Origin of the sequence: Occallatibacter gabretensis (genome assembly GCF_001449115.1) — a bacterium.
Classification (GTDB): Bacteria; Acidobacteriota; Terriglobia; order Terriglobales; family Acidobacteriaceae; genus Telmatobacter; species Telmatobacter gabretensis.
Genome location: NZ_LAIJ01000012.1, coordinates 538754 through 596424, shown reverse-complemented (window position 1 = coordinate 596424; position 57671 = coordinate 538754). Strand labels below are relative to the sequence as shown.

Annotated in this window: 51 protein-coding genes and 1 tRNA gene (2 of these 52 running past the window's edge); 27 read left to right on the top strand and 25 right to left on the bottom strand. The window is 55.4% G+C overall.

From position 1 onward, the window contains the following. The 5 genes in view from VO84_RS21725 to VO84_RS21705 are tightly spaced (at most 16 nt apart) and all read left to right on the top strand, a layout consistent with a single transcriptional unit that may run on beyond the window. On the top strand, window positions 1–180 hold the 3' portion of the coding sequence (locus VO84_RS21725) for an MgtC/SapB family protein (RefSeq protein ID WP_058189862.1). The gene continues 537 nt to the left of window position 1, outside the view; the window shows 180 of its 717 coding nt (coding positions 538–717); the start codon falls outside the window, past its left edge; the stop codon is at window positions 178–180. Further along, the gene (gene dapF, locus VO84_RS21720) at window positions 177–1013 is read left to right on the top strand and encodes a diaminopimelate epimerase (RefSeq protein WP_058189861.1); all 837 of its coding nucleotides are present in this window, start codon (window positions 177–179) and stop codon (window positions 1011–1013) included. The genes VO84_RS21725 and dapF overlap by 4 nt, the downstream gene beginning before the upstream one ends. After that, the gene (locus VO84_RS21715) at window positions 1013–1951 is read left to right on the top strand and encodes a S66 peptidase family protein (RefSeq protein ID WP_058189860.1); all 939 of its coding nucleotides are present in this window, start codon (window positions 1013–1015) and stop codon (window positions 1949–1951) included. The genes dapF and VO84_RS21715 overlap by 1 nt, the downstream gene beginning before the upstream one ends. Next, window positions 1948–3378, top strand: a complete 1431-nt coding sequence (gene mpl / locus VO84_RS21710; protein ID WP_058189859.1) for a UDP-N-acetylmuramate:L-alanyl-gamma-D-glutamyl-meso-diaminopimelate ligase — start codon at window positions 1948–1950, stop codon at window positions 3376–3378. The genes VO84_RS21715 and mpl overlap by 4 nt, the downstream gene beginning before the upstream one ends. 16 nt (window positions 3379–3394) lie before the next feature. Beyond that, entirely contained in the window at window positions 3395–4105 is a 711-nt protein-coding gene (locus VO84_RS21705; RefSeq protein ID WP_058189858.1) for a lysophospholipid acyltransferase family protein, read from the top strand. Window positions 4106–4109: 4 nt separating this feature from the next. Here VO84_RS21705 and VO84_RS21700 read toward each other — a convergent pair whose 3' ends face one another. From VO84_RS21700 to VO84_RS21680, 5 genes are all read right to left on the bottom strand, one after another. Continuing rightward, a complete protein-coding gene (locus VO84_RS21700; RefSeq protein ID WP_058189857.1) occupies window positions 4110–4766 on the bottom strand; it encodes an SPOR domain-containing protein in 657 nt (218 codons plus the stop codon). Window positions 4767–4799: 33 nt separating this feature from the next. Beyond that, entirely contained in the window at window positions 4800–5591 is a 792-nt protein-coding gene (locus VO84_RS21695; RefSeq protein ID WP_058189856.1) for a slipin family protein, read from the bottom strand. Between the two features lie 408 nt (window positions 5592–5999). Continuing rightward, the gene (locus tag VO84_RS21690) at window positions 6000–8735 is read right to left on the bottom strand and encodes an ABC transporter permease (RefSeq protein WP_058189855.1); all 2736 of its coding nucleotides are present in this window, start codon (window positions 8733–8735) and stop codon (window positions 6000–6002) included. Continuing rightward, window positions 8732–9079 (bottom strand): PadR family transcriptional regulator, encoded by a 348-nt coding sequence (locus VO84_RS21685; protein ID WP_058189854.1) that lies wholly within the window; start codon window positions 9077–9079, stop codon window positions 8732–8734. The genes VO84_RS21690 and VO84_RS21685 overlap by 4 nt, the downstream gene beginning before the upstream one ends. Before the next feature lie 101 nt (window positions 9080–9180). Next, window positions 9181–9591 carry a VOC family protein gene (locus tag VO84_RS21680; RefSeq protein ID WP_058189853.1) on the bottom strand — a complete coding sequence of 137 codons (411 nt, stop codon included), beginning with the start codon at window positions 9589–9591 and terminating at the stop codon, window positions 9181–9183. 65 nt (window positions 9592–9656) lie between these two features. On the opposite strand from VO84_RS21680, the gene VO84_RS21675 reads away from it, so the two are divergent. The 7 genes from VO84_RS21675 (at window position 9657) to VO84_RS21645 (ending at window position 21023) form a co-directional block, all read left to right on the top strand. Beyond that, window positions 9657–10442 carry an AraC family transcriptional regulator gene (locus tag VO84_RS21675; RefSeq protein ID WP_058189852.1) on the top strand — a complete coding sequence of 262 codons (786 nt, stop codon included), beginning with the start codon at window positions 9657–9659 and terminating at the stop codon, window positions 10440–10442. Window positions 10443–10501: 59 nt separating this feature from the next. Next, complete coding sequence (locus tag VO84_RS21670; RefSeq protein WP_058189851.1) at window positions 10502–11074, top strand: RNA polymerase sigma factor; 573 nt, start codon at window positions 10502–10504, stop codon at window positions 11072–11074. Then, window positions 11071–11844: a hypothetical protein gene (locus tag VO84_RS21665; protein ID WP_058189850.1), complete on the top strand. Its 774-nt coding sequence runs from the start codon at window positions 11071–11073 to the stop codon at window positions 11842–11844. The genes VO84_RS21670 and VO84_RS21665 overlap by 4 nt, the downstream gene beginning before the upstream one ends. Next, window positions 11844–13094 (top strand): HEAT repeat domain-containing protein, encoded by a 1251-nt coding sequence (locus VO84_RS21660; protein WP_058189849.1) that lies wholly within the window; start codon window positions 11844–11846, stop codon window positions 13092–13094. The genes VO84_RS21665 and VO84_RS21660 overlap by 1 nt, the downstream gene beginning before the upstream one ends. Window positions 13095–13108: 14 nt before the next feature. After that, entirely contained in the window at window positions 13109–14173 is a 1065-nt protein-coding gene (locus VO84_RS21655; protein ID WP_058189848.1) for a HEAT repeat domain-containing protein, read from the top strand. Between the two features lie 211 nt (window positions 14174–14384). Continuing rightward, window positions 14385–16952, top strand: coding sequence for an ABC transporter permease (locus tag VO84_RS21650; protein WP_058189847.1), 2568 nt, complete (start codon window positions 14385–14387; stop codon window positions 16950–16952). A gap of 327 nt (window positions 16953–17279) precedes the next feature. Beyond that, window positions 17280–21023 (top strand): TonB-dependent receptor, encoded by a 3744-nt coding sequence (locus VO84_RS21645; protein WP_058189846.1) that lies wholly within the window; start codon window positions 17280–17282, stop codon window positions 21021–21023. Between the two features lie 123 nt (window positions 21024–21146). Here VO84_RS21645 and VO84_RS21640 read toward each other — a convergent pair whose 3' ends face one another. The 7 genes from VO84_RS21640 to VO84_RS21610 all read right to left on the bottom strand — a co-directional run bounded on the left by VO84_RS21640 (window position 21147) and on the right by VO84_RS21610 (window position 28470). Next, on the bottom strand, window positions 21147–22484 hold the full coding sequence (locus VO84_RS21640; protein WP_082662263.1) for an NfeD family protein: 1338 nt from the start codon (window positions 22482–22484) through the stop codon (window positions 21147–21149). 101 nt (window positions 22485–22585) lie between these two features. Further along, window positions 22586–24226 (bottom strand): tetratricopeptide repeat protein, encoded by a 1641-nt coding sequence (locus VO84_RS23215; RefSeq protein ID WP_058189845.1) that lies wholly within the window; start codon window positions 24224–24226, stop codon window positions 22586–22588. A gap of 33 nt (window positions 24227–24259) precedes the next feature. After that, on the bottom strand, window positions 24260–24829 hold the full coding sequence (locus tag VO84_RS21630) for a hypothetical protein (protein ID WP_157440048.1): 570 nt from the start codon (window positions 24827–24829) through the stop codon (window positions 24260–24262). A 35-nt stretch (window positions 24830–24864) separates the two neighbouring features. Further along, complete coding sequence (locus VO84_RS21625) at window positions 24865–26475, bottom strand: glycosyltransferase family 39 protein (protein WP_231738142.1); 1611 nt, start codon at window positions 26473–26475, stop codon at window positions 24865–24867. Between the two features lie 80 nt (window positions 26476–26555). Then, on the bottom strand, window positions 26556–26870 hold the full coding sequence (locus VO84_RS22325) for a DUF3467 domain-containing protein (RefSeq protein WP_082662262.1): 315 nt from the start codon (window positions 26868–26870) through the stop codon (window positions 26556–26558). 261 nt (window positions 26871–27131) lie between these two features. After that, entirely contained in the window at window positions 27132–28184 is a 1053-nt protein-coding gene (locus tag VO84_RS21615) for a tyrosine-type recombinase/integrase (RefSeq protein ID WP_058189841.1), read from the bottom strand. 31 nt (window positions 28185–28215) lie between these two features. Then, complete coding sequence (locus VO84_RS21610) at window positions 28216–28470, bottom strand: helix-turn-helix domain-containing protein (protein WP_058189840.1); 255 nt, start codon at window positions 28468–28470, stop codon at window positions 28216–28218. Here VO84_RS21610 and VO84_RS22960 point away from each other — a divergent pair. Beyond that, window positions 28469–28672, top strand: a complete 204-nt coding sequence (locus tag VO84_RS22960; RefSeq protein ID WP_197414156.1) for a hypothetical protein — start codon at window positions 28469–28471, stop codon at window positions 28670–28672. The genes VO84_RS21610 and VO84_RS22960 overlap by 2 nt on opposite strands. A gap of 32 nt (window positions 28673–28704) precedes the next feature. Here VO84_RS22960 and VO84_RS21605 read toward each other — a convergent pair whose 3' ends face one another. The 5 genes from VO84_RS21605 to VO84_RS21585 form a co-directional block, all read right to left on the bottom strand. Beyond that, window positions 28705–28956 carry a hypothetical protein gene (locus VO84_RS21605; protein WP_058189839.1) on the bottom strand — a complete coding sequence of 84 codons (252 nt, stop codon included), beginning with the start codon at window positions 28954–28956 and terminating at the stop codon, window positions 28705–28707. Between the two features lie 154 nt (window positions 28957–29110). Further along, window positions 29111–30970: a bifunctional DNA primase/polymerase gene (locus VO84_RS21600; RefSeq protein ID WP_058189838.1), complete on the bottom strand. Its 1860-nt coding sequence runs from the start codon at window positions 30968–30970 to the stop codon at window positions 29111–29113. Window positions 30971–31080: 110 nt separating this feature from the next. Further along, window positions 31081–33270, bottom strand: a complete 2190-nt coding sequence (locus VO84_RS21595; RefSeq protein WP_058189837.1) for a coiled-coil domain-containing protein — start codon at window positions 33268–33270, stop codon at window positions 31081–31083. Between the two features lie 31 nt (window positions 33271–33301). Next, a complete protein-coding gene (locus VO84_RS21590; RefSeq protein ID WP_058189836.1) occupies window positions 33302–33805 on the bottom strand; it encodes an HNH endonuclease in 504 nt (167 codons plus the stop codon). A 67-nt stretch (window positions 33806–33872) separates the two neighbouring features. Then, entirely contained in the window at window positions 33873–34190 is a 318-nt protein-coding gene (locus VO84_RS21585; protein WP_058189835.1) for a hypothetical protein, read from the bottom strand. A 71-nt stretch (window positions 34191–34261) separates the two neighbouring features. Here VO84_RS21585 and VO84_RS21580 point away from each other — a divergent pair, with 71 nt between their 5' ends. From VO84_RS21580 to VO84_RS22685, 3 genes are all read left to right on the top strand, one after another. Further along, the gene (locus tag VO84_RS21580; protein WP_197414155.1) at window positions 34262–34876 is read left to right on the top strand and encodes a hypothetical protein; all 615 of its coding nucleotides are present in this window, start codon (window positions 34262–34264) and stop codon (window positions 34874–34876) included. A gap of 250 nt (window positions 34877–35126) precedes the next feature. Continuing rightward, on the top strand, window positions 35127–35474 hold the full coding sequence (locus tag VO84_RS21575; RefSeq protein ID WP_058189833.1) for a hypothetical protein: 348 nt from the start codon (window positions 35127–35129) through the stop codon (window positions 35472–35474). A gap of 211 nt (window positions 35475–35685) precedes the next feature. Next, window positions 35686–35847: a hypothetical protein gene (locus tag VO84_RS22685; protein WP_157440046.1), complete on the top strand. Its 162-nt coding sequence runs from the start codon at window positions 35686–35688 to the stop codon at window positions 35845–35847. A gap of 118 nt (window positions 35848–35965) precedes the next feature. Here the strand turns inward: VO84_RS22685 and VO84_RS21565 are convergent, their stop codons facing one another. The 3 genes from VO84_RS21565 to VO84_RS22955 all read right to left on the bottom strand — a co-directional run bounded on the left by VO84_RS21565 (window position 35966) and on the right by VO84_RS22955 (window position 37761). Further along, window positions 35966–36499: a hypothetical protein gene (locus VO84_RS21565; protein ID WP_058189831.1), complete on the bottom strand. Its 534-nt coding sequence runs from the start codon at window positions 36497–36499 to the stop codon at window positions 35966–35968. 3 nt (window positions 36500–36502) lie between these two features. Continuing rightward, the gene (locus VO84_RS21560) at window positions 36503–37438 is read right to left on the bottom strand and encodes a hypothetical protein (RefSeq protein WP_058189830.1); all 936 of its coding nucleotides are present in this window, start codon (window positions 37436–37438) and stop codon (window positions 36503–36505) included. Between the two features lie 128 nt (window positions 37439–37566). Beyond that, window positions 37567–37761 (bottom strand): hypothetical protein, encoded by a 195-nt coding sequence (locus VO84_RS22955; protein WP_058189829.1) that lies wholly within the window; start codon window positions 37759–37761, stop codon window positions 37567–37569. Between the two features lie 555 nt (window positions 37762–38316). On the opposite strand from VO84_RS22955, the gene VO84_RS21550 reads away from it, so the two are divergent. The 8 genes from VO84_RS21550 (at window position 38317) to VO84_RS23210 (ending at window position 46612) form a co-directional block, all read left to right on the top strand. Next, window positions 38317–40785, top strand: coding sequence for an RHS repeat protein (locus VO84_RS21550; RefSeq protein WP_197414154.1), 2469 nt, complete (start codon window positions 38317–38319; stop codon window positions 40783–40785). Next, window positions 40782–43469, top strand: coding sequence for an RHS repeat-associated core domain-containing protein (locus VO84_RS21545; RefSeq protein ID WP_058189827.1), 2688 nt, complete (start codon window positions 40782–40784; stop codon window positions 43467–43469). The genes VO84_RS21550 and VO84_RS21545 overlap by 4 nt, the downstream gene beginning before the upstream one ends. 16 nt (window positions 43470–43485) lie before the next feature. Next, complete coding sequence (locus tag VO84_RS21540; RefSeq protein ID WP_058189826.1) at window positions 43486–43815, top strand: hypothetical protein; 330 nt, start codon at window positions 43486–43488, stop codon at window positions 43813–43815. Between the two features lie 2 nt (window positions 43816–43817). After that, entirely contained in the window at window positions 43818–44837 is a 1020-nt protein-coding gene (locus VO84_RS21535) for an RHS repeat-associated core domain-containing protein (RefSeq protein ID WP_082662261.1), read from the top strand. Between the two features lie 11 nt (window positions 44838–44848). Next, window positions 44849–45229, top strand: a complete 381-nt coding sequence (locus tag VO84_RS21530; RefSeq protein WP_058189824.1) for a hypothetical protein — start codon at window positions 44849–44851, stop codon at window positions 45227–45229. A gap of 126 nt (window positions 45230–45355) precedes the next feature. Next, entirely contained in the window at window positions 45356–45802 is a 447-nt protein-coding gene (locus VO84_RS21525; RefSeq protein ID WP_058189823.1) for an NlpC/P60 family protein, read from the top strand. 20 nt (window positions 45803–45822) lie between these two features. After that, window positions 45823–46197, top strand: coding sequence for a hypothetical protein (locus tag VO84_RS21520; RefSeq protein ID WP_058189822.1), 375 nt, complete (start codon window positions 45823–45825; stop codon window positions 46195–46197). A gap of 289 nt (window positions 46198–46486) precedes the next feature. Then, the gene (locus VO84_RS23210; protein ID WP_269431434.1) at window positions 46487–46612 is read left to right on the top strand and encodes a hypothetical protein; all 126 of its coding nucleotides are present in this window, start codon (window positions 46487–46489) and stop codon (window positions 46610–46612) included. Between the two features lie 466 nt (window positions 46613–47078). On the opposite strand, the gene VO84_RS21515 is transcribed toward VO84_RS23210, so the two are convergent. From VO84_RS21515 to VO84_RS21495, 5 genes are all read right to left on the bottom strand, one after another. Then, window positions 47079–47163 (bottom strand) — tRNA-Leu (locus VO84_RS21515). Between the two features lie 36 nt (window positions 47164–47199). Beyond that, the gene (locus VO84_RS21510) at window positions 47200–48630 is read right to left on the bottom strand and encodes a deoxyribodipyrimidine photo-lyase (protein ID WP_058189821.1); all 1431 of its coding nucleotides are present in this window, start codon (window positions 48628–48630) and stop codon (window positions 47200–47202) included. A gap of 34 nt (window positions 48631–48664) precedes the next feature. Then, window positions 48665–50059: an FAD-containing oxidoreductase gene (locus tag VO84_RS21505; protein ID WP_058189820.1), complete on the bottom strand. Its 1395-nt coding sequence runs from the start codon at window positions 50057–50059 to the stop codon at window positions 48665–48667. Window positions 50060–50089: 30 nt separating this feature from the next. Next, window positions 50090–52252 carry an MGH1-like glycoside hydrolase domain-containing protein gene (locus VO84_RS21500; RefSeq protein ID WP_197414153.1) on the bottom strand — a complete coding sequence of 721 codons (2163 nt, stop codon included), beginning with the start codon at window positions 52250–52252 and terminating at the stop codon, window positions 50090–50092. 89 nt (window positions 52253–52341) lie between these two features. Then, window positions 52342–54219, bottom strand: a complete 1878-nt coding sequence (locus VO84_RS21495) for a family 43 glycosylhydrolase (RefSeq protein ID WP_058189818.1) — start codon at window positions 54217–54219, stop codon at window positions 52342–52344. Between the two features lie 286 nt (window positions 54220–54505). Between VO84_RS21495 and VO84_RS21490 the strand changes: the two genes are divergently transcribed. The 3 genes from VO84_RS21490 to araA form a co-directional block, all read left to right on the top strand. Then, window positions 54506–55537 carry a LacI family DNA-binding transcriptional regulator gene (locus VO84_RS21490; RefSeq protein WP_058189817.1) on the top strand — a complete coding sequence of 344 codons (1032 nt, stop codon included), beginning with the start codon at window positions 54506–54508 and terminating at the stop codon, window positions 55535–55537. A 252-nt stretch (window positions 55538–55789) separates the two neighbouring features. Further along, on the top strand, window positions 55790–57388 hold the full coding sequence (locus tag VO84_RS21485; RefSeq protein WP_058189816.1) for a ribulokinase: 1599 nt from the start codon (window positions 55790–55792) through the stop codon (window positions 57386–57388). Window positions 57389–57433: 45 nt separating this feature from the next. Beyond that, window positions 57434–57671, top strand: the 5' portion of a protein-coding gene (gene araA, locus VO84_RS21480; protein ID WP_157440044.1) for an L-arabinose isomerase. 1244 nt of this gene lie beyond the right edge of the window; only the first 238 of its 1482 coding nucleotides appear in the window; the start codon lies at window positions 57434–57436; its stop codon lies off the right edge, out of view.

Below are 57671 nucleotides of genomic sequence, written 5' to 3'. Positions count from 1 at the left end.
GCAATGGACAAGGCTGGCCAGCGCCTTTTTGGCGTACAGCGGGATGAGATAGGCGGTCTGCAGCGCGTCAGCTTTTCGCTGACGGCGCCGAAGAAAAAACACGATCTGCTGTGCGCGCAGTTAGTCAATCAGCCTACCATCAGCCAGTTACTCACCTTCCGTGATCCGGAGGACGATTGATTCCCTTTACCAAGGCGCATGCCTGCGGCAACGATTTTCTTATTGTGACGGAAGATGCGGCAGCAGGTCGTGACTGGACAGAGCTGACTCGTCGCCTCTGTGCTCGCAATACCGGCATCGGCGCGGATGGCATCGAATTTTTTACCTGGGACAACAGCAACCCAGAGAAGAAGTCCGGCCGGATCCGTCTGCATAACGCAGATGGGTCAATAGCCGAAATCAGCGGCAATGGCACCCGCTGTGTAGCGGCCTGGATGGCTGAGGCAATCGGTGCGAAGGCTGGCGATACGCTGGAGGTTGAGACCGACGCAGGCCTTAGGCTGTGCCATGTGGATGCCGTTCATAACCAAAATGCGTACTCAGTAGAGATCACCACAGGCATGGGCGTGCCTAAGCTTTCTCCGCGCACAGTCACCATTCCCGGCGGCGTGCAGGTTCCCGGCATGGAGGTTTCCACCGGGAATCCTCACTTTGTCATCGTTGTAGATAATACTGAGTTCGCCGTGGACGGGCAGCGCTGGCAGAGCATCGGACAGCAGGTTTGTGGTCATCCGGATTTTCCGTATCAGACCAACGTGGAATTTGCGCGTGTGCTTAGTTCCTCGGAAATTGAGATTCGCATCTTCGAGCGCGGCGTGGGGCCGACAAGCTCTTCCGGCACAGGCACGTCAGCATCGGCTGCGGCTGTCATTTCGCAGGGACTCGTCCGTTCTCCGCTGCACGTCATTGCTCCCGGCGGCGCACAGACAGTGCGATGGGACGCAACAGATGCAGAATTGGAACTCACCGGGCCTGCGACACTCATAGCGCGCGGCGAGGCGTGGGAAGAGTAATGGACGCGCGTGTTCTCCTCAAGCCTTCCCCAGTTGCTTCCGGCGCAGGCATTGGCATCATCGCTCCCGCGTCCTTCGCGCGGCAGGAGCGCTTCACAGGCGGCATGGAGCGATTACGAGCCCTTGGGTTTGTGCCGCAGATTGCCGAGAACGCGTTGGCGCGAGGACCGCTCTTTTTTGCCGGCACTCCACAGCAGCGGATTGCCGACCTGCACTCTGTGTTTGCCAATCCTGAAACGCAAGCTGTGATGTGCCTGCGCGGCGGCTACGGATCCAATTATCTGCTCGATCGCATTGACCTCGAAGTCTTTCGCGCGCATCCCAAGCCGTTCTTCGCTTACAGCGATCTCACCGGCCTCCAACTGCATCTGCTCGATGAACTAGGCATTCCCGCATTTCACGGCCCCATGCTGGCTGCGGATTTCTATCTCGAAGACGGCGTGCACCTGCCAAGCTTTCGTGCCTCACTTGCAGGTGAGCCATACAGTGTGGGAGCTGCAGAAGGTCTGCGCGCGCTCAAGCCGGGTTCGGCAAGCGGCACGCTTTATGGCGGCTGTCTCAGCATTCTTGTAGCCATGCTCGGCACGCCGTGGGAGCCGCAGACAGAAGGCAAGCTGCTCTTTATCGAAGATGTTGGAGCAAAGCCCTACCAGATTGATCGCATGCTCTGGCAGTTGCGCAAGGCGGGTAAACTCGACAACGTTACGGGAATTGTCTTTGGAGAGATGCTGGACTGCACTCAGCCTGGCGCAGATCCCGATCTGCTGGACAAGACGATCATGAGTGCACTTGATGGCTTTGCCGGGCCAATTGCAATCGGCCTGCGGAGCGGCCACGTTTCGCGCCAGAATGTCACTCTTACCTTTGGCGTGGCTGCCGACCTGCATGTCAGTGAGGAGTCCGAATTGAAGCTGTTGGAACCGGCGGTGCGGCTATGAATGGAAAGCCCCGGCACATACATCTGAGCGGCATCTGCGGCACAGCCATGGCTTCGCTGGCTGGATTGTTGCAATTACAGGGGCATCACATCACCGGTTCCGATGCGGCAGCTTATCCACCCATGAGCGACCTGCTGAGGGGACTGGGAATTCCGGTGATGGAGCCATACTCCGAAGCGAATCTCGACCCCGCGCCTGATCTTGTGGTCATTGGCAACGCACTTTCGCGCGGCAATCCTGAAATCGAAAAGATTCTCGATGCTCGCATTCCATTTACATCGATGGCGGCGTTGCTCAAAGAGGAGTTTCTGGCCGGGCGCGAGTCTCTGGTTGTGGCCGGTACGCACGGCAAGACCACGACTACCAGCATGCTGGCATGGATTTATCAAACAGCCTCAGCATCGAAACCGGAACTGGAGCCATCGTTTCTCATCGGTGGCGTGGCGGAAAACTTCGGAACCAGCTTTCATCTGCGACCCACGCGCACTTTTATCGTCGAGGGCGACGAATACGACACTGCCTTCTTCGACAAAGGCCCAAAGTTTCTGCATTACTTTCCGGACGCTCTGATCCTCACGCATGTCGAATTCGATCATGCGGACATTTACGCGGATCTCGAAGCGGTGAAGACAGCTTTCAAGCGGCTGGTGAACCTGGTTCCACGGCGTGGGCGCATTGTGGCCTTCGACGGTAGTCCAAATGTAACCGAGTGCGTGGCTAAAGCATTCTGCAAGGTTGAGCGCTATGGTTTCAGCGCCGAAGCTGATTGGCGCCTTCAGAGTCTTTGCTATCGCAACGGTGCTATGCACTGGGAGGTCTGGAAAAGTGGGGCGTTGTGGTCAGCCTTTGAAATGAAGCTGGCCGGTGAGCATAATGCGCTGAATGCAACGGCAGCCGCTGCTCTTGCCGCCGGGCAGGGTATTCCCGTAGAGGCAATCCAACAGGCTCTGGCCAGCTTTATGAGTGTGAAGCGGCGGTTGGAGGTGCGTGCAGAGATTGGCGGCATCACCGTCATCGACGACTTTGCGCATCACCCTACAGCGATTCGCGAGACGCTGCGAGCGTTGCGCTCGGTGTATCCGCAGTCGCGACTGTGGGCAGTACTGGAGCCGCGTTCCAATACGCTACGGCGCAGGGTGCTCGCTGACGATCTCATTGAAAGCCTGCGTATTGCCGACCGTGTTATCCTCGCCGGCGTTTACCAACAGCAGAAGATCAAGGAAGACGAGCGGCTACATCCAGATGAAGTGATCACGGCACTGATTGCAGCAGGCACTCCTGCTGCGCTTTATCCTGATGCGAATGCGATTGTAAAAGAAATTGTGCCGCAGCTTGCCGCAGGAGATGTAGTGGCCATTCTTTCCAATGGCGGCTTTGACGGAATCTATGAAAAACTTCCTGCGGCACTTAGAGATCGCTTAGGCTGATGCCTGAGAAGTACGCATGATTACATCCCTGATTCTTCTCATTACGATAGCGGGTATGGGCGCACCCGCTGCATTGGTGCTATTTCCGTGGACCCTGATCACGGGAAGGGCGGATGCGCTCTATAACGTTGCGCTATGGATTGTACGGACCGGATTGCGGATGGCCCAAATCCAGGTCGTGGTCGAAGGCCAGGAGCGGGTTCCTCGGGGCACAGCCTGCATCTTCATGTCGAATCACGTTTCAAATCTAGATCCTCCCGTGCTGATTCCAAATCTTCCCGGACGGACTTCGGCATTTCTCAAGCGATCACTGATGAGGATTCCAGTGTTGGGCTACGGCTTCCGGCTGGGCCAATTTGTTCCCGTAGACCGCGATGGCAACGTGGAGAATGCAAAGGAGAGCGTGGCCGAAGCGCGGCGCGTAATGGAGAGTGGCCTCCACATCACCACATTTGTGGAAGGAACGCGCTCGCGCGATGGACGAATGCTGCCGTTCAAAAAAGGGCCGTTTTATCTCGCTATGGAATCCGGCGCGCCGTGTGTTCCTGTTTCGATTTATGGAACAGAGACGATGATGCGAAAGGGGAGCCTGAAGGTATATCCAGGAACGGTGCACATCATCTTCCACGAGCCGATCCATCCAGCTGATTTTGCAACACGCGAAGAATTGATGGCGGCGGTGCGTGTGTCGATAGCCTCCGGGCTGCCGGAGTGGATGCGCGGATGATCAATCAGGGCTCAATATTGGCGTTGTAGCCATCGTTCAGCAGCTTCTGGCGCATGGAATCAGCGTCGCTCCGGCTTGCATACGGGCCAACCTGCACGTGAATCAGGTTGTCGCCCGCACCGCGACGCGCTGAGACAGAGTAGCCGTGCTGGTGCAGTGCGCTTACAAGTACATCGGCATCAGCAGAATTCTCGACGGCAGCCACCTGCACAACCCATGAGCCGGCCTGTGAGGTGTATTGCGGCAGGGCCGTGTGAACCGCGGGCTGCAAATTTGGGGGCTTTTGTGAAGGAGCCTCCGAATCGGGAGCTGTGTCTGCGCGCGGATGAGCAGGCTCCTGCGCGGCGGCAGCGGGAGAGAGAGAACCGGCTATTTCATCCGGTTCTGTACGGGCGGCCCGTGTGGTCGAACCTGATGCGGGATGCATTGCCTGGTTTCGGGCGAGTAGCTCGGCTATGGAGTGTCCGGAAGATGAAGCTGTTGTGCTGGAAGATTTCAACGCCTCCGCGCGGTGACCCATTGCATACCCTGCGAGAAAACAGATGCAGCATAGCACCAGCAGACCCAGCCCTATTGCTGTCAGCACTGTGGGACCCAAGGTGACTTCCTTGTCGTCTCCCTGGGTCTCAACCTTAAACTCGTTTTCCTTGTCCCACTGCATACATTGTGTTGGATGCGAAGTCGCGGATTTTGTCTACAACCTCTCCGCAGGCTTTGCAGCGGCTTCGCCCACCTTGTTGAGCAGGCTGAGGAGCTCCAAGGGCAGAGGGAAGACGATGGTGGTGTTCTTTTCGACGCCGATTTCAGAGAGCGTCTGCAGATAGCGGAGCTGCAGGGTCATGGGCTGTGTAGCGAGAAGCGCGGCGGCATCGACGAGCTTTTGCGCGGCGTTGAATTCGCCTTCAGCGTGAATGATTTTGGAGCGCTTTTCACGCTCGGCTTCGGCCTGCTTGGCCATGGCGCGGAGCATTTGCTCGGGCAGGTCCACCTGTTTGACTTCGACTGAAGTGACTTTGACGCCGAAGGGTTCTGTGCGCTGGTCAATGATGGTCTGGATTTTGAGGTTGAGTTTGTCGCGGTGGCTAAGTAGCTCATCCAACTCGACTTCGCCGAGGACGGAGCGAAGCGTGGTCTGGGCGAATTGCGAAGTCTGGTAGACGTAGTTGGCTACCTTGATGGCGGCGAGATTGGGATCGAGGACGTAGAGCGTGACGACGGCGTTGACCTTGATGGTGACGTTGTCGCGGGTGATGACGTCCTGCGGTGGAACTTCCAGGACCTCCTGGCGGAGAGAGATGCGGACCATCTGGTCAAAGGGGCGGAAGACGAGGGTGACACCGGGGCCTTTGGGCACGGGAAGAGCGCGGCCGAGGCGGAAGATGACGGCGCGCTCGTAGTCGCGGAGGATCTTGATGGAATTGAAGAGGTAAAGGGCAATGATGATGATGATGACGAGAATCGGAAGTGGCAGAACTGCAAGAGACATAAGGGCTTCCTCGCTTCAGGACGGATTGTATATGGCCGGGCTGAAGCGAACTGTTCGATTTCGGACGCTTTTGTGAGGCATCCTGTGCGGGGTTGGTTTATAAGTATTTTATTTTGTGTTATTTGATGGCACTTCCACAGCTTCTGCACGAATCTTTATGCGATCTTCATTGCAGAACTGTGCAGTTGCGCTCTTCTGTTCTTAAAGGCCCGGAGGCATATTTGCACACATTCTGGTGCAGAGGGGGTGGGGGAGGGGTCCCGTCCCCTCCCCAAAACAGCCACGGCCTGAACCAGATCGGTTCAGGCCGTGGCTGTTTCTCTGCTAATTATGAGTCTGGCACAAGGGGCCGTTATTTTATGCAAACTATTTTAAGAAAGTTTTGCATAGGCTCCGCGCGCCAGGAACTCATTCGGAGTGGAGTGTCGTGATTGGATCGAGGCGCATGGCGCGGAGAGCCGGGATATAGCTGGCGGCGAGCGCGACAGTGGTCAGTACCAAGGTGACGCCGGCGAAGGTTGTCAGGTCGTTAGGCGACACACCGAAGAGCAGTCCAGCCATGAGGTGAGAGACGATGAGCGCGCCGACCACACCCAGCCCCGCGCCAGCGGCGACCAGACCGAGTCCCCGGCGCAGAATCATCGTGAGGATAGCGCCTTTTTGAGCTCCCAATGCGAGGCGAATGGCTATCTCACGCCTTTGTTCATTCACAACATAGGAAATAGTCCCGTAGATTCCAAGCCCGGCGAGAAGCAACGCGGTGGCCGCAAAAAATGCCACCATTTCCATCGAGAATCGCTTCACGGAAAGCGATTCGGAGAGCACGTTATCCAGGGTCTCCGCATGGAAGACGGGAAGTTGGGCATCAATGGACTGGATCTGACTTCGCTCCTGCGCGAGGATGGCGCCTGGCTCGAGTTGTCCGCGAAGAAAAACGTCCAGGTCTTTGGCGGGGTGCTGGTAGACGCTGCGGTAGATCTGCGGAATTGCCGCGTCCGCCAACGATTCCGTGCGGGCATCCGCAATTACGCCGACGATCGTAGTCCAGGCTGACCTGGCAGAGTTCAATGGCTCGCGCGCATCCAAGTGCAAACGGACGCGTTTGCCCACAGGGTCCTCGCCCTTCCCATCTTTGCCTGGCCAGTACATGCGTGCCGCGGCCTGATTGATGACCGCAACCTGGGGCGTATCCTCAATGTCCTGGTCGCTGAAAAGGCGTCCGCGCAACAGCGGCATGCCCAACACGTGGAAGTATTCGGGCGAAACGATGAGACCATCGATCACAGGAGCCTGATTGTCCATTGTTTCGATGCCTTCACGGATCAATGGCAAAGGGCGAGGATGGCTGTGTCCCAGGGGAAACGCGGCCACATCCCCTATGGCCGCTTCCTCTACGCCCGGCAGGGTCCGGCTGCGGCGAAGAATCTCGTGCAGCAAGATCGATTCCTGCGTCGCGGTTCGGTAGATATCCGTAGCGGGATCGTTCGGCCCCGGCAGCCAGGTCTGAATGGCAGTAACGCGGTCAGGATTAAAGCCCGGCTGCACCTGGAACAAATCCCAAAAACTGCGCAGCAGAAGGCCCGCGGCGACCATGAGCACCAGGGAGAGCGCCAATTCGCTGACGACCAGTATCTGGCGGGCGCGCGAACGTTCCCGCGAGCCGCTGGAGCCGCGTCCTTCCTGCCGAAGCGTACTGATCAAATCAAAGCGGCTTATGAGCCATGCGGGAGCAAGCCCAAATACGGTTCCGGCTGCGACAGAGACGGCGAGAGCGAACGCAAGCACGCCCCAGTTGATCGATATCTCGTTCATGTGCGGAAGGCTCTCTGGAACAAGCAGCAGCAGGAAATGCTGCGTGCAGAAGAGGATCGCGAAACCGGCGATACCGCCAAGCAGGAAGAGCAGCAGGCTCTCGACGAGGAACTGGCGGATGAGCCGCGTTCTTTGCGCCCCCAGAGCCTGGCGGACCGCGATCTCACGGCCTCGCAAACTGGCCCTGGCAAGCAAAAGATTGGCGACGTTGACGCAACTGATGAGCAGGACCAATCCTACTGCGCCGAAAAGCAAAATGAGAGATTGGCGAACACTGCCGACCACGCTTTCACTGAGCGAAGTCAGGCGCACAGCCCATGCGGCTTGTGCCGGATACTCCGCCGGATATTGCTTTTTCAGCGATCGAACCAGTGCATCGAGGTGACTCTGCGCGGCGACAATCGAAAGACCGGGCTTCAGGCGCGCAACCGTTCGACTCTGCAGACGTGTACCGCGCAGCGGAGGCGGAAACGGCAGGCCGGCCATGCCGGCTCCCAGCCACACTTCGGTATTCCTCTCCTCGCTGGTTGAGCCCAGATCGCGAAAACCAGGCGGCATGACACCCACAACGTGATACTCGTCGTTGTCCAGGAGCAGAGCTTTGCCGATAATGTGCGAATCGGCTCCGAATTCTCTTTTCCAGAGCCCGTCGCTGATTACGGCCTCCAGGTTGAATCCGGGAGTGGCATCGTGTGGATCGAATGTGCGACCTAACTGCGCTTCTATACCGAAGACCGCGAAGTAATTCGGCGTAACATGCTTGTAACTGAGACGCTCGGGCTGTGCACTGCCGGTGAGGTTCACGTCCGCGCCAGCACCGGAAACGGAGACGGACTGGAATATTCCGGAACTCTCAAGATCTCTCCACTCAGGCACGGAGATGCCGACGTCCTGCGCGCCAACGCCGGGAAGATCGTTCTGAATGCGCACCAGCTCGGCAGGGTTTGGATATGGCAAAGGGTGCATCAGCGTGGCGTCAATCACGCTGTAGATCGCGGTAGTGGCTCCGATGCCCAGTGCGATTGTGGAGATCGCAATCAAAGCGAATCCAGGAGATCTCAGTAGCATGCGAACTGCGTACCTCAGGTCAAAGAACAGATTCTCGATGAAGGGAAGACTTTGCTCGGCGTGATGGTGTTCTCGTATCGCCTGGGACGAGCCAAGCTTGAGCGCAGCTTGCCGCCGCGCCTCGGCCGGCGACATTCCGGCGCGCAGATTCTCCTCAGTCTGGAACGCGAGATGTTCGGCGATTTCTTCCTGCAGGCGTTGGTCGGCACTCTGCCCTGCAGCGAGATTCGACAGGCGTATGAAGAAGCGTCGCAGGAATTTCATGAGAGATCCTCCGCTTTGACATTGAAGAAGCGTGCGATGATTGCCGCGGTTTGTTCCCAATCGCGGGTTTCAGCCTTCAGCTGCTTGCGGCCGGCTCCGGTAAGGCTATAGAAGCGCGCGCGGCGATTGTTGTCCGATGCGCCCCATTCGGAAGCGATGGAGCCTTCATGCTCGAGCTTGAGCAGCAAGGGGTACAGCGTGCCCTGATTCACGGCCAGAATATCTCCGCTGATCTGCTCGATGCGCCGGGCGATACCGTAGCCGTGCTGCGGCCCAAGGAGGTCCAATGTTTTGAGGACCATTAGTGCGAGTGTTCCTTGCAGAACATCGGGCTTTTCCTTCATTGCGAATCGACCTCTAGGTTTCCAACAGGAATAATGCCATGTTTCCTTTTGGAAAGCAACAGGAGATTCTGAATTGTTTTGAATGCAAGCTCAGAAGAGCTTTATGGAGTGGTTTCAGTTTCCGGATGTTCGGAGATGCTTAGGATATTTCCGTCCGGGTCTCGAAACCATGCGACCCTTGCGCCGGTTGGCGAGGTCCAGATTCCTTGCTCGTCCTGTTTGAGGCCTTCAAATCGCTCGAACTGTATGCCGCAGGCAATGAGGTCACGCGCTGCGACTTCAATCTCAGAAACCTGCCAGCCGAGGACCGTTCCGTGCGCCTTGGGCAGTTCTTTCGCCATTCCTAGGCGGATCATGATGCCGTTTGCGTCGAAGACCAGCGCAAACGGTGGCTCTTCGCTGACAAGCGTCAATCCCAGCGTATCGCGATAGAAGTGCTTTGCCCGCTCGACGTCGACGATTGTGGCAAACGCGATGATTTTGTATTTAGCTAACGCCATCGTTTTGGTCATGAATCGATATTCCACCGATCACGGGTTGTGGCGCAAGCTAGTTATTACGACATAAGATGTCGTTTATGCGACAGGGGCACATTATTCGAGATTTTGATCCTGGGCGCGGTGTTTCGATTGCCACGCTGGCTTATGAGTATCCCTCGGGTTTTCTGATTCCGGAACATGCGCATGGCTCCGATCAGTTTATTTACGCGACGCGTGGCGTGATGGAAGTCCATTCTGACCAGAGCCTGTGGCTGATTCCGCCGAGCTTTGCTCTTTGGGTTCCTGCTCGCGTGCGCCATCGCATTCGCATGCCTGCTGTGGTTTCCATGCGGACGCTCTACCTCCGCCCTGGTCTGGTTCAACGAGCGGACTCGAGTTGCGCTGTATTGTCCGTGTCTCCTCTCTTGAGAGAGCTGGTTGTGGAGACAGTGCGGATTGGCAAACTGCGTTTGCGGATGCATGAGCATTGCGCGTTGCGCGATCTGACGGTTCTGCACATAGGGCGGGCGACTCCGATTCCTACTGAGACAAGACTGCCTCGGGAGTCGCGTGCGCTGGCTGTGGCGATGCGGATTTTGGATAGTCTGCCTCAGTCGCCTTCGCTTGAGACGCTGTGCGGCGAAGTTGGCGTGAGTGCCAGAACGCTACAGAGGCTTTTCAGCAAGGATGTTGGTGTGGATGTGGATTCATGGCGGCGGCAGGCGCGATTGACCAGAGCTGTGGAGCTTCTGCTGGCGGGTGACTCTGTGAAGCAGGTTGCTTTTTCAGTGGGCTACAACCAGCCGAGCGCGTTTGTTGCGGCATTTCGCAGGATGTTTGGGTTTACTCCGAAAGCCTGGGTGGAACGGGTCTCGAAGGCTTGACGGAGTGGGAGGAAAATAATCTCCTAACCGCGAAACGGATTCTCTGTCTAAGGCGCTGAATGCAAGAGAACGATCACTCGATTGTCCGGGCGGTGCTGGCCGGAGACAAGGAAGCGTACGGTGCGCTGGTGCACGCTCACAGTGGAAGTGTGTTTCGAGTGGCGTTCCGCATGATGGGCAATGAAGCCGATGCGGAGGAGATTGTGCAAGAGGCGTTTTTGCGCGGGTATCAGCGGCTGGAGAGCTTTCAGCAGCGTGCGAGTTTCGGGACGTGGGTGTACCGGATTGCTGTGAATTGCGCGCTGGATCGGATCAAGCGGCCGGGTATTGAGGCTGAGTATCGAGCGGGCGACGAGAGCGATCCGGAAGAGAAGACGGTACAGGTGGAGACGCAGGACGCAGACCCGGAGCGGGCGCTACTGAGCCGCGAGATCAGCGCAGTGCAGGAGAGAGCGATGCAGCGGCTGACGCCGACGGAGAAGACCGCGTTTGTGCTGCGGCATCATGAGGATCGATCGGTGAGCGAGATTGCAGAAGTGTTGGGGATTGCGCCGAATGCGGCGAAGAATGCGGTGTTTCGCGCAGTGCAGAAGTTGCGGCGAGAGCTTGCGCCGCTGCGGGGGATGGCATGAAGCACTTGAGCGAAGAAGCGATGGTTGAGTTGTATTACGGCGAGGGTGAAGGTGATGCGTCGGCGCATGTGAAGGCTTGCCGGGAGTGTGCGGCTCAGTATGCGGAGCTGACGCAGAGCCTGGACGCGATGAGTCCGGTAGTGGTTCCTGCGAAAGACGCGCAGTATGGCGAGCGAGTGTGGCAGGCGCTTGAGCCGCGGCTGATTCCTTACGAGAAGAAGGCGCGTGGATGGTTTGGATGGAGCTTGTCTGGATGGACTGGGTGGAAGGCTGCGACGCTGGCGCTGGGCTGTGCGATGCTGCTGGCCGTTGCTTTTGCAGGCGGGCGTTATTGGGAGCGGATTACGGCGAAGACGGAGAACTCTGCGGGTAATAAGAATCCGCAGACAACGCAGCCGACAGTGGTTGTGGTGTTGACGGACCACCTGGACAGGACGGAGCGGTTGCTGGTGGCGCTGGAGCATGCGGATTCGCAGGATCACGTGGAGAATGCACAGCTGCAGTCGGAGGCGCGAGAGTTGCTGGTGTCGAATCGGCTGTATCGCACGACGGCGAAACATGCGAAAGACCCTGCGCTGGCGGGTGCGTTGGACCGGCTGGAAGGCGTGCTGGCAGAGATTGCGAACGATCCGAATTTAACGGCCGAAGATCTGCAACGGGTGCGCAGCGAGATGAATACGCAGGGAATTTTGTTCGAGATTCGTGTGCTGAAAACACGGACGACGGATCAGGGCAACAAGACGAATTCGGGAAGAGGAGCATCGATCTAATGAAAGCAAAAAGGGCAGTAGTTATTTTTTTCGCAGCAGCGTTTACGGTTGCGCCGTGGCATCTGCTCGCGGCTGAGCCGGGGTATTCGCCTGTATTGAGCTGGGTGACTGCGGGTGCGGGGAGTGCAGACGAAGCGAGTCTGTATGCCGATGGGACGCGCGCGGTGAACGAGAGCCGTTGGCAGGATGCGGTGGGCTTGTTTGATCGCGTGGTGAAGATGCATGGCGAGCATGCGGAAGGTGCGCTCTACTGGAAGGCGTATGCGGAGAACAAGGAAGGGCAATCGGCGAATGCGCTGAGCACGTGCGGAGAACTGCGCAAGCTGTATCCGAAGAGCCGGTGGATTGAGGAGTGCGGCGCACTGGAGATTGAGATTCGCGGCAAGAGCGGCGAGCCGGTGTCACCGCAGGGGGAGCCGGACCAGAATCTCAAATTGCTGGCGGTGAATGCGCTGATGGAGCAGGACCCGGCGCAGGCAGTGCCGATACTTGAGAAGATTCTGGCGGGCAATCAATCGGAAGAGCTGAAGAAACGCGCGCTGTTTGTGCTGGCGGAGAGCCACTCGCCGCAGGCCGAGGCGGTGATCAGCAAGGTGGCTCAAGGCCAATCGGGACCAGAGCTGCAGATCCATGCGATTCAGACGATTGCGGCTGCGCAGGGAAAGCGCGCAAATGAAATGTTGGCGAATCTCTACAAGCAGACGAGCGATGCGCGGGTGAAGAAGGCGATTCTGCAGGCGTATCTCATCACAGGAGATCCGTCGAAGGTGCTGGAGGCGGCGCGCCAGGAGACGAACCCTGACCTGGCGAAGACGGCAGTTCGTACGCTGGGAGCGATGGGCGCTGTACAGGATCTGCAGGGGCTGTATCGAGCGACGAGCAATGCAGAAACCAAGGCGGACATTATTAATGCGCTGATTGCGAGCGGTCACGATGGCGTGGCAGCGCTGTCTGAGATTTCGCAGTCGGAACAGGATGCGGAGTTGCGGCGTAAGGCAATCCGCAATCTTGGGATCTCCGGCGGGATGTCTGTGGCTCCGGCGCTGGTGGCTATCTACCAGAAGAACTCCGATGCGGAAACGAAAAAAGCTGCCGCGCAGGCGTTGTTTCTGGCCAATGATGCACACGATCTGGTGGCGCTGGCACGCGCGGAAAAAGACATGAACATGAAGCAGTACCTGGTGCAGCAGTTGAGCTTGATCCATAGCCAGGAAGCTACGGATTACATGCTGGAGATTCTCAACAAGTAGTAGAGAGGAGTCCCATGAGACAGAATTTGAGACAGAACTGGTTTTTGGCGACCGTGCTCGGCGTGTCCGTAATGGCGGCAGCGCAGCAGGCACCGAAGGTAGTGAACGCGCAGTTTCACACGGAGCAGGCCGGCGGAGCATTGTCCGCGACGGTAGGGCGATTTCAGCATGAAAATGGACCGCTCTGGCTTGGCTATGAAGTGGCAGCTCTCACGGGATCTCATTTCTCTTCATGTTCAGGCGACACGCGATCGGGGATGGACGATGGATGCTGCGGTGTTTATCAACTAGAAGGTTCCGAGAACGTGTACCGGTCTTCCAGCGCGGAAAATGCGCCGGTGACGAAGATTGACGTTTTGATACGGATTGATCATGGTGCGATCGACAGGTTTCGTTTTGTCGGCACTGGTTGCGGGCTGGATGCCGGAGGCTTGTCGTTCACATGGCTGACGGGGATTGGCGCGGAGGAGAGCGTTGCGTGGCTTGCGAGCCTGGTGACTGGGGAGAATAACAAGAGGCTCACGGATCAGGCGTTGGCGACGATTGCCATGCATGAGTCCGGTAAGGCGACGACGGTGCTTGCTGGATTCGCGTCTTCGTCGAATCCGATGTGGCTGCGGGAGAAAGCGGCGTTCTGGCTGGGCGCGGAGCGTGGACACGATGGACTGCTGGCCCTGGAGAAGCTGACGAGCGATGGCGATCCGGAGTTCCGCAACAAGCTGGCCTTCGATTTATCGGTAAATCACGATCCTGCAGCGATTGACGACATGATCCGGATGGCGAAGTCTGATTCCGATACACGCGTTCGTGAAGAGGCGATTTTCTGGGTAGGACAAAAGGCGGGGGCGAAGGCCATCGGCACTTTAAAAGATGCAGTAGCGAACGATCCTGAGGTTGCAGTGAAGAAGAAGGCTGTGTTTGCGCTGAGCCAGCTGCCGAAGGATCAGGCAGTACCGGAGCTGCTGCAGGTGGCGCAGACCAATTCCAATCCTGCGGTTCGCAAGGAAGCAATCTTCTGGCTTGGGCAGACGCATGATCCGCGAGCGCTGGCGTACTTTGAAAAGATTCTTGAGCACTAAGACCGAGCCTCTTCCAGGTTAGTTATCTTCTGTCACCTCATGTTCTGTCTCTGTCCGATTTCGTACATGCAAAGTTGATTTCGGACAGAGGGATGGCAGCGTGCCTCAATAAACCCTGTCTTTTGACCGCGAAATAGATTCAGGGAACGGCAATTGCCTTGCTTTCGTAGTTCCCGAAGTCTGCTTTGAAAGTTGTTTGAGGAGAAAGCGAATGCTGGCTGACCTGCGCGATGCGATGCGACAACTGCGGAAGGCACCTGGGTTTACTGCAACGGTCGTGATCACCTTGGCGCTAGGCATTGGCGCGACGACGGCTATTTTCACGCTGGTGCATCAGGTGATGCTCAAGTCATTGCCAGTGACTAAGCCGGATGAGCTCTGGCGTATCGGCGACAAGATTCGCTGCTGCAACTGGGGCGGGTATACGCAGGGCGACGACGGCAACTTTTCGCTTTTCTCGTGGGAGGCATATAAACATTTCCGCGAGCATACGCCGGAGTTCGCAGACCTGGCAGCGCTGCAGGCGGGTAATTCTCCGCTTGGTGTGAGACGTGCGGGGTCGCAGGCGCAGGCAGATACATATAACGGGCAGGAGATCTCAGGAAATTTCTTCCGCACACTGGGCATACAGCCGTGGGCAGGCCGGTTGATGACCGACGCTGACGATCAGTTTGGCGCGCTCCCGGTTGCAGTGATGAGCTACAGAACCTGGCAAACGAAGTTTGCTTCCGATCCTTCTGTAGTTGGGGGAAGTTTCCAGTTCAACGGACATCCGTTTACCGTCATCGGCGTGACGCCGCCGGGATTTTATGGAGCAAAGCTGGCAGGCTGGGGCATGCCGGACTTCTGGATTCCCATCACAGCCGAGCAGGTTCTCGGTGGAGATGTCTCGCGACTCAAGCGAGCGAATGGAAATTATCTGGACATTCTGGGCAGAGTTCGACCAGGCACGAATCCGCAGGCGCTCGAAGCCAAGCTGCGTGTGGAGTTCCACGACTGGCTGGCGAGCCATGTGTCCGATATGGAGCCGGGCGAAAAGCAGCTCTGGCAGAAGCAGACGCTGCATCTGATTCCCGGCGGAGCGGGCGTGGCGGTCATGCGGGATGAATACGAGAGCAGTCTCAAGCTGCTTTTGATTGCCGCCGGATGCGTGCTGCTGGTGGCCTGTGGCAACCTGGCAAACCTAATGCTGGCGCGGGGACTAAAAGAACGCGCGCAGATATCAATACGTGTTGCGATGGGAGCTTCGCGGATTCTGCTGGTGCGCAAGGCCCTGGTGGAAAGCGTGTTGCTGGCGATCATTGGCGGCGCGCTGGGAATTGCTGTAGCAAATGCGGGAACGCGGCTGATTTTGTATCTGGCCTTCGAGGTTGGAGGAGGACATAACTATGTTCCGGTCAGTTCTTCGCCATCCTGGCCAGTATTGCTCTTTACGCTGGGCATCTCCATTGTGACGGGAATTCTCTTCGGAACGGCTCCGGCCTGGATCACCTCACATGCAGATCCAGTGGAGGCTCTTCGGGGTGCGAATCGTTCGGTGGGCGGAGGCCGCTCCTGGGCTCAGAAATCGCTTGTCATTGCGCAGGTGGGAATGTCGGTGGTGCTGCTCTCGGCTGCTGCATTGCTTGCGGAGAGCCTGCGAAACCTGGAGCATCAGGACTTCGGCTTCGAGACGCAAGGGCGCTATATTGCATCGATCAATCCTACTCTGGGCAACTATAAGCCGGAGCAGATGGAGCTGATGTACCGCAAGATCGATGACAGCCTGAAGCAGATTCCCGGAGTGCGAATGGCTGCGCCCGTGCTTTATGCGCCGATGAGCGGCGATAGCTGGAACGAAGGGATTCGCATTCAGGGCAGGCCGGAACCCAACCCCAAGGAAGATACGAGCGCAGGCTGGGCGCGCGTGATGCCGGGATTCTTCGATACGATTGGCGCGAAGATGGTGCTGGGCCGACCTATCACTGAAGATGACACCGCAAGTACGCTCAATGTTGCCGTGGTCAACGAGTCATTCGCCAAGCACTTCTTTAAAGATCAGAGCCCGATTGGGAAGCACTTCGGTTTGGACCGGATCAAGTATGCCTCTACCTATGAGATTGTCGGTGTGGTGAGAGACATACGTTATATGACATGGGATTTCAAGGAGCCTGTCGGGCCCATGTTCTGGGTGTCAGAGACACAGACAGTAACGTCGTATGACGATCCAATCTTTTTAGACGGCGAGAAGCATTCTCATTTTCTATACAACATCGTCATCTGGGCACCTGGCGCTCCACGGGGAATGGAGCAGCAGGTACGTAAAGCGATCGCGAGCGTTGATCCCACGCTTGTGGTGAATGATGTGACTCCATACAGCGAAGTCATCAGCGGTGATTTTCAACAGCAGAATATGATTGCCACGCTGACGACTCTCTTTGGCGCGCTGGGGCTTACGCTGGCAGCGGTTGGGCTTTATGGCGTGATGGCTTACGCGGTGGAGCAGCGCACGAACGAGATCGGCTTGCGCATGGCTCTTGGAGCGGATCGCGGAAATGTGATCAGGATGGTGCTGCGCGGCGCGTTCTGGCAGGTAGGCATCGGCCTGGGGGTGGGGATTCCGTTGGCAGTTCTGGCTGGAAAGCTGATGAAGGATCAACTATTTGGTGTGCAGCCGTGGGATCCGGCCATGCTGGCAGCTTCAACGGTGCTGCTTGCTCTGGCTGCGCTGGTGGCTACAGTGGTGCCGGCGCGCCGTGCGGCGGGAGTGGAGCCGATGGTTGCGCTGCGCAACGCGTAAGGGGAGATTACGACGCGGGATCTTTGATTGAGCTTTAAGACTTACGTTTGGCGGAGTGAAAGACTGATGGGAGTCCGCGTTGTTGTTGTGTCCGGTGGCGCACACTCTGCCCAGCCTCATATCTTGCAGAATTGGAATTTTGAATGGAGGTTCTCTCCGCAATTCAATAGGTTGATATTAATCACATTTAAACCTGACTCTAACTATTCGAATCTATCTATAATATTTTCTGCGTTTTGCACTCCTATGAAAATGCGGCCGAATGTGTTGGTCATGTACTTGCAAACAATCTCATAGTTCAAGCTTGAACGACTTGTGAGGAGCCCAATGTTCCGTAGAATTTTCGCCGCGGCCAGTCTCGTCGTATTGATTTTTGGTATCGTTACCACTGCTAACGCTCAGCGAACAGCAGCCATCACCGGAGTAGCTACAGATTCGTCGAAGGCTGTAGTTCCGGGTGTTGCCGTTACCCTCCGGAATCCGCAGACTGGAGTCGTGCTGAAAACGACGACGGGGAGCGCCGGCGAGTATACGTTCAATCTGGTGCCGGCGGGACCTGGCTATGAAATTCACTTTGAGGCTGCCGGGTTCAGTCCGGTTGTGATCAAAGACCTTTACCTGAACGTGGATGACACCCGAACGCAAAACGCGGAGTTGAAAGCGGGTGGCGCGACCGTATCAGTGGAAGTTTCCGCGGCCAGCGAGAGTGAAACAATCAATACCTCGGATGCGCAGGTAGGAACCAGCGTTCAGGTCGAAGTGCTCAATGAGCTTCCCGTTGAAAGCCGGGATAGTCCATCGTCTCTGTTTTACATGCTGCCCGGAGTTACGTCCGATGGCTCGGTGACGGGAGCGCGCAACGATCAATCGAATGTGACGCTGGATGGCCTGGATGTGAATGACAATGAAACGGGTAGCTTTGGCGCCCTTGTGGGCAATGCTCCGGTTGACTCCCTACAAGAATTTAGAGGCGTAGTTGCCGGCCAGCTTTCCAGCGCAGGTGAAGGCGGCGGCGGCCAGTTTCAGCTGATTACCAAGTCCGGCACGAATCATTTTCATGGCGGAGTCTCGGATTACTACCGCGATACGATCATGACAGCCAATGATTGGTTCAGCAACAATGAGGGAGTGCCGAGGTCTCCGCTTCTCCGGAACCAATTTGACGGTTATATTGGCGGACCTGTTTTAAGAGACAGAGTTTTCTTCTTTTTCAACTATGAAGGACGCCGGGATACGCTCTCGAATCTGACCACACGGACTGTGCCTCTGGATAGCTATCGCAATGGCTCCGTGAACTACTACACAAACGCCCAGACAGGCGCAATGAATTCGATTTCTTCAACGCAGGCTGCTGCCCTGGACCCGTTGGGAATCGGCTTCAACAGCTCGTTGGAGAGCCTCTTTTCCAGCCGCTATCCTCACGCGAATGATTTTTCCGGTGATGCCGGTGACCTCGTAAACTTTGCCGGCTATAAATTCAACGCTCCTTATCCGTACACGGAAGACAACTATGCGCAGCGGGTCGACTATAAATTGAACGATCGGCTCAACTTTGAAGGTGTCGGCCGTTTTACTCGCACCAACGGGACCCAATCGGCGATTCAATTTCCCGGCGACCCGGAGACCTTTCCGTTTCTGGATGAAAGCTATGACTGGGCAGGTATCAACACCTGGGTGATTTCATCGAATAAGACAAACCAGGTTGAGCTGGGAGAAACCCTCGAAAACTATTCGTTTCCTTGCATTTATAACCCGGAGGGCGCTACGCAATTCGGATCCCTGGGTGGAAATTCGACCGGTGGATCTCTCATAAGCGGCCCATATGCAGGTTGCGGCAATGCGCAGGGCCGGACCTATCCGATTCTTGTGATCAAGGACGACTTTGACTGGCAGAAGGGCCGGCATGACTTTACGATTGGCGGGCAGATCAAGCGGATCAGCCCCGACAACTTTGTCATCCTGAACTACAACGGGGCTGGAATGGGCCTGGGCGGCAACGTGAACAGCCTCGCTTCGCCTACTGGTTCTCCGAGCATGCGTCCGGCTGACCTGGATCCCGATCCAAATGCGACCAACCTTTATGACAGCGCCTACGCTCTGGCTCTAGCGCCATACTCAAGCACGTCTGCCACCTACAACTTCAACAATCAGGCGCAGGCATACCCCCAGGGATCCGGCGCCACGCAGGATTTCCGGTTTTATGAGACTGAAATTTATGCGGGCGACACCTGGAAGGTTACGCCGAAGCTGACGATTTCCTATGGCGTGCGCTGGCAGTATTACTCGGTTCCTTACGAGCGACATGGCCTGCAATCAATTAACCAGTTTGGAAGCCAATCTACTTCCGATTCCACGTTCAACTATTATTTCGGACAGCGACTGGCGCAGAGCGCGGCCGGACAGACGGGAACTCAAGTTGTTCCGCTTATTTCCTATATCCTGGGTGGAAAAGCGAATCATCAGCAGAGCTATTACGCACCGGAATATCATGACTTTGCGCCGCGCCTGGGGTTTGCGTGGGCTCCGGGGAATGGACACACGGTGTTCCGCGGAGGCGCGGGTATTATTTACGATCACACGGTTATCAGCGCGATCCAGTACCAGCAGACGCAATACAATTACCTGTTCAAGAACAGCGTGAACGATCCAATGGGATCTCAAGGAAACGCCTATGGTTCCTACCAGACGCTCTCGCGATTCAGCGGGCTCAGCACTCCGCCGACGCCACCCTCGGCACCGGCTATCACCATTCCGTATACCCCGTGGACGCTCAACCCTGGGACCTCAAGTGCTTTCCCGTACGGATTGATCGATGGCGAATTCAATGAAACTATCGATCCTCACTTCAAAAATCCGTTTTCTTTCCTGCCGACTGTTGGCATGCAGCATGAGTTCCCGAAGGGTTTCATACTGAAGACAGATTGGGTGGGACGTTTTGGCCGCAGATTGATGGCGCAGGCTGACATGTCCCAGCTCATCGACTTCCCGGATCCTGCGTCGGGTCAGACGATGTCGCAGGCTGTTGCGAATGTGACAACCCAAATAAGAGCCGGTGTTGATCCCAACAACGTGACGGCTCAACCGTGGTTTGAACATGTAGCTGCTCCGGGAGCTGGTGTGGCAGCAGGCTTTGCCAGCAACACTGCATATGCGGCACATCAGGGCGGCGCTTATCCCGGACGCGGAGATTTTGCGGATTGGGTTTATACCCTCGCGTCAACAAATGTGTCCGGGCTACAGTTTTTACTGCCTCCCAATGTCGGCATGGATGCGCAATTTGCCGAAAATACTATGTATACCAACAAGGGATTTTCTGGATATAACGGTTTGCTGGTTACGCTGCACAAGAACAGCAGTTTTGGCTTGACCTTTGACATCAACTACACGTGGTCGCATTCGATCGACAACGTCTCAGTGAATGCGAACACGGTTGCCTACGGCGGTTATGGATTTATCTGCGATGTGGTGCGGCCGCGGGAATGCCGAGGAAATTCGGACTTCGACGCGACTCACTACATCAACGGATATTTCACATACGAACTGCCGGTTGGACGCGGAAGAGCAATTGGAGGATCCATGCCGCGGATCGTCAATGAAGTTGTTGGCGGATGGGCCGTAAGCGGCCTGCCCGGTTGGCACACGGGATTCCCCTACTTCGCCAATTCCGAAGCGTTTGTTGCGGGATTTGCTAACGCTGCGCCAGCGATTCTGACCGGAAATATACGTGACCTGGATATCCACATGCACGGCGGAGGTGGAAATCCACTGCTGGCTTACACAAACTCAAATGCAGCTGTCAACGACTTCACAGGGCCACTCGGGTTCCAGATTGGAAGCCGCAATAACCTACGTGGGCCGAGATCAACGACCCTGGATGCAGGACTTACCAAGACATTTCCTGTGGTCGAAGGTATTGCTGTGAAGTTTCGTGCCGATGCCTTCAATGTCATGAATCATCCGGTTTTCGGCAGTCCAACCACGGACATCACGCAGAGTTCTAGTCCATTTGGAACAGTTACGACCGATAGCGCGGCTCGCGTTCTGCAGTTAGCGCTGAGGGTGGAGTTCTAGCTCTGCGGTAGTTCGAACGATTCGTCCTTAACAATGACCCAGGCCGCGCATTCATGCGCGGCCTGGGTCATTTGTTGCTTCTTTTTAGGCCTAAATGTGAATTGCAGAGGGAAGAGGTGGCGTTTATTCGGCGACGGGAGTTACAAGGAGAAGGTTGTCGTTGTGGCCGGTGACGCGGACGGGTGCGCCGGCGGGGATGGGTTCACCGGGGTTGCTGGCGCTGGCGCGCCAGATTTCCCCTTCTACGAGTATGTGGCCTGAGGGCGAGAGCGGCTCCATGGCGGAGGCGATGTGGCCGATGAGGGCTTCGACGCCGAGGAGGGTTTTGCGGCGGCGGGCGCGGACGGCGAGGCGCAGCAAGAAGACGGTGATGAGGCCGAAGGCGATGCCGATCGACAGGGCGAGCCAGGGGTGGACGTCGAGCTGGGGGATGGGTGAGGCGACGAGGGTCATCAGTCCGAGGACAAGACTGATGGTGCCTGCGATGGCGAGCGCGCCGTGGCCGCCGATTTTTGCTTCGAGGACAAGCAGGATCACGGCGGCGACGAGGAGCATGACTGCGGTGTAGCGGATGGGAAGCAGATTGAGGGCGAAGACACCGAGCAAGACCATGAGCGCGCCTAGCGCGCCGGGGACGATTGTGCCGGGCGTGTTGAATTCGAGATAGATGAGAAGCGCGCCGCCGACGAGGAGCATAAGAGCGATATTGGGATTGATGAGCCAGTCGAGAAGATTTTCCCGGAGGGTGGGCTCAAGATTCTGAATGCGGGCGTTGGCGAGGTGGAGGGTGAGCTTGCCGCCGTCCATGCGGGTGATGACGCGGCCGTCGAGTTTAGCGATGAGATCGGCGTCCGAGGCGGCGGTGAGATCGATGAGGCCCTGCGCGAGGGCTTCTTCCGCAGAGTAAGCGTGTGAGTCCTTGACGGCGGCGATGGCGGCGTCCTGATTGCGACCGCGTTTGGCCACGTAGGAGCGCATGAACGCTTCGGCGTCGTTTTCGACTTTCTGAGACAGGATGGGATCGGGCTGGCCTGACTCGAAGACGACGTGAGCGGCTCCGGCGTTGGTTCCGGGGGCCATGGCGGCGATGTCTGCAGATTCTAGGAGGAAGAAGCCTGCGGAACCTGCGCGCGCGCCGGCGGGGGCGACGTAAATGATGACGGGGATGTGCGAGGTGAGGATGGCTCCGGCCATGGTGCGCATGGAATCGACGAGCCCGCCGGGGGTGTCGATTTCTATGAGCAAGGCGGAGGCGTTGTCTGCGGAGGCTCGGGCGAGGGCGCGGTCGAGCTGGCCGGCGGTGACGGGCTGGATGGTGTCGGCGAGGATGAATTTGTCGACGAGGGGCTGTTGGTGGGGGGATTGGGCGATCAGGGTCGAAGGAAGAAGGACGAGAGACGAAAGAAGACAGACGATTGCAATGATGAGATTGCGGCCAATGTGAAGCACGTTCGATGGCATGATGTGTGCTCCCAAGTATGAAACAGCATACTTCAGGGGCTAAAGCCCTATACATTATGCGCCAGATGAAGCCGGCGCTAAAGCCCCCACCTACCAACAGCCTATTTGTGTTGGTTGCGTTTGAGGTCTATCTGATGCAGAAGATCGTGGGCCGGGGTGCTGGTAGGAGCGAACTGGATGGCGAAGTTGGCGTTGCGCGCGGCGGCGTCATACTGACCTGCGGCAAGATCGATGCGGGCGAGGACGAGGTAGGCTTCGGCGGAAGGCTTGAGCTGAATGGAGGCGAGTGCTTCGGCGCGTGCGCCGTTTGTATCGCCGGAGCGTTCGCGGACCTCAGCGAGGCCTTCATGGGCGTCGGCCAGACGGGAATCGGCGGAGGCGGCTTCACGGAAGAGACGTTCGGATTCAAGCAGGAGGCCGCGGGAGAGATAGTCGCGGGCGCGGAGTACAAGAGCCTGGGCACGCTGTTCGGGCGCAAGAGCATCAAAGCGCGCGGACTGCATCTGGTCCATCATGACGGCCGCCTGGCGGAAGGCACTGGCGTCAAAAGTGCGGACGATGCGCTCAAGAGGCTGGACGGGGGCTGTAGCGGGCTGTGTGCTGGAGGGCGGGCGGAGAGCGGCGTCGAGTGCGAGGGCCTCGGAATCTGTGGGGCGAAGCTTGAGGTACTGAGCAAGTTCAGCGGAGGCGCCGTTTGTGTCGCCGTGGCTGCGGAGACTGACCGCGAGATTGAAGTGATAGTCGGGAGTGGTGGGATCAGCGGTGACGGACTGGCGGAAGAGCGCTGTGGCGTCGTGGTTCTGACGACTGACCGCTACTCCCTGATTGTTGAGCACAGGGGCAAGCGGGAGGGTGCGGGAAACGTCCGTGAATGCGGCTTCGGCGGCTGCGTAGTTGCCGGTGTAGAGGAGCGAAAGGCCGCGGTAGAAGCCAGCTTCAAGGGTATCGGGAGCGGCGTTTGGCGACTGGCCAGTAACTTTGGCGAAGGCTTCGGCGGACTGCTCGTACTGCTGGTTGGCGAAGTCTTCGCGGCCAAGAGCCATCCAGGCAGCGGGGAAGCTAGGGTTGAGCTTGACGGCGGCCTGAAGATGGCGGATGCGCTCGGTCTGGTCCGGCTCTGAGATGCCGCGGACGTACTGCTCGAATGCGTCGAGCTGAAGGTTGGCTCCGGCGGCGACGAAGGCTTCTTCACTGATGGGAAAAGCAGGATCGAGCTGGCGGCTTAGCTCCCAGGTGAGGGTATCGAAGACGGAGACGAGCGAATGAATGTCTCCGCTGGCGGTGACGGGCTGGGAGATGCGGAGGCGAGAGACGTCGACGATGCGGGCGCTGGCGGTGAGGGTGGAACCGGAGACGGTGTATTCGCCGGCGACGATGGATTCGGCGTCGAGGGTTTGCGCGAGCTTGATGGAGGTGGCGCGGGAGGGATGGAAGGACTGCGGAAAGCCGAGATGGTCGAGGGCGTAATGGCGGTCTGTGCGGCTGAGGGGCGAGAAGCCAGCGGAGGAAAGGCGGGAGGTGAGGATTTCCGGCGCGGCTTCGCGGATCCACTCAAGATTAGGCTGATTGGAGCCGTTGTCAAAGGGAAGAACAAGAAGTATGCGTGTGCGAGGGTTGGCGGCGTTCGCTATGGCCTGGGAATGAGCCCTTGGCGCGGGTGCGATGACCGACGAAAGGGCGGTTCCGACGAAGAGGATGAGCCGCGCGAGGTGGCGCGATGGACGATAGAAAAAATTCAGCACGACAGGCTGATTATAAGAGGTTATGGGGAGGGCTTATCTGGAGAGCTCGCAGATCCAGTTCACTTCCCAGCTTTTTTCGCCGTCCGGGGAAAAGGACTGCTCCATTCGCGCTGATTTCGGCGAGAGATTGAGCCAGAGATAGCGGACAAGAACGGTTCGGCCTTTGGATATCTCCTGGTGGTAGAACTCGCCGCGATTTCCGGTGAACTGGCCTACGACCGGCGGCGTGTCGAGAGTGCCCTTGTCTGCATCGACGAGGTAGATGTACCACTGCTGCGTGTCGGGGTTATAGAGCCGCAGCGTTTGCGCCTTGAGGTGCTGACTCTTGTCCTTACTCCAGACTTCAAATTGCTCGAAGTTGGAGTTGGTGTCGAGGATTTTGTGATGGTTCGAGATGCCGTCATATGCGTCCCACTTATTTGAGCCATTCAGACGGTCGGGCAGGCGGCGGACATGCGCCTTCCAGTCGCCGATGAGGAAGTCGAAATCGTGCGCTCCGTCATGCGCGTGATCAACCGCTATTGGTGAAGTCTGCTGGGCTGGGAGGTGCAGGGCAGTTGCGAACGACGCCGCAAAGAACAGAGCAGGGAGGACGCGTTGCATGAGCCGCGAAATCATAGGAAGCAATGGTCGCAGGATTAGTCGCGTTGCGCAATATCTGCGATGTTCGTTTTCTGGCGGTCGCCGATCTTCGCTTCATATTGGCGCTGGAAACGGATGATGGCGGCCCATTGGCCTTGATGGTCATCCTGCTGCCAGACGAGGGTTCCGTGGAGCTGGCGGGCGATGGCTTCCGGGGATAGATCGTGGTGGAGGCCGAAGTACTGCTCGTCGAGTTGATGACTGAGGGGGCCGAGGGTGATGAGTGGGGGCGGATCGATTTTGGTGGAGAAGACGAGGGCGGTGGAGTAGCTTTCGGGGCTGGCGGCGGCGCGGGCGATCTGTGGGGAAGAGAAGTCTTCAATGGGGAAGACTGCGAAGGGCGCTTTGACGTAGCCGAGTTCGGGTTTACTGAGCTCATCTGTCGCGGGCCATGCGGAGAGGACGGTGGAATCGAGGTATTGGGCCTGGATGCGGCGGATGGCGGCCTGGTGGAGGCGGATCATGCGCGCGTAGGCGAGATTGTCTTCAGGTGCGAAGCCGTACGGAGGATTAATGAAGAGGCCGGCGATAAAGGCAGCGGCAGAGAGAAGCGCGAGGGCGGCCCACCAGCGAACGCGGCGGTAGATGGCGGTGATAGCTAGGAAGAGGACTAGCGGATACACCGGGAGGAGATAGCGGCAGAGAAGCGCGCCACCGAGGAGGCTGAAGAGGGCGGCGTTGGCGGCGAGGAGAATGAGAATTCGGTTTCGGATGGATGTGCTGAGTGCGGGGTAAGGAACGCCGTCGGTGTTTGAGCGCGGAGGGAGCAGTAGTGCGGCGCAGGCGAGCAGGATGGGGACGAAGAGGTTCATGTGCGCCGTGAGATGCAGGAGGCGATGAGCGAGGGCAGCGAGGAAACGGAGCGGAGTGAGATTGGCCTGAGCGTTGTAACGGAGGAATTCGGGATTGCCGAAGAGAAAGCCGGTGCGGGAGTAATGGTAGGCGTACCAGGCGGAGAGAGGCAGGATGGGAGTGAGTAGCCAGGCGGCTTCCTGCAGAAGCGTTTTGCGTGTGGCGGAGTTTCGAAGGGCTTGCCAGAGGGCGAGGGTGGCGAGGGTGAGCGGGATGAGGATCGCGGTTTCTTTACACAAGGCTGCGGCGGAGAACCATGCTGCAGCGATGAGTGGGCGGCGATTGGTATCAGGCAGCGAATAGACGAGGCCCCAGAGGGTGCAGGCGGCGGCGAAGATATCGGCGTGGGCGAGAGTGGATTGGGCGAACCATATAGGGTAAAGCGCCGTGAGTGTGACGGTGGTGAAGGCGATAAGACCGTTGCCGCAGAGGCGCAGAACAAGACGCCAGATGGCTAATAGGGCGAGAGCGGCGACGAGGACGACTGCCTGGCGAGTGACGGCGGGAGCGAAGCCGGAGGCCTTCCACCAGAGGGCGAGATAGATGCTGGGAAGCGGTGGGTGCGCGTTGGTGAGGGTGGAGGTGGGGATGAGGGAGCCGGTGCGGAAGAAATCCCATGCGGCGGGGATGTAGTAGCCGGCTTCGTCCCAGTAGTAGGGCAGACGGAGGAGGCTGAAGTGGGTGAGGTAGATGGCAACGAAGAGGACGGGGAAGATCATCCAGAGGGGGAAGGGGGCGTCTAGCCGGGGTTCCAAGGCCCGTAGAGGAAGAGCGCGCGGGATGAATGATGGTTTCCGGCTCACTTGGATTGATCCTCTACGGCTAATTAACGAGACTAGTTCACTGGGCCCTGCGGGAAGTTGATGGGCAGGTTTGGGTTTTGCGGCTCCAGATTGATTTGGCCGAAGGCTTGCTCATACTGGGCAAGGTTCTGGCTGAGAAGATTCGCAAGGGCTTTGGCCTGCTGTGGGCTGAGGAAGATGGCCTGATGATTACGAATGGTGACTTCATCGGGTGCGTCAGAGGAGGCGAGGCCAAAGAAAAGCTGGAAGTCCCATACGGAGACGCGGACCTGGACGCTGTTGGCGTAATTTTCGCGGAAGTCAGGGGAGGGGGTGACGGTGATTTTTGGCTGTTGCGGAGCGCTCATGGATACAGATTACAGGGACCGAGAGAACAAGGGACCCAGGGACCAATAAAAGCGATCGGCTTGCGCAAAGTAAGCAATTTTGGTGCGGAAGAGGGGACTTGAACCCCTAAGCCTTTTGGGCGCCAGCTCCTAAGGCCAATCTAGGAAGTAGCCCCGGTTAGCGCACAGTGATAAATCAAATACTTGCGCTTTGTGTCGTTAGCGTCCGATGAGCACATATGGCGTGCCATCGTTACATTCATCGTTACAAAATGCCGATTTTCAGGCCGATTGTAACGATGCGGCCCGCGCCTCCATGAACCGCTTTGCTACGGCCATGTCTTCACCATCCACGATGTTGTACCGCCGCTCCATGCTGTCCGTCTTGTGACCGCTAATTGCCATGCGAATCACTTGTGGCACCCCTGCACGACGCATATTGCGGACGGCTGTGCGGCGTAGGTCATGGAAGGTTAGCTCCGGGACCTTTGCCTCTTTAACGGCGATGTCCCACGCCTTGCGGATATTTAGAATGCGTTTGCCATTGCGATTAAACACCCAAGGCGATTCCGGCCAATGCTCGTCTCGAATTGCTTTAGTCTGTTTCAAAAGGTCTCGCATATCGCCGTCCAGGATTGGCACTGTCCGTGCTGTACGGGCTTTAGTGTCCGCTGCGTGCAGGGAAATAGTGGCACCCTCGAAGTCCACTTGGTCCCACGTAATCGCTAGCAGCTCACCCTTGCGTATGCCGGTGTTGTATGCCACCACGAACAGGGGCCGTAGCTCAAGCGGCAATGCGTCCCGCAGCTTCGTGTACACATCATCTAGGAGAAAGCCAGTCCGAACGGTTGTTTCCTGCACCATTGGGAAGTATGGCACCACAAGGACCTTGGGTGGGGTCCGCTTGCGGCCTAGGTTCATTGCACGGCGCAGAATGGTTAGCTCCCGGTTGGCCGTGGCATCCTTCACACCGTCTTTCAATCGCTTCTCTCTGTACTCTTCTAGGAGTGCCGTGGTGAGACGGGCTGCACGGACATCCCCGAAGAAAGGCCGGAGGCTCTTTTCAATCGAGAGTTTCCACATTGCCCGCGTGGATTCCGCAATGTCAGATTTCAGCACGTCGTCTAGTAGCTCACTTAGCAAAACCTTATCCGGCGAGCCTCCCGTGACTTCCCCACGTACCTTTTTCGAGATAAGGCGGTCACGCAATTTAACCGCATCTGTGTAACGCGTCGATTTACTCGACTCATAGACGGGGCGGCCATCAACGTGAATTTTCACCCACCATATTTCGCCCCGCCTGTAAATAGTGCCTGATCCATTGGATTTCTTCATGCGGATACTGTAACGAAAGAGCTGATGCTTTTCAATACTTATTTTGCTCAATCCACTTGTCTAGGTCAGCCCGGTGAATCTGGACGCGGTTGCCCACTTTGACCACCGGGAATGCCCGCTCAGACATAAGGTGGCGGACTGAGTATTCAGAGCGCCCAAGATAGATCGCAGCTTCGTCTACATTGAGCAACGCGGGAACCTGAGCGGGGTTGAAGGCCCGCTTATCCAGCCAAGCAAGGATGCGCCGTGCCACGTCCTCCGCTATCGTGTTTAGCAATTGCTCCATGATTTATCCTCTTGCAAATGAAAGAGATAGGGGTGGGGTTGAATCTCCAAAGACATCTCGCCAGAGAGCGCCGCAATCCATAAATTTACACAAACGAACAATTACTGAAAAATGGAGATTTATATGGTTTTTAGGATATATTTTCATTTATGTAAGTTTGGGGATTGCGGCGCTCTTTAAGGGGCTTGCTTTAGAGATTTGACCCCACCCCCTATGTGCTTTATTCCGAATGACTTATTTCACCTTGTTTAACGTCTCGTGTCGCATCTTTTCGTGCCTTCTTTGCCAGTGCAATGCCAGCTCCGCGTCTGCCATTCTGGCGGCGGCTTTTAAGGCGACGCTCAAGTTCTCCAATCCAATAATGCTGAGTGAATCCGTGTCCACAATCAGCTCACCGCTTCGGGCATTGCTGACCCGCACACACGGCAACCCGGCCTTCATCTTGGTTTCCACTTCAAATCCGCGCACATTTTCAATCATGCTCATCCCTTTCTTTCGTCTGGCCATGTTCCGATGTCGGGTGGAACATGGGGTGTTTTGTTGCCGCACAATCCCACGCCATATTCCCCACACACTTTGTGTGGGAATAGGGTGTGTGTACTCTCTCTTTCTCTAAGGAACACGAACACGGAAACATGGCCTAATCAGAGGCGTAGGTCGCGCCCGTGCCGAGCAATTCGCCCCTAGTTCGGGTGACCCACTTTGCACCTCTGCCGTGCCCCTTAGCTTTCAAAGCATCAATGAGCTTGTGAATGCCCATCTTGGGTGAGTCGTTCAAGATTGCTGCCAACGCTTCCCGTGCAGCATCATCCTTTTTGCTCTTCAGCACGGCTTCCGGCTCCGGCTCACCTTCCATCGTGAGATAGTACGAACCCGGAGTCGGCTTGACCCTGAAAGGGTCAATCTCAAAATCTCGCTGTTTGACGTTCCGCATTTTTGACAAAGAATCGTAGGGCTTCTTTGTGTCCTCTAGCTCCGTGACCCAACAGGAATCCACAAACGCAGCTAACTCAGAGCTACCACGCAAGCCATCATCCAACGATCCTGTTGAGCCTTTCTTGCTGTGATGCAGTAGCAATACGGTTGCACCTGCATTGGCAAGCCGGAACACCTTTTGAGCAAATCGCCGCATGTCCTCCACTTTGTTCTCATCACCTTCTACAAAGCGGGTAATGGTATCGACAATGACAACGGCTTCAGGTACCTCGTTCTCCAGCTCATCTAAAGTGGTGGGCTGCTCGCTCATGGTCTGAATAAACAGCGTCTCACCAACATACTTGCCGATCCCAATCTGTTTAATGCGCTTGGCAAAGGATGCCGCACCCATCTCCGGGCACAAGTAAACGGTTCGCACCGGTTTTGCCGTGACATCGAAGTATCCAAACAACGGATCACCCGTACACAGTGCGTGTGCGATATTGAGGGCAATAATGCTTTTCCGTTGTGCCACGGGACCGGCGAGCATGGTGATGGAATTTTTGACAAGAAAATCCGCTATCAAAAATTCGGGAGGCTTGACGTTCTCAAAAGCCTCTGCCGTCATGTAACGATCATGCCAATCCGCCGGATTGAGTCGCTTTTGGGGCATAGGCAATCCAGTCCCGAGCATGACCGACGGCTCCGCGCCCGGTTCCGTCTGAAATTCTCCGTGAAGCCTCAACATCTCAGCTTTAAATGCCGCCGTATCGTGCTTGGCCGTCTTGCATGTCCCGTGGCTGCATTCAAAAGCTATCTTGCCGTCCAGGATGCCAAGCACCGTGCTGCTTTCACTGCCATCACCACTCCGGTGTTCCCACGGGCAGCGAATGCCTAGCCACCACCCATTAGGAACACGCTTGTCAAAGTCACGGACAGTCAACCCACAATGCTCTGCATACTCAAGCAGCCACGCTTTCCATTCATCTGCCACATCGTCCGGGACTGTGACTGGCTCCGCAAACGTCCGACGCTTAGGCGCAAGTGTTCGCACCCATTCCGGTAACGGTGCCACGGGCGCATCAATCAAGACCGCGTAAGCCTCACCACTTTTGGGGTGAATGCTGCTCGCGCCCATCACCAAGTCCCCGATGCTCTGTACGTCACCGCTGCCGCCATCCAGCTCAAAGTGACCGCTGCCGGGAATAGCACCTTGATAGTAGAGCTGTACGCCCCACTCAGGCTTACTCGGGTCCAGTGAGTCAAAGCGTCTACCTGTTAGGACAGTGTAGGTGCGCGGCAATTTGCCTGATGCGCTGACACGCGCCAACCACGCAACGGCGGCCTCGCGGGTGGCATGGCCGTGGTCACAATCAATGACGGTCAAGTCGCTCGGTCCGGTGCTGATGCCGATATTGGCCTCCGGTTTTATCGTCCACCAACGCCGGATAGTTTCTTCATCTGCTGATGCGCTCTTAAAACCATGCGGAGCTAAACCCGCAAGAGGCACTTTGGTCTTGGGTATGCACGGAAAGATATGCCAACCGCGCCGAACATAGTCAATCGCTGCATCCAGCAATGTCATTTAACTGCTCCCTAATAGCTTTTAATCACGCCACAAAGCCCGTGGGCGCGTTGCTATGTGTGGTAGACGGCTACCCCAGTGGCACTTTTGAAATGCCCATTCCCGGCACGCTAGCGGTTCATCCGCCGCACGGCTTGATTGAAATGGTGGGTCAGAGTTTCTTGGTGCTTATCCAAGACGGCTCCGATGCCATCCCCATCAAGCGCCTGTAAGTTGTACGTTGGCCGCACATGGATATGCGTAACGTGCTGCTGTTGGAATCCGCCATTCCGTGCCATGCTGCGTAGGCCGTCCATGACGCCTCCAGGGACCACGCCTTCACCCGGCTCTAACATGGACGGAACCACGTCACCCCGGCCAACACCGGGCACCGCATCCGTCCCGGAATTGAATGCCATAGCCCCGGCAAACACGGCAGCGCCCGCGATAGGTGCCATTGCGGGGCCAACAACGGGAATCTGAGAGACGGCGGACATAGCTTTCGCTGCCGCAGCCTTTGCCGCCGCTAACTGTTGGGACTTCTCGCCCTCCATTGTCGTCAAGACGGCCTTGAGTGTGTTTGTAATGTCTTGCTGTGCCATCTGCTCCATGACACGGCCAAGAGATTCACGGCCAAACGCCACTCTAGCGAACGTGTCAATGTACTGATTTTGCATTTGCAGAAGTGTGGCCCGCGTGTCTGCGGCCTCTTTGTCCTGAAGCTGCTTTTTCTGATCCGCGTATTCTTGGTCTGCGGTTAGCATTTGCCGATGAACGGATTGCGCCTCTTTGGTCTGCTCCAATCCAGCGGCGCTGTACGCTGCGGCTTCTTTCGCATATGCCTCTTTCTTAGCCGCGTATTCAGCATCCAGAGCCGCCCGAATCTGTGCGAGATTGGCTAACTCGGAAGGCTCCCCGCCCTTCATCTTGAGCTGACTTTGTGCTTGCTGATTTTTCAACGTTTCCTTGAGCGCGTCTTCGATGCTCTTGAAAGAATCTTCAGCGGTTTGCAAACGCTGTTTGGCGTTCTGCTCATCCAGCTCTTTTGCAAGCTGGTTTCGCTGCTCCAATAGCGAACGGTATTGCGCCGTATCATCCAGGCCCAACGATTCATCTTGCTCTATAAAGCCACGGATAACATCAAGGCGTTGTTGCGTGCCTGCGATCGTCCGTGCAATGGCGTTCTTTTGATCTTCCTCAATAGCCTTTACACGCTGTTCCGATGCTGCAATTTGTGCCTGATTCTGCTCGGAGACGGCATCAAGAGCCTTGTGCATAGCCTCTTCCTGCTTGCGTTGGGCTTCAGCGGCTTCATCTGCCATCTTCTTGCCCGTCTCAGAGTTGGCATTACCTTTGTCAATGTTCTTCAGAGCTGAAAGGCGCTGCTCTATTCCTAATTGCGTTTGTAGTGCCGTAATGAGCGTATCCTGGGCCTCAATTTCCTTTTGCGTCCCGGCAAGACCGGCAGCCTTCAGCGTGTTGCGTGCCTCTTCGTACTTCGCGTAATTGGCGTGGGAGTTGTCACCGCCCGTTGCGCTGTACTGATACGTCTTAATGCCATCAAGGGCGGCCCGGACTTTTCGCGCCTGCGCGAGTGTGCCCGTCAGAAGCCCGTGAGCTTGATCGTCTTTACCTTTTGAAAGCAAACTTTCATATTGTGTGCCGAACTGTTGCAAGGCATGACTAGCGCCATCAGAACCAATGCCGAATGTGTACCAAGCCCCGGACAAAGACTTCATTACTACATCCGCGTGCTTGGCCACGTTATCAAACTGATTGGCTAGTTCTTGTAAGCTCTGCTTGTCAATCAGCTCTAACGCGAGCTGGAGCGCCCCTAGATGATCGGTTTTCAGCTCATCCGCTTTGATTTGCGCCTGAATAAGCCGTTCATCAAGTGAGTTAAAGGCGTTTTGAGCCGCTGTGCCAAACGCCATTTGGTCATCTGTGAGTTTTTCCCCCGCCGCGTGCATCTTCGCAAGGTGCTCGATTAAGAGCGTGGCACCTACCGCGATAGCCAAGAACGGGAAGGCAGCTTCTAAGGCTCCGCCCAACGGCCCGATGCTGGCAATGAAGGATGTCAACGCCCGTGGGAGATGAACGCCGAACTCTTCACCTAAGAGCATGACGGAATGCCGGGCCTCCATCATGGAGTAATTGACGGAGCCGCCCATCTCTCCCGCGCCGGATTTGATGTCGTTAAATGATCCACGGGCGGCCTTGGCAGCATCGGCAAGGCCGGTCTGAAAAGTGGCCGTTTTGGTTTGTAAATCTACGCTAAAGTACCCAAACTGGCGCTGGCATCGTTGGTTCCCCTTCTGCACCTGAACGCCCCGAAGTGCAACGGGCTGTTGATTACTTAGCTTGTGGGAGGTTTAGGCAAGCAAACTCGCCATATAGATCAATGGCCGCACGGTCGTAAGCGCTCGCGGCCTCTTCTTCAGACCTGAACACGCCTAAGTATCGTTTTGGCTTGCTTCCTATGTACGCTTGAAACTTGCCAAGCCGAGTGAGAAAGTGAACGCCCTTGTATTTGTTTGCGCCGTTGCGGGCCTTTGCGCTGTTGGCCCGATTCTGTGAGCGGGTTGACCAGCGCAGATTTGACCGTTGGTTATTCAAGCCATTGCCGTCTTTGTGGTCAACATCTCTGCCGCCAAACTTCCGGCCCATAATGACGTGGTGCATGAGTAACTTTCTTATTCGCGGTGCTTCCCGTCCGCCGCCGTCATAGTAGCTATGCACCGCGTAGAACGTACGCGGAGCTTTGTGTGCGTGCCACGGCGCAAGGCGCATCAGCACGTCATAGTCACGGTCATCTACCAAAGCCACGTAGCCTTTAGTGAGGGAAATTTCCTTCATGGCAGCCTTTCCGAACAGAAAATGCCCCAGCCTCACGGCCCCACCGCGTAACAGGCGGACTCCTTGCTTAATTCGCTTTTGAACGGCCCATGTCCATGCTGAACGTCGCCAGATAAGCGTCAAAGCCTATCTTGAGGGCCGTCACAATCCTTTCTGGCAGCGGCTCTAGGTGTGCTTGAATGCCGTCTTCATTCCAGCCCATAACACCAACTAGATTGAGTCGTCGTGGCTCCCACTGAATGTCTAGTGCGCGAATAGTCTGCGCGGGAAGCGGGAACGGCTTTAGCGGCACGAATTGAACGTCCCGCGTGTCAGTGTTAAGCAGAATGCCTGCTGCAATATCCGAAGACGCGACCAAAGAGCTGTAGGCGTTATACGTCTGCATAACTATCTCTCCATTCGGTTTCAGGTTATGCGTTGACAAAAATCAAGACCAGTGTTATGTTCTTATGTTTTATGGCAATAAAACGTAAGAACGAAATTACACCGGATGAGCTTGCCATCGAGCGGATCGAGGAATGTATTTGTACTCTTAATGACGGACCAAAAACGCCTCAACTTGAGCGGGTGGAACGCGTCATTACTTTGCTTGGGAAGCTTACCGGAGATGCGAGTGACCGTGAGAAATTGCGAGTGTTCACGGAACTCCTCCATGTATTAGGCCAATACAAGTGGTCAAGTTATATCGCACCATATGGCGACGGCTGGACGGTAGTAAACAATATCGCGGACCACACGCATCTAACGAAAGCTGATTTATGGGAGCACGAGGCTGTCCGCGATTTGCTGGCCGCGTTTCCGCGTTTAGGGGTCGGGGAAAGGCCATTTATCCGCCGCTGTGAAAGCCCCAAATGTCAGCGGTGGTTTATTGCACCGCGCAAAGACAAGGGTGCTTGCTCAGATGCTTGCAAACAATGGCTATACGACAACCGATCACCTGAACAGAGGGCAAGCAAGGCCCTGTATATGAAAAACCTACGCAGAGGCGCGAAAGCTTTGAGAGAACGGCAGGATGAGCGGACTGGCTTTACCAAAGGAAAACGGAGAGTTGTTTCCAGGAAATACCGCTAACCACCGGAGTTTCGCAGCCTGTGAACTAGCTTCCAGGTGAAGTGCATGTAAGTCTCGTATTGGTAATAGCTTAATAATTGAGCTTCAACATATACGCCTCCAGCGCCTCCGCTGCTAGCTCTTGTTGACACTAAGCGATCCTAACCGCTCCTAACCGTTGCTAAGAGGTGCTAAGAGATTCAAAAAAAATGTTGATGCCAGTTTTGCGCTGTGCAATTATGGCCTTCAGGTCGGGGAGGACCTAAAGGGTATGACTATGCGTCAACTGCAAAATCGCCTTGTTCGTCTGATTCGGTTACAGGACGAAATATCACAGGAACTATTTGCGCGGGGGCTAGATGCCGACTGGACCATGATGGAAGAGTCCCAAGCTAAGGCCGGTATGGTCTGTCTTGCGCTGTTGGATGAGAAGACGATAAACGAAGACTTGAATGAAATCTCTGACGTAGTACGCGAGACGATAGACGGCTTTGAAGTGGACCGGGGCCGTGAGGCATATGCGAAGGCCATTGTGTCTAAGCTAAAGAAGGGCAAACGGATTGGTGGAACCGGGGCTTACTCATTGATCCAGTTGGCTCCTGACAGTGAAGTGGTGTGAGCGGGTGTATGTCAGATGTTCTAACGCCGTACACCATCCGAGAAGTGCAAGCCTTGACGGGCTTCTCTTTCCAGACTGTCACCCGGCTGTTTGAACATGAGCGGGGCGTTCTTATCATTGAGCGCCCTGAAGAAAAGCACAAACGGAGCTATCGAAGCATCCGCATTCCGCGCCACGTCTATGAGCGCGTAATAGGAAGGATGACAGTCAAATGAAGATGAATACCTTGTCACTGAACCCGGCAGAAGAGAGCCGGGCTGAAGAGAGCATTAAAACAACACCGTCTATCGGATTCTGGAAAATTGCACTGGCGGTCTTTGTGGGTAACATCATGACCGGACTCTTAGCGGCTTTCGTTTACAGCTTGCGATAAGCTCACCTTCGCTACGGTTCTGGCGAACGCTCAGCCGTTTCAAAAACTGGTCAATGATGACGCAATGGTGGATGAATAGAACTGGGGGTGCGGCAGAAGAGGGAACGTTAGTCTTAAGCTAATTCTCTGCTGCGACGTCTACGTTAGCGCCAATACTCGGTTGAAATCCGATTCGGCTCGCCTTCTTATTCGGCGTTAATTCAGCGACAAACGGTTGCGACAGGAACCCGTTTTTTACCAATGCTGCGACAGTTGTGAAGTAGGCTTCGGTCGATGCCTCATCATTCAGGTCTATGGCTTGGTATGGCTCATCTGGCCCACCCAATCTGACGAAATATGTGCTTCCGTTATCTGCAACGTGTAAGCCAAAGACTGAGTAGACATCCGAGCCAAACATTATACGAATCCCCATACGCCACTGGCCGAATTTTTCAAAGTATCGAATTGCTTGATGAAAGCCTATAATTTCATTGCCTCTTATTGTGAACACACCTCTATCCTCATCGAAGCGCATGAATCTGATTTTCGCTGGGGGTATTTCACAATAAGCGACAAACTTCTCAACGAAACGCTGAACAAACATCGGACCGGAACGGTGACGATTCTTATATACCTCTGCCGCCTCTGTCATTTCTTCATACGGTGTAGCCATCGTCTACTCCTTATCTAAGGTTGACCCCTTGGTTCCGATTATTTTCTTGTCGAATTGATTTCCAAACGAAGTGAGAGCCCGCTCACTGAATCCCAATAGCAATGGAATAGTGATTAAACCAAGAATCCTCAACGAAACGGATTGAGGAGAACCGGGAGTGCAGCCGCAAATAATATCCGAAAACTTTTGGTTGCCGATTGTGATGTTGATGATGCCCATGGATATAAATCCCGAACCGACAACGCTTGCCACTGTGCCAACCATGACTCGCGTGAGGATGCGTCTCATGTAAGAGTCCAATTGGCCTGTCAATTCCACCTCAACCATCGGCATTTTGGACAAAACACTGGTACAGGCTCCCGCTGCTCCAGCACATACGATACCCAGCAACAGCCAATTCGGATACAGGAATGAAAACACAGAACCAAGGAGAAGAACGCAAGTTATTGGAACCAGGCACAACGTAAAACGTTTCATGCTTTCTTCATAACCAGACGTGTATCTGTCCCATGAATCATGCTCAGCATAGAGAGTCCGCAATGCGCTCCGTGCTTCGTTGCTCTTGTCAGTCTTTTTCAGTTTGGGAAGGAGAGTGGTGCGATGCTTTTCCAGTACAGAAGCCGGGACGTTCCACTCGGCCATTAGATCGAGGCAATGCCTGCCCTCATCCTCGATTTCTGTTAATGGGCAAATGTAGGCGCGAAGCTGGCCTTGCGCGTCCGCATCATAGGAAAGATTCTCTAGGTCCTCTATGGATTTAGATTTTTGTGCATCCGCAGTCAGCGTATCGAATCTCGCTATGACTTCGGCCACACGTTCACTTGTGGGCTCACCGAGAAATCCAGCGCGTTGGACTATCGATTCAAAGTCTGAACGCTCATCATGAATCTCTTGCAGCGCATCGCTACGTTCGTCTTCAAGCTTCTTCTTTGTGGACATGGGATTCCGCGAAGGAGTTTAGCACACACGCGTGTCACAGAAAAATTTAACGAGATTCGCGCACTTTTCGTATTTACGAGAAATTAGTCACTTTTTGTGCAAACACCTCTAATGCGTAATTCTCAATTTCAGTGAAAGTCTCTCGACCGTACTTCTAGCGAAATATCTGCCAGCGGCATCATCTGTACCGCCTTCACATGAATCACGCCGTCCTGCTTCTGCAATGGGCCTTCAACCATTAGGAAGCGGCTGCGACTCACAACGACCCTGTTCTGCTCGAAGACATCCGGCGTCGTGTCTGTTCCGGGCTGGGTTATTGTCAAGGCGGGGAAGCGGTAAACGGCTTGAATCCTCCGTACTAAACATAACGGCCCTCATCACGATGATGAGGGCCTTATTTTAATTGTGCGGCATTCATTTCAAAACTTCCCTTGGCTCAATGCCGGGGTTTTGCTGCTTTGGCGCACTCGATATGAAATTTCAACTTCTAATTACAATCTCACTTGACAGAGGGGAATTTAATTGGCATAACTATTACGTTTCCTGATTAGCAAGTTAACACTGCGCTGTGCATGGCAGCGGCAGTGGATTCACGGCGAACCTTCTAAACCATGCGACAACGACTCCGACGTTGTCTCGAATGCAGTAGAACAGTGTGGTTGTTTCCTGGGTCATTGTTGAAAGCACTGAAATCAGTTGATCATTCGAGGCCGCCAATCATGAATCCGACCTGATAACACCTAAATCTGGCTTAGATAGTCTTATGCGTTTCTTTGAAGAAAGCGCATGGCAAAGCATTGTGTCGCTCAAAAACATACTTAGCTTCAATGGCGGTGTGTGCCCGCCATAATGTGCTGCTGTCAAGGAGAGATTTGGTTATGACGGAGACCAACTGTGGACAAAGCTTCAACGTTATGTGTTTGATTGCGGCTTCTAAAACTCTTCAGCAACGCCGTTATTCGCCGGTGAGTTTACGGTTGGTTTTGTGCACGTTCCTAACGGCCTTTATCGCTCTTTTTCTGGGGAAACCTGTACCCGCATTTGCACAATTGGTTACCGCAGAAGAGCGCGGATTGCCGCCGAACAGCGCCTTTAGCGGCAGTGATATTGATCAGGTAAATCTCCAGAACGGCAATTTGCACGTCAGCATCCCGATTCTTAAATCCAAGCAGCGCGGAGGCAATACTCTAAGTTGGAGTCTTGTCTTTGATACCCAGACATGGATTAAGCAGCCGTACCTAGGAGTCTATCCAAATTGTGGACCTCCACCAAACGGCCCCTTGGCGGTCGCTGGAGATTCGCCTGCGGGAACTGGCCCTCCTGGCGGCGGTGGTGGTAATACGTGTACTCCTCTCTACTACTATATCGGGAGTGGGGAAGCTAACGTCGCTGCCGGTTGGCGTCTTGCTTCTCCGTTCACATGGCAGGTTAAGGGAATTTTGAACACGAATTTGCAAGCGGTCACCTGCCCTACAAGCTCCCAAATCACTTATAGGCCGGTCAATAACTGGCATGTGATTGAGCCGAACGGAACCCAACACCCGTTAGCTGTCTACGAAGAGGTAGATTCCCAAGGAAGCTGCAACCAACAAACGCTGCAAGGTCCGACAACCGATGGCTCCGGAATGTACTTCAATACGCAGACTGGAATTCTGACGCTGAAGAATGGTACGCAAATTCAGTTGTCCGGCGGCGGGGCTCCCGGTTATTCATGGACGGGCGGCGAGATGACCGATACGAACGGCAATGAGGCAAGCACTACTGGTGACACAATGGACCGGCCCCTAGTCACCGCAGCTACCAGCGGCACGACCACAACGTATACGGTTAAAGATTCAAGCGGGAATCAGCGGGTTTATACCGTCAATTATGAGTCGGTATCCTATAGTCCGGATGTATGCTCACAGAATCCGGGTGGCGTGAATTCGTCCTATGGTTGCGAGCTGGGAAGTTATGGAACTCCTCCAGCAATCAGCGAAATCATTTTGCCTAATGGTGCCACATATAAATTTACCTACATAAGCAACGAAAGCGGCGAGATTCAGCAAATCACTTTGCCAACTGGGGCCACCATCAACTACACGTATATTGATGATTACCAGGCTAAAATGATGGGCCCCGCTGGTTACCCATTTGGAGCTGTAGGTGGTCGTGGCGTGGCGACACGCACTGTAACCGTAAACGGCAACGTATACGTTTGGACATATAGCCTCTTTCCAGTGGGCGGAAAGACGACGGTGACGGACCCGCTTGGAAATGTAACGGTTCACAATTTTGGATCGCTTTCTATGCAGAACGGCGAGGTGATGTCGGCAAACGTGTACGAGTATTCCACCACGTATTCCGACTCCAGTGGTCACTTGCTGCGGACCGTCACCAATACGTTCACCCCGGATTACGACCCTGTCAATATGTCCATATCGGATGGGCGTCTTACAAACCAGGTGACAACTTTGGATAACGGCCAGGAAAGCCAGAAAAGCACCACATACGACGCATTTACCTATAGCTGCAATTCCGCTCAATGCCCTGGAACATCCACACGGATGAATCCCACCGAAGTAGATGAGTACGATTACGGCGCGACTGCTCCCGGTGCTTTGTTACGCAAGACCGATACCACCTACGCGTCGTTTTCTATCGGCGGCTGGACCATCACCAAACCCCAGTTGGTGACCCTATATGACGGATCGGGAAATAAGGCTGCGCAAACTACCAACGAATATGACAATTATTCCCATGCAAATCAGTCGATGCAGGCAAGCGGCGCTATTCAGCATAGCTCAACATACGGCACCAGCTATACTAATCGCGCAAATCTGACCGCCGTTTCAAAATGGCGCAGTTCAGACGGCGCGACACTCACAACCTCCAATCAATATGACGATGCAGGAAACCTGCTTTCTGTCGTTGATCCGTTGGGATATCAGACATCATATAGCTATGCTGATAGCTGGTCGAATACTAGTTGCACTCCATCCGGCTTGGGAAAGCTTTATCGCACTTCAACCACCAATGCCAAAGGGCAAATCACAAGTTCGACCTACAATTCTTGTACGGGAACGGTGGCCTCTACAACGGACCCGAACAGCAAAACAACGAGTGTGGCCTACGATCTAATAAACCGGGTGAAGACAGTTACCTATCCTGCCGGAGATGGAACGACTACCTACTGCTACAGCGACGACCCAAGCGGCTCATGTTACTCCAATCCCACTACGAATCCGTGGTACACAACACAGACGGAAGCAATTAGCAGCTCCGTCAATGTCGTCCACGAAAATATTTACGACGGTCTGGGGCGCACGATTCACAGCGAGATAACTCCGATCCGGAAGGTGCGGTGACCACAGATACGGTTTATGACGGTCTGGGGCGTGTTTCCCAGGTGTCGAATCCGTACCGCAGCAGCGACACCAAATACTGGACCACTACAGCTTATGACGGAATTGGCCGAGTCAGCTCAGTCACAGAGCAAGACAATTCCGCAACAAGCACAACATATACGGGCAACACGACGACGATCACCGACGAAGTTGGGCATAAACGCAAGTCACAGACGGATGGATTAGGGCGTCTGGCTGGTGTATGGGAAGACCCAAGCGGCGTGAATTATGAAACGGATTATTCCTATAATGTACTAGGCGATCTGATTAAAGCCGTGCAGAAGGGCGGCAGCAGCAGCTCCTCGGCGTGGCGCACGCGAACCTTCGCCTACGATTCTCTCGGCGAGCTGCTCTGCTCGGCAAACCCCGAAATCACCTCTCCGCTTTCGAGCCCGGCGACGTGCCCGAATCCTGATAACGGGAGTTATACTTCAGGCACGGTCCGTTATGCGTATGACAAAGACGGCAACGTAACTTCGCGCATTGCTCCCAAAGAAAATCAGCAGAGCACTGCGACCGTAACAACAACCTTTATCTACGACACGCTCAATCGGTTGACCGGAAAGTCCTACAATGACGGGACGGCCTCCGTTTCTTATGCCTACGACGGAAGCGCTATATCCGGCTGTACGCTTCCCACAGTAAGTTCAGGAGCTACTAACCTGATTTCGCGAATGAGCGGCATGTGTGACAGCTCAGGTGCAACTGCCTGGAGTTATGATCCAGTGGGTAGAACGCTTGCAGAAGCTCGCCGAATCGGTACTGTAACCGATCAGGTCAGCTATGGCTATACGCTGAATGGCGTGGTCGATTCTTTGACCTATCCTGCATCCGGCAGTACAACCGCCTTTACACTGACCTATAACGTCAATGCCGCAGACCGCGTCTATTCCGTGGTCAATGGCACAACCGCCTATGCCGACGTCCAATCCACATGGGCGACCGGTGCACCAAAGGTCTATGACTACGGAAGCAACATTCAATTCTCGGACAGCTATAACGCGCGTCTCCAGCCCTTGACGCTTACGGCGCAGCAGATTAGCCCTGCCAACACGCTCTTCAACAAAACCTTCAACTTCAACGCCGGTTCTTCCAGTGTGCCGGGGCAAGACAACGGATTATTGATCGGGGTAACAGACGGTCTGGACGGGTTGGGGTTAAGCCGTCCAAACGGCAGCGTTAATTACACTTACGACACACTGAACCGAGTCATATCGGCAAAGACGCTGGGCACAGCATGTACAGCCGTCAATGGTGGCACGCTCAACTGGGGAGAATCAATCACTATCGATCCCTGGGGCAACTTGATAGCTAAATCGCCCACGCTGTGCACTGCTGAGTCGCTAAACACATCGGCTACCGCTTTGAACCAACTGGCAGCGGCCACCTACGACAGCGCAGGCAACGTTACGGCCTATAACGGAGACAGCTTTACCTACGATGCCGAAGGCCGAATTACTTCCGGAGCAGGCACCGCATATACCTATGACGGAATGGGGAACCGAGTATCCAAGCCGGGCAAGCTCTACTGGCGCGGCACAGGCTCCGATCCCTTGGCCGAGACCAGCGCGACGGATACAACTCCGACTCGTTATATTTTCTTCGGTGGAAAGCGCATCGCTCGCATCGATCCGGGCGCGACCACGCCGAAATACTACGTCTCTGACAATCTCGGCTCCACGGCCCTAGTTACGGACTATCAGGGCAACATACTGAGCGAATCGGAATATTTCCCTTATGGGAAAGAAATGCAGATTGCCACAGGGGACGCCAACGATTACAAGTTCACCGGCAAAGAACGAGACGCCGAATCAGGAAACGACTACTTCGGGGCTAGGTACTACACAAGCAGCATGGGAAGGTTCTTGTCGCCTGATGATGGCAGCGACCAGAATGCACTGAATCCTGCGAGCTGGAATCTTTACAGCTATGTTCAAAATAATCCGTTAATCGGAACGGACGCCGATGGTCGTTCGATACAGATTTGTACAACGCTGAACGGCACTCAGCACTGCACGGATGGCATTGACGACGACGCTTATAAAGCAGCCCAGCAGTCAGGTAACAGCGGTGGGCTGTCCGGACCGTCACTAGCGAGTCTTCAAAACTCTGCCTCCGGCTCAGGAAACATCACAGATTCCAGCGGAAATGTTGTCGGCACCGTCCAATGGACTCCTGACAATCCCGGTATCCAAGGGGCAGACGCGATCCAGTCTTTCGGACAAATCGGTAATGACGGCATGGGAGCGGTTAAAGCGTTTATGACCTCGCAGGCAATCCAAGTGGGTCTTGGTGTCGGGGGCGCTGCCGCTGAATATGGCTATGGGGCTTGGAAAGCTGCACGCTTGTTGAGTGCTGCGAATAAAGCAAGAGCGAGTGAGATCGCTGAGAACGTCGTTAATCATGCATACAACAAACACGTAGTAGGGAGAGGCGAGTTTGGCGACATTACTCCTAATGAGTTCAAATCTCGCGTCGAGGATACAATCCTAAATCCATCCGATTCTCGAAGCCTTTCCAATGGCAGGACGGCTTATTGGAATGACAAGGAACAGATGGTAGTGATTGAGAACTCAACTTCCCCATCACAATCGACAGCCTTCCGTCCGACAGGCGGAAAGAGCTATTTCGACAACCTGCGTTGACCGAGGAAATGTAAAGATGACCGCTAGTGTCTCAGTTGAACGAAGCACGCTATCTCTTGCGCTGAATGTCCTAAATGAAGTTCTTCATGGGTTCTCTAATGACTTTTCCGCAATCGGAACAACGCGGGATGATGTGCGAGGGCTTTTTGAAAAGCTGAAATCCTTGGACAAACCAGGAGAGGATGGCGCATGGGAACTCTCAGCCGATGAAGCAGGGGTGCTATCTCGTTGTACTGCTGTCTGCTTAAAAGAGATCGATGAGGACGAGTTTTTTACCCGCGTAGGTGTCTCCTCTGACGTTGCTCGTCAGTTCATCGAATCGCTTGGCGGGTGGCCCAGGTCTTAGGGATGCAAACTAGCCACGGTGCGAGGGTGCCGCAGGTCCCGATTTTCGGGACCTGGGATAGCACTACGATTTGCTTCGGCACTCGTATGATGACCTCTGCCGTTTGCGCAAAAGAACACGCGCAATTCCGACCTATTTCTACCGGCAAAGAACGGGATGCGGAGACCGGAAACGACGATTTTGGGGCGCGGTACTATAACAGTACCTTGGGGCGGTTCATGAGCCCGGACTGGGATGCCAAGCCCACGGCTGTTCCTTATGCCGCCTTCGGCGACCCGCAGACGCTGAATCTGTATGCGTACGTTGAAAATGCGCCGCTGAATAAGGTGGATGCCGATGGACATGCGGCAAACCCATATAGCGCGAATGTGCAATACGCAATCCCTTCAGGAGGATGTTCACCGGGAATCGCGACGTTTGGCTGTGACGAATTTGACTCGATTCAATATGTCACAGGTGATCCCACACAGATCGAACAAACCGGGGCTCAGCAGGCTCAGGACGCAAATGACGCTGCGCAACAGGCTAGCAATGGAACCACCCAGGCACAGGCCCAACAACAAGGTGGTGAAGGCTCTAGTTCCAACGTCGATAAACGCAATGCTCTAGCAGATGCAGCATACGGGGAAGCCAAAGGAAAAAGCACAGCTTGGGCACAAGGCAATGGCGCACCAAAATGCAACGTCTTTGTTTGCGCAATGCTGAATAAGGCCGGGATTGGTGGTCCTACATATCCCGGTGGAGACAATCCTCTAGTAGCCCAAGATTGGGCTAATCCAAAGTTCCATGTCGATAACTGGCGAGTTCTCGGATCGGGTGAAGCTCCCGCAGCCGGGGATGTGGCTGCCTACAAAGAAAGCTTCAGCAATGCCACCGGGCACTCAGGCATCGTGACCGGCAACGAGAACGGCACGATACGAGTGGTTGCGGCTGGCGCACACGCAATTTATCAAACTACCGCAGGGTCAGCATATTTTGGTGCCAATCTGCCCATCACATATCGCCGTTACACAGGACCGTAGAGGAGAAGAAGATGAAGTCCATTCTGATACTGATGATTTTAAGTGTCTGCTCTTTGGGAAAATCTCAGACACCAGCCGACAGCTCTTCGAGCTGCCCGTCACACATAACCGTAGAAATTTTGCAACAAAACGGCCATAGCGTCTACCAACTTCAACAGAAAACATACCCCAAATATCCGCTTGATGTTGTCGGACGATTGATGAATCGCTGCTCCAAGATCAGCAAAATAAATATCATCGTTGACTCTGATTCGCGCTTAGATGATGTCATCACAGCTATAAACGGAGCTGGTAAGGATCAAATCGATCAGATCCTTATCTTTCTGAAAGCCAAGAATGGATTATTTTACCCAGTGACCATAGGAGAACACAGTGTGCCTGTCGATCAATAAGCTCCGGGACAGATAAAGTGATGGGCGCTACACACGACAAATTTCTCGGCCACACTTACGACGTGCTGACTCGCAGTGAAGGCCCAACAAAATACGGCAAATGCAGCATCGTCTCAAGCCGGATCGATGAAGTATTCGATCAACGGTACGACGATTTCTGGCGGCGGCGTCACCTATGGCAAGGGCACCAATAAGTGCAATGAGTTTGCATGCGATGCAGTTCAATCAGGCACCGGATATCGGCCTCAGGTTCCGAAGTCTGGAATATTGGGATGGCTCGGGTTTACTCGTGATCCTACGGCGAAGGAGTGGGCGACGATAGCCATACCCGGCTACTCCGGCCCTCTTCCGCTAAGTACGGCCAGTCCGGGCGATGTGATCGCGATGGCCCATCATGACGATCCAGAAGGCCATGTTGGCATATACGTCGGCAACGGCATGACGGCATCTGCGAATGCGTATCAAGGTGGACGGATCACGGTAAACAACTGGGGCTTCCGTGGTCCCGGACAGAACGGAGAGCATGCGGGCGACGCTGGCCCAGTCGTCAGAAAGTGGGTGGGTCTGCCATGACAAATAAAGGGAGACGGTCGTTGATCCTTATCTTAGTTGCGTTGCCCTGCCTGCTGATCGCGGGATGGGCATCGCTTTACAGTGGCTACTACGATCCGAAAAACATCGCTTATGTGCTGTGGAAGCACGATCTCTGGAAGATCGATACGAGCAGGGCGCTGTCGATCATGACGCATGACCGAGACCCGGCCAGTCTAGTAGTTGGGAAGAGCAAGGATCAGATCGATAAAAAGTTCGGGCCTCTTGTTCCCTTGACCGAGGCATCAGCCTATGTGCAGACCTGTGCAGCAACCGAGTTGGCTGCTGGGAACTCCATGATGCTCGGAAAAAGCGAGTGGATGGTCACGTTCTCCGATGGCCACGCGGTGAAGCTGACCCTTGTGAAGGGCTGTTGAACGGGCATAGCTTCCAGCAAGGCCGTCTCTTCGGAGGCGGCCTTGCTGCGTGTGGCTGGCCCGCAGACGCGCTGATGAGCTGCTGAGCGTATCCAAGGGCCATCGCCATGCCAATCGCCGCGCTAAAGGCCGCTGTGATCTCCGGGGAATATCTTGCCGGTGTGGGGGCCATGCTGCGCATGGGGTGAATGTTGACACTCCACCCCTTGTAGGGAACTGTGGGGAAACCTCTGGGTGCACCTGGGTAAACGTCCTCGCATCGAAGGAGTTAGGGAAAACGAGGGGTTCCGTGGGGAAACCGCGAATCCATCTGCATCCGCGCTCTGTTGAGGAGGTTCAGCGCATGGCGATGTTGAATGAATCGAACCTGCTGGCGATGAAGGCGAAGACGGCGTTACACCGTCTCAAACCTTGACCATTACTCCATGAAAAACGAAAGAACCTTGAATGGCCCCGGCTCCGGTCGGGGCTTTTTCTTGGCGTGTGGTACTCTGCGCGGCATGGAACCTGAAACGAATATCGAAACAGAGTCGCATTACTGCGGACGCTGCGGCCATAAACACGATCTGTCTCACTATGCCGACACGTTAAGCCCGTGTTGCAGTGCGCCTAGTTATCCGCTGGAGCGTGGCCCTATTTCCGCAACTCCCCTGTTTTTCAGACAATCAACTCAATCAGGCTTCAATACTCAGGCCCGTTAACCTCTAGCTCTAACTCTGCCTGTGCTTTTGTATTGCAAGGACCGTGTAACCCCTCTCGGTTACACCGTTTGCACCAGATGACCCACAGTAAGCGTCACCGTTACAAAAACCGTTACAATTACAAAACTAAGGGCGGCCCATGAGAGCCGCCCAGTCTATTTAAGTCCTTCAGAATGTTTATGGTGCGGAAGAGGGGACTTGAACCCCTAAGCCTTTTGGGCGCCAGCTCCTAAGGCTGGTGTGTTTGCCATTTCACCACTTCCGCATGGGGTGGGCCTTTCTTTTTATTGTACCCGGAGGGTTATTCGACGTCGCCGCGCCAGCGGCCTGCGGCTACGTTTTCGATGTAGTGACGGGAGTTGAATTTTTTGCCGGTGGATGCTCCTGACATGTAGCGGATGGTGCCGAAGATAGGGCGATCGAACCAGGGGCGGTCATGGACGCCGGCGATGGACCATGCGATTCCGCTGTAGCCGTTGGGATCGCGGCCATCGAGCTCGTAGCGGTCATTCAAGAGGACGGCGTGCTGATAAGCGAGATGGGGTGATGGGGACCACTCGAGGATTTTCTTGGCCCAGTACATGCGCATGCGGTTGTGCATCCAGCCGTAGTGGACCATCTGGAGCTGCGCGGCATTCCAGAGATCGTCGTGGGTGCGGCCTTCTTCCATTTCTTTGAGAGTGTAGAGAGTTGGGCGGGCATCTCTGGCGTGCTCGCGGAGGGTTTTGGCGGCCCAGTCGGGGGCGCAGTCAAGGGAATCATAATCGGGAACGAATTTGACGAAGTTGACTGAGAGTTCGCGCCAGCCAATGAGTTCGCCGAGGAAGATGTCGCAGGCTGCGGCGCTGGCTTTGCCCTGCTTGACGGCGTCCTGCGCGGCTAGCGCGATGGTGATGGGGCTGATGTTGCCGAAATGCAAGTAAGGCGAGAGGCAACTGGTGCCGTCATGCTCGGGGTGATTGCGATTTTCCGGGTAGGCGTGAAGAAGGCGGGAGACAAAGTGTTTGAGGCGGCTTAGAGCGGCGTGCGTTCCGCCGGTGAAGGTATCGACGGGCTGGATGGAGCGGTCGAAGTTGGTCCAGCCTTCGGTAATGTCGCCTTGGAGATCATAGCGGAGGAAGTTTTTTGGAGTGCGCCAGGAGTGAGTGGCTTTGAGGTTGGGCTGCTTGACCAGATACGTGGGCACATGCGCGAAGAGGCGCGGCTTGAAGATGTGGAGCGCGTAGAAATGCTTGTGGAAGAGGCTTGAGGGAACGACTACGTCGGCATCGACGGTGAGGAAGGGAAGTTTGAGACGGCGGGCTAGGACTTTGCGCCAGCGCTCCGGCTCGCGGCAGTGGTTTTCATCGCCGATGAGAAGTGCGGCATCCACTTCCTGGAGAAATTTTTCGAGCTGGTTATCTGGCGGCCGACGAACGATGAAGGTGACGTTGCGCTCGGCGAGGTCGGACTCAATGTCAGCGAGGCCCTGGCTGAGGAATGCGTAGTGGCGCAGGTTGGCGTTTGGATAGTTGGCGATGATGGAGAGAACGACGATGACGGGAAGGTTGAGTTCATTGCCAAGCGCGATAGTGAGATCGAGGGCTGGATTATCGAGAGAGCGCTGGGCGCGCTGCATCCAATAGACAATGCACTTGCCGCCTTTGAGCGGAGAGCCTGCACGACGCACTGTCACACGCGGATTTTGTGTGTGGGAGAGCAGGGGTTCCGGCAGCGGGCTGGGGTTGGGCATACGAAGAGTGCAACAAGGAAAATTCGACTGACGACTATTGAAGTGGTTTCAAATCTTGTGCCGTTGTTGGAATGAGTTCGGCGACGGTGGGGTGTATATGCACTGAGCGCTGCAGGAGCGAGACAGGTTTGCGGGCATACATAGCTGTGAGAATGCAGTGGATTGCTTCATCGGCTTCCGTACCGAGGATGGATGCGCCGAGGATTAGCTGAGACTCTTTGTCGACGAGGATTTTGATAAAGCCCTGCGTCTCGCCTCTTTCCGTGGCGCGAGCAACGCGGGTCATGGCGCGAGTGCCGATGAGCGCGGGCTTTCCGGTTTCTCGCACCTGCTCTTCCGTCATGCCGATCTGTGCCAGTGGTGGGTCGATGTAAAGAGCGTGGGCGGGGATGCGGTCGCTGAGTCTGCGGGAATCACCATCGAGTAAATTTGCTGCGACGATTTCGTAATCGTTATAGGAGGTGTGCGTGAATGCGCCATGTCCATTGCAGTCTCCGAGAGCCCAGATGCCTGAGACATTCGTGCGAAGCTGATCGTCCACCTGAATATAGCCGTGGGCGTCGAGCTGGATTCCTGCCTTGTCAAGTGCGAGCAGGTCGTTGTTTGGCGTGCGGCCCACTGCTAGAAGCACGTGCGAGGCTTCGACGAATGGAGGGTCAGTCTTGCAGGAGACATGGACCAGGATTTTTCCATCCGCCTGGCCCGGATTGGCCCGGTCCAGACGGATACATTCCGCATCGAGACGCGGGTCGATTCCTTCACTGGCAATCACTTTGGCGACAGCATCACTTACGTCGGGATCTTCATGCGAGACGAGCCTTGAGCCGCGCTCGACGACCGTTACCTTTGCTCCGAGACGCCGGAAGATTTGCGCGAACTCCAGGCCTACGTAGCTTCCTCCGACGACTGCGAGATGTTCAGGGACTATATCGAGGTCGAGAATGGTTGTGCTGGTGAGATATGGAACGGAATCGACCCCAATCAGGTTTGGAATGGTGGGACGTGCGCCGACGTTTAGAAAGATTTTGTCCGCTTCGTATGTCTCGCCATTTACCTGGAGCGTGTGGCTTGAGACGAATGAGGCAGTACCTTTGAGCAGCGTCAGATGCTCCATCTCTCCGAGCCACTTTTCGAGTCCGCTTCTTGATTTCAGAACGATTTCCTGAGTGCGCGCCTTGATGCGGGTCATGTTGATGGCCACGTCTCCGGAAATGCTGAATCCCATTTCTTCGCCGCGGCGCGTCTGTTGAATGGCTCTCGCGTTGGCGACGAGTGCTTTGGTCGGCGTGCATCCGACGTTGACACAGGTGCCGCCAAGCCAGCCCTTTTCAATGAGTGCGACCTTTTCGCCTGCTGATACAAGACGTGAGGAAAGAGTTGGACCGGCCTGGCCAGCGCCAATCACAATTGAGTCAAAGCGTGAAGTCATTGAATTCTCACCTGAGATTTTCGAGAGACGTTATTTAAGGTCGAACACCTCTGCTTCAATCAACCGAAAGGTTGCAGGAGCAGGTGGCCCGTCCACTATAACGCGAATCGCCTGCGTCTGGACTGCAGAGAATGTAATGCGATTGCGACCATTGGAGATCGGATGCTTGCCGAGTTCATGCAGTTGCCCTGGTATGGGCCGCCATTCCTGGCCGACTTGATATTCGAGAGCTGCGCCTGCGGGCGCCTGATAATCCGGAGCGTCTCCGAGGAAATAGAGGTCCACAGTATTCACTTCGTGCACGTGGCCAAAGTCGATGGAAAGCCAGCTCTGCTTGCCGGCTGTATCGGATGCGGGCGACCAGCCCTTCGCGATTTCTGGAAAGAACCAGAGGCGGCCATCAATAGCCTGAGAAGGAGAGCCGGTCGTGCCGCTTGACGATGCAGTTGCTGACGGAGGTTCCGAAATTCCGGGATTCACTGCGAGGTCGATTGGATTGCGAGGCTGATGGGAGATGACGTTGCGCGGGCTGGATAGAAGAACCTGGATTCGCTTGAGAGATGAAGAGCGAGCGGCGAGTTTTCCATCCACAATCACGGATAGCCCGCGAGTCGCGTGATAGTGAGCGCCGGTCTGATCGTAGATGATCGTGACTGCGTGTCCGTGATATATGAGGTTGTCCAAGAGAAAGTATCGAATCGGACGGCCCGCTGAATCTTCATCGGAAGGAATGAGAGGATTCAGCTCCAGAACGTTGTCCACACGCGGGCGAATTCCTACGAGGCCGCTCAAGATCAGATCGATATACGTCGAATGATTGTAGTGGTGCGAGCGAGGCAAGCCGACGATGGGACGTCCTGTGTCGGGGTTGTAGTCCTCCTGAAGATCCGGATGATCCGGTGAAAGAAAATGCTGATGCGTATATTGCCTGAGCAGCCGGAGATAGTCTCCGCTGGTGATGATGTTCTGGTGGTAGTCATTGAGCAGATTTGCGAGACCGCCAAGCGCCTGCGAGGTTTGAAATGGCCAGGACGGGCCATTCCACTGGCATTCCGGATTGCCGGTTGGTCTGTCATAGCGATACTGGACCATGTATTTCGCATAACTTGGTTCGGCGGTGCGAAGCCCGTAGGGGCCGGCGAGTTCCGAAGGTGAAAGTATGTGGCGCCAAGCCTTTGCAGTTTCGGTTGCGGAGGCGTCTTTCAGAGGAAGCTCATAGAGCCAGGGGACGTAGCCGACGAGTTCTCTGCCGCGGATGAATTCGCCGGCTTTCACAGATGATGTGGATCGTTGATAGCGATCTGTGAAGTGTTCGAGGTCTGGATTCCAGAGCTGCGATAACATGGCGGAGCGAATTTTCTCGGCGCGCTGCTGATATTCATCTGCAATGTCATGCCGGCCGGCTGCTGAGGCAATCTCTGCGATGGCATTGGCATTTGCGAACTGATAGCTGTTGATGGATGGACGGAAAGCAGAGCCAAATAAAAAACCATTCTGCCGCTCGTCGGTGCTGGGATGATCGGTGAATCCCGCGCCTGAGGCATCGATGGATGCGATGGAGTACTCTGTGGCGTCACTGATGGGATCAATCCAGTAGAGGGAGCGTGTGCTGTCCAGATGGTCGTCCCACTCGTTGAAGATGTATTGCATCGTGTCGAGGTGACGAATGGCCGGTTGGGGATCGCCTGTGACCAGGGTTGTGCTCCATGTGGCGGCGGCTATGGATTCAGAGAAATGGCGGTCGTTTCCTCCGCCGGAATATAGGTGATCGATCAATGAATTGATGACTGCGGGATTGCGCATCCAGCGGCCTTCCAGCAAATGGAAGGACGAAGAGTCATTCAGATCTGTATAGGGTTGGCGTCCCCATGGAACGTTGTCGAGGAATTCGGTAACCATGGCCCCTTGCGGTCCGATTTCGCGAATGTGGGAGCGGTATAACTTCCACCGATAGTAGTAAATCTGCTGGATTTCCGGGTCGTCGATCTCAAGAAAAGGAATGTTGTCGAGAAACCATGGAGCGTCTGCTCCGAAGTATTTGGCGGCTAGTTGCTGCTTTGGTAGAGAGTAATTGGCGGATTTGGGCTGTGCCTGAGTGTGAAGCAAGGGTATGCAGGCAAGCAGGCAGAAGAGCAGAATGTGCTGAGGCATGGAATGGAAGAGGGCCTTGCGGATGGATGCGGTAGAAATCATGTGTAGCCGAATTTCGATGCCCATACGATTCCTTAGAGACAACAACAGCGGTGCACTATGAAAGCGCGCACCGCTGTTACCTATGCAAACTACTCTACATAAGGCCAGCCATCTGAGGTGAAGCCGAGCCGATTGATGCCCAGGGTCGGCGCTCCGTTGGCGTTGCCGTTGTAGTAATGGTAGACAAGAGTTGGAGTCAGAGTGCCGTTGACTGTGTCCGTAAAGACGCTCTCTCCGCCTGGGCCGACGATGTTTGTGTGCGTGCTCAGCAGAATCGTTCCGCCGGCGGCACTGGACAGATCGAGCCCGCCGTGATCGACGAATGGTCCTGTCGGGCTGGTAGATCTTCCCACGATGATGCGGTATGCGCTGGTGGCGCTGCAGCAGACGTTAGCTGACGCGAAGTAATAGTAATACTGCGTGCCGTTAACTACCCAGGGATAGATGAATGGGCCTTCCTCACCTCCGTAGCGGAAGGCAATGGGAGCACTAATGGTTGCTCCCGATTTCACCTGGCCGGTGGCGGGATCCAGTTGAACCAGGTGAGTACCGTCATAAAATGAGCCGAAGACCAGCCACCAGTTTCCATCGGCATCGATAAAGGGAGACGGATCAATTGCGTTGTATGTGGTTCCGGATACGAAGTTCCATCCATAGTTGCCGGTAAGGGGAGTGTTTGTGGTGTTGCTCCACGAAGAGATGATGAATCCGGCATCTTTCCATGGCCCGGAGGGAGTTGTGCTGATGGCAAGTCCGATGATTGCCTCACCGCCTACGGTGTCAGGCTCGACAGGAATTGCATAGTATTGGTAGTACATACTGTTCGCGTACATTACGTCGGGCGCCCAAATATCCGTATTTGAACCATTGTTATCGGAGGCTGGAGTCTGCAGTCCTGTCCACGACGCGAAGTCCGGTCCAATAATGGGGCAATGACCGTCCTGCACAAGCCATTGTCCGCCTTGCGTTGTGGTGCAGGCACCGAGCGGGGAAGTTGCAGTTGTGTATGTGAAGGTGGTCATATCGGTTGAGTAAGCAATGGTCTGGTGCGTGCCGTAAAGCCAATAGGTTCCACTGGAATCCTTCAGCATATTGGGATCATGCACGGAGGCGCCGTTGCCGCTGACCGTGAGCGGCATGGAATAGGCAGCGTTGCTTGTTTGCGTCAGTGCCCACTCCTGGCAGGTGCAGTTGCTGCGCGTGTTCTGGTCGACTGCGGCGGAAGGGGTTGTGCCCGAGTTAGTGTCTTCCAGGTACAGGCCACTGTTCACATTTTTGATGAGGTAGTTGCCATCCTGGAGGAGATAGAACTGCCAGAGGTGGTCCTTGGTGCCATTGTCTGCCCATTGCAGCGCTGCTGCTCCGGCGGCCGTGGACGCGCCGGATATGCCGAGGACCTGATGGGTGAGCATGTTTTCGAGGCTGCCATTTTGCTGGCCCGATGTGTAGTCGAATGGCATGTAGTGCCACATCGAATCGGTGGAGTTTGTATTGGTTTCCTGAATCGCGCTGGTTCCCGCAACCTGGCTTTGGCCGTTGATGCCGAGCACCATGCCGCTGAAAGCGTTCGTGATCTGGTACTGATATGTGGCGCCGGGCACGGTGAGCGTGCCGAGATCATTCGTTGCGCTGTTGATGGTGAATGTAGCCAAGGCTACTGGACTGTTGTTGTAACCGCTGGCCAAGGCCATGGCGGTAATGGTTTTCGAAGTAGAAACGGAGATGGCCGCGCCGTATTTGGTAGATGATGCGCTGGGCGTGGTGCCATCAATGGTGTAATAAATGGTCGCGTCCGGTGTAGAGTCCGTTATGGTGATGGTCTGCGCAGAGGAGTAGATGCCGCCAGGGGGGAGATGACGGGAGTGGCCGTGGTCTGGGTGGGTCCGGAGGAGCTGGTGGAAGAGTTGCCGCCACAGCCGTTGAGAAGGACGGCGCTGAACAGCACCATCCCGAAGAGGATTCCGCATTGGCTGAGAGCCATCTGCGATATGCGACTCATCTGCGTCTCTCCACTTAAGTAGCCCTGCCAGGTGAATTGCGTGAAAGGTGGCTCTGAAAGATGTTTTGCTGGAAGGATTCGAGTAAACATTTTCTCGAAAATCTGAAAGTAGATGTTGTTTCCGTATGCTGTCAAGAACAACTTATTAAGGTTGATATTTTTTGGAATTGCTCCTATTCTGAAAACGCATTCTCGCCAGCCGGTTAACCCTTATGCCAAAGCCAAGACGGAGTCCTGGCTCCAAAAGCGGTTTGATGGACATACGCACCGTAGCAGAACGGGCGAATGTCTCCGTTGCCACTGTTTCGAGAACCATCAATCGCGTTCCGACGGTCAACGCCAAGATGGCGAAGCGCGTGTGGGATGCGATTCGTGAACTCAATTACTTTCCGAATACGCAGGCGCGGGCTCTTGTCTCAGGACGGAGCGGCGTCTTCGGTCTGATTGTTTCTGAAATTACCAATCCGTTTTTTCCGGAACTTATACAGGGATTTGAAGATGTAGCGGTTGAAAACGGCTACGAAATCCTGGTGAGCTCAACCAACTACGATCCCAAGCGCTGGGAGCTTTGCATTCGGCGCATGCTGGAGCGCAAGGTCGAAGGCGTGGCCGTGATGACCTTTGGCATTGAAGAGCCGCTTCTCGAGCAACTGGCCGAGCGCAACGTTCCCCTGGTTTTTATCGACAGCGGTCCTGACCGCTCGCAGGTGAGCTTGCTAAAGGTGGATTATCACCACGGAATTCGCCAAGGGGTGCAGCATCTCGCGGCTCTTGGTCATAGAAATATCGGATTCATTTCCGGCCCCAGCCGGTTGCGCTCGGCCCATGCCCGTCTTGAAGCGTTTACTCAGTCGCTGCGGGAGTGCGGGATTCCACCGCAGCCTGAATGGATGATCGAAGGCGATCACACGCTGGAGGGCGGAATTCGGGCGACAGAGCAGTTGCTGGCCGGCAATCGGCTTCCGACAGCCGTGATGTGCTCGAACGATATGACGGCGATTGGCGTGCTGCACAAGGCGTACAGGGCTGGGCTGCGTGTGCCGGCTGATCTATCTGTGATCGGATTTGACGACGTACAGATGGCGCGCGTCATGATCCCGCCTCTTACTTCGATACAAATGTCGCGGGTGGATCTGGCGCACGCAGCCGTGACGGCCCTGCGATCTCACGTTGAAAACACGGCGCCTCAGCGGGAGTACAGCATTGATACGCGCCTGGTGGTACGGGAGTCGACGGGCTATCCACCGGGCGCGATGCAGGATCTTCGCCCTGCTGATGGTGCCTGACCGGTCACCCTATGCCTGGCAGAAGAAGGACGCAGTAAACTGAAGTCCGCTGAGATGCGCATCCGCATCCAGTAGTGTTTCGCCAGGGCAGATTTTTCTCAAGCGACACGTGGAAGATTTCGGGAAAACGTTTGCTAACGGTCACTCAACTCCGTATGATGCGGTGTTATTGACGGATGATCCGGGGCGTCCTGGCCCAGGAGTTGGTCGTCCAATAGAAGGTTGAATGCAGTTGATTGAGGAGCGGCGTTGATGAAAGTTGTTGCCGGTGTGGATTTTGGAACATTGAGTACGCGTGTCACGCTTCTGGAAAGTGACCGAGGCCGTCTTGGTACCGCTTCTGCCTCCTATCCGTTGAAGCGAAAGAAAGAAGATCCGAATTTCGCAACTCAGTCTCACGCTGACCAGATGAATGCACTGGTTACGGCAATGGCGGATGTGCTCAAGCAAGCAGGCGTGGACGGCGAAAGCATCCAGGCGATTGCGCTCGATACAACGGGTTCAAGCGTAATCCCTGTTGATAGTGCGATGGAGCCGCTCGACGATTACTACTTGTGGTGCGATCATCGTGCGCTGCACGAGGCGCAGCAAATTACCAAGTTGGCGCATGAACGAAAACTCGAAGCCATTGCATGGTGCGGTGGTGTGTACTCCCACGAGTGGGGCTGGGCAAAGCTGCTTCACTGGCTGCGTCATAATCCTGAAAAGCGCGGCACATTTGCTTCCGCATTTGAGCACTGTGACATGGTGGCTGCAACGCTCTGCGGGATTAAAGATCCCAAACTGGTGAAACGCAGCGCCTGCGCCATGGGTCATAAGTGGCTGTGGGGCGAAAAATGGGGTGGCTTGCCGCCGCAGGAATTTCTTTCTGAGCTTGATCCGCTGTTGGAGGGGGTTCGCGCGAAGATGGAGAGCGCGGTTCTCACTTCCGATCATCTTGCCGGAACGCTTTCGCCGGAATGGGCCGTGAAGCTCGGAGTTCGCGCCGGCATTCCGATTCCAGTTGGCGCCTTCGATGCGCATTGGGACGCGATCGGCGCGGGCTGCCGTGAAGGCGATGTTGTCAATGTTGTTGGCACCTCCACCTGCATCATCGCGATGGCTAAAAAGACGCAACTGATTCCAGGGGTCTGCGGAGTTGTTCCCGGAAGCGTTCATCCTCATTTGACCGGCATTGAAGCGGGCCTTTCGGCTACGGGAGATATTTTTGAGGCGATTGCGCGGCGCGCGGGTACCACGGCGAAGGCTTTATCCGAAGGACTCGATCAATACCGCGCTGGGCAGACAGGCCTGCTGCGGCTTTCATGGGATAACGGCGACCGAACTGTACTGGTCAACAGCGAACTTGGTGGCATTACGCTGGGCTGGAACCTTCTGCACACAGCACAGGATGAACTCTTCGCAGCAATTGAAGGCACCGCATTCCATACCCGCATCATTCTGGAGCGCATGGGCGAATATGGAACTCCAATCGAGCGTGTCATTAATGCCGGCGGCATTCCGCAGAACAATGCAACGCTGAACCAGGTGTATGCAAATGTTTTGAATAAGCCGGTGCTGGTTCCTGATTCGACGCCGACAAGTGTGGGATCGGGAATCTTTGCCAGCGTAGCAGCCGGCATCTATCCGACCGTTGAAGCAGCCCAGGACAAAATGGCTCCCGGTCATCGTGCCTTTATGCCGCAACCTGAAGCGGCAGCTGTTTATGAGGATCTATACAAACTTTATCGCGCCGTTTACTTCAGCTTTGGTGATCGCTCTGCGAAGCCGCAGGATCTTTCCGGTGTGTTGCGGGAGTTGCGTGAGATTGCGGCCCGGCAGACGAAATCTGCCTCGATTCTCACGGCGTAATGCGATGCAATTCATAGAATGCTGAAACATATATTGGAGGAGACAGTGAAGAGCGTGGAAACTCTGGAGCTGTGGTTCGTTACGGGAAGCCAGCATCTCTACGGGCCGGGTCCGCTGGGTGTTGTCGCTGAGAACTCGCGCCGCATCGCTAATTATTTCGACAGCGAGAGCACGATTCCGGTGAGGGTTATTGCGAAGCCAGTGATGATTACGGCCGACGGCATTCGCGATCTCTGCCAGGAAGCGAATGCGGCAAAGAACTGCATCGGGCTGGTGCTTTGGA

Excerpts from the sequence above, each read along its gene's own strand:
- VO84_RS21670 (WP_058189851.1), top strand. The coding sequence starts at position 10,502 with ATGCAAGAGAACGATCACTCGATTGTCCGGGCGGTGCTGGCCGGAGAC.
- VO84_RS21715 (WP_058189860.1), top strand. The coding sequence starts at position 1,013 with ATGGACGCGCGTGTTCTCCTCAAGCCTTCCCCAGTTGCTTCCGGCGCA.
- mpl (WP_058189859.1), top strand. The coding sequence starts at position 1,948 with ATGAATGGAAAGCCCCGGCACATACATCTGAGCGGCATCTGCGGCACA.
- VO84_RS21675 (WP_058189852.1), top strand. The coding sequence starts at position 9,657 with ATGCGACAGGGGCACATTATTCGAGATTTTGATCCTGGGCGCGGTGTT.
- VO84_RS21655 (WP_058189848.1), top strand. The coding sequence starts at position 13,109 with ATGAGACAGAATTTGAGACAGAACTGGTTTTTGGCGACCGTGCTCGGC.
- VO84_RS21575 (WP_058189833.1), top strand. The coding sequence starts at position 35,127 with ATGACTATGCGTCAACTGCAAAATCGCCTTGTTCGTCTGATTCGGTTA.
- VO84_RS21525 (WP_058189823.1), top strand. The coding sequence starts at position 45,356 with ATGAAGTATTCGATCAACGGTACGACGATTTCTGGCGGCGGCGTCACC.
- VO84_RS21680 (WP_058189853.1), bottom strand. The coding sequence starts at position 9,591 with ATGACCAAAACGATGGCGTTAGCTAAATACAAAATCATCGCGTTTGCC.
- VO84_RS21505 (WP_058189820.1), bottom strand. The coding sequence starts at position 50,059 with ATGACTTCACGCTTTGACTCAATTGTGATTGGCGCTGGCCAGGCCGGT.
- VO84_RS21615 (WP_058189841.1), bottom strand. The coding sequence starts at position 28,184 with ATGAAGAAATCCAATGGATCAGGCACTATTTACAGGCGGGGCGAAATA.
- VO84_RS21690 (WP_058189855.1), bottom strand. The coding sequence starts at position 8,735 with ATGAAATTCCTGCGACGCTTCTTCATACGCCTGTCGAATCTCGCTGCA.
- VO84_RS21650 (WP_058189847.1), top strand. The coding sequence starts at position 14,385 with ATGCTGGCTGACCTGCGCGATGCGATGCGACAACTGCGGAAGGCACCT.
- VO84_RS21500 (WP_197414153.1), bottom strand. The coding sequence starts at position 52,252 with ATGATTTCTACCGCATCCATCCGCAAGGCCCTCTTCCATTCCATGCCT.
- VO84_RS22960 (WP_197414156.1), top strand. The coding sequence starts at position 28,469 with ATGATTTATCCTCTTGCAAATGAAAGAGATAGGGGTGGGGTTGAATCT.
- VO84_RS21705 (WP_058189858.1), top strand. The coding sequence starts at position 3,395 with ATGATTACATCCCTGATTCTTCTCATTACGATAGCGGGTATGGGCGCA.
- VO84_RS21535 (WP_082662261.1), top strand. The coding sequence starts at position 43,818 with ATGCAAACTAGCCACGGTGCGAGGGTGCCGCAGGTCCCGATTTTCGGG.
- VO84_RS21630 (WP_157440048.1), bottom strand. The coding sequence starts at position 24,829 with ATGCAACGCGTCCTCCCTGCTCTGTTCTTTGCGGCGTCGTTCGCAACT.
- VO84_RS21600 (WP_058189838.1), bottom strand. The coding sequence starts at position 30,970 with ATGACATTGCTGGATGCAGCGATTGACTATGTTCGGCGCGGTTGGCAT.
- VO84_RS21645 (WP_058189846.1), top strand. The coding sequence starts at position 17,280 with ATGTTCCGTAGAATTTTCGCCGCGGCCAGTCTCGTCGTATTGATTTTT.
- VO84_RS21485 (WP_058189816.1), top strand. The coding sequence starts at position 55,790 with ATGAAAGTTGTTGCCGGTGTGGATTTTGGAACATTGAGTACGCGTGTC.
- VO84_RS21640 (WP_082662263.1), bottom strand. The coding sequence starts at position 22,484 with ATGCCATCGAACGTGCTTCACATTGGCCGCAATCTCATCATTGCAATC.
- VO84_RS21540 (WP_058189826.1), top strand. The coding sequence starts at position 43,486 with ATGACCGCTAGTGTCTCAGTTGAACGAAGCACGCTATCTCTTGCGCTG.
- VO84_RS21490 (WP_058189817.1), top strand. The coding sequence starts at position 54,506 with ATGGACATACGCACCGTAGCAGAACGGGCGAATGTCTCCGTTGCCACT.
- VO84_RS22685 (WP_157440046.1), top strand. The coding sequence starts at position 35,686 with ATGAAGATGAATACCTTGTCACTGAACCCGGCAGAAGAGAGCCGGGCT.
- VO84_RS21495 (WP_058189818.1), bottom strand. The coding sequence starts at position 54,219 with ATGCGGAATCCTCTTCGGGATGGTGCTGTTCAGCGCCGTCCTTCTCAA.
- VO84_RS21560 (WP_058189830.1), bottom strand. The coding sequence starts at position 37,438 with ATGTCCACAAAGAAGAAGCTTGAAGACGAACGTAGCGATGCGCTGCAA.
- VO84_RS21685 (WP_058189854.1), bottom strand. The coding sequence starts at position 9,079 with ATGAAGGAAAAGCCCGATGTTCTGCAAGGAACACTCGCACTAATGGTC.
- VO84_RS21565 (WP_058189831.1), bottom strand. The coding sequence starts at position 36,499 with ATGGCTACACCGTATGAAGAAATGACAGAGGCGGCAGAGGTATATAAG.
- VO84_RS21550 (WP_197414154.1), top strand. The coding sequence starts at position 38,317 with ATGACGGAGACCAACTGTGGACAAAGCTTCAACGTTATGTGTTTGATT.
- VO84_RS21605 (WP_058189839.1), bottom strand. The coding sequence starts at position 28,956 with ATGAGCATGATTGAAAATGTGCGCGGATTTGAAGTGGAAACCAAGATG.
- VO84_RS21590 (WP_058189836.1), bottom strand. The coding sequence starts at position 33,805 with ATGAAGGAAATTTCCCTCACTAAAGGCTACGTGGCTTTGGTAGATGAC.
- VO84_RS21510 (WP_058189821.1), bottom strand. The coding sequence starts at position 48,630 with ATGCCCAACCCCAGCCCGCTGCCGGAACCCCTGCTCTCCCACACACAA.
- VO84_RS21530 (WP_058189824.1), top strand. The coding sequence starts at position 44,849 with ATGAAGTCCATTCTGATACTGATGATTTTAAGTGTCTGCTCTTTGGGA.
- VO84_RS21660 (WP_058189849.1), top strand. The coding sequence starts at position 11,844 with ATGAAAGCAAAAAGGGCAGTAGTTATTTTTTTCGCAGCAGCGTTTACG.
- VO84_RS21610 (WP_058189840.1), bottom strand. The coding sequence starts at position 28,470 with ATGGAGCAATTGCTAAACACGATAGCGGAGGACGTGGCACGGCGCATC.
- VO84_RS21665 (WP_058189850.1), top strand. The coding sequence starts at position 11,071 with ATGAAGCACTTGAGCGAAGAAGCGATGGTTGAGTTGTATTACGGCGAG.
- VO84_RS22325 (WP_082662262.1), bottom strand. The coding sequence starts at position 26,870 with ATGAGCGCTCCGCAACAGCCAAAAATCACCGTCACCCCCTCCCCTGAC.
- VO84_RS21700 (WP_058189857.1), bottom strand. The coding sequence starts at position 4,766 with ATGCAGTGGGACAAGGAAAACGAGTTTAAGGTTGAGACCCAGGGAGAC.
- VO84_RS21585 (WP_058189835.1), bottom strand. The coding sequence starts at position 34,190 with ATGCAGACGTATAACGCCTACAGCTCTTTGGTCGCGTCTTCGGATATT.
- VO84_RS21695 (WP_058189856.1), bottom strand. The coding sequence starts at position 5,591 with ATGTCTCTTGCAGTTCTGCCACTTCCGATTCTCGTCATCATCATCATC.
- VO84_RS21580 (WP_197414155.1), top strand. The coding sequence starts at position 34,262 with ATGGCAATAAAACGTAAGAACGAAATTACACCGGATGAGCTTGCCATC.